Raw genomic sequence first — 55,455 nt, forward strand, 5'->3', positions numbered from 1 at the left:
CAAGCTCCAGGCCGAAGGCTGCCACCCGGTCGGCAATCGCCGCCTGGCCTTTCGTGCCCGCCCCGCCGGGGATATCGGTGATGATCAGCCGCACCTGATCCACCACCGGCGGCGCGAGCCGGATCGCGGAGCGTGCCAGCGCGCAGGCGGCCTCCAGAGCCGCAGCGGGCACCGCGTAGGAGATGATCTTGATCGTCGCGACCATGCCGCGGGCGGCCATCTGCTGATACGGCGGGACGGTGGCGAGCGTGATCATCGGGTGCACCCGGTTCACCGCTTCGAGGGCTGCCACATCCAGCACCACGACCCCGGCCGCTCCGGCGAGCAGATTGACCCGGCCCGTGAAGGGCTTGGTGACCTCAAGGTGCTGCCCGTCCGGATCGGGAACAAGGGCTGCGGCAAGGCGGCGCGCCGCCTCGTCTTCGATCACATCGCCCGCGACAAGCCGTGCGACGATCACCTCCTGGATCCCGGCCTCCGCAAGCGCTGCGATGTCATCGGCATCGAGCATGCGCCCTTTGCGCAAGCGGCGGCGCGCGCCAAGTGCCACCGAATGCGCCAGCACTGCGCCTTTCGCCTGTGCCGTCGCGACGGGGCCGAACTTCACGCCCCGCGCCTCAGCACGCGCGTCATCTCGGCCAAGATCGCCACCGCGATCTCGGGCGGCCCAGCGGCCCCGATATCGAGCCCGATGGGTCCGTGGATGCGCTCCAGCCGACTGGCGTCTATCCCCGCCTCGCCAAGGCGCTGCATGCGAGAGGCATGTGTCCGTTTGGAGCCCAGAGCGCCGATGTAGAACGCCTCCGAGCGCAGAGCGATCAGCAGGGCCGGATCGTCAAGCTTCGGATCATGGGTCAGCAACACGACCGCGGTGCGGCTGTCGACCCCGATCGCGTCGAGCGCCTCGTCCGGCCAGTCGGACAGGATCCGCTCGCCGGGGAAGCGCGCTTCCGACCCGAAGGCTTCGCGCGGATCGACGATGTAGGGGTCATAGCCCGCGATCCGCGCCATCGGCACAAGCGCCTGCGCGATGTGCACCGCGCCTACGATCACCAGCCGCAGCGGCGGGTTGTGAATGGCGACGAAGACCTCGCCCTCGGTCTCGAAGCCCGAGCGATCCATCGCGAAGCGCTCTGGGTAGCTGTCCCGGACCAGGCGGCGCGACCCGGTGGTCAGATTGACCTCATAGGCCACCGGCTGGCGTGCGGCGCGGGCCTCCATCAGATCGCGGAGCAGGCCTGCGGGCAGCACCGCGCCGACAGGTTCGACAAGAATGCGGATCGTCCCGCCGCAAGCGAGACCCACCGCGAAGGCATCGCCATCGCTGACCCCGTAATCCAGCAGACGCTGTTCACCTTTCTCCAGCGCATCGGTCGCCTCCAGAACCACGGCGCCCTCCACGCAGCCCCCCGAGACGGAGCCCTGCATCTCGCCGTCGCCGGAAATCACCAGCTGCGCGCCGACCCGGCGGGGCGCCGATCCCCAGGTCTCAACCACAGTGGCGAGAACCGCGCCACGCCCGTCCTCGTGCCAGGCCAGCGCCTGTTCGGGTGCATTCTCGAAAACGTCCATAGCACTCCTCCTCCTCGCGGCGAGACTATTCCTGATCGTGGACGGCTTGTCTGCTCCAAAATGACAGCGCAAGCAGCGGATTGTCAGGATGGACCATTTGGCATCTTGTCCCCGTCCCGCCTGCCGCTTACATCTGAGGGAAGACTGAATGACGGAGCTGCCGCATGCCCATGCACGCCCAGGAAATTGAAGACCTTCTGCGCGCCAGTTTTCCCGATGCAACCATCGAGGTGCAAGGCAACGACGGGGTGCACATGTCCGCGATGGTGATCGATGAAAGCTTTCGCGGCAAGAACCGCGTTCAGCAGCAACGGGCGGTCTACGCCGCCTTGAAGGGCAAGATGGACGGCTCGAACGGCGAGTTGCATGCGCTGGCGCTGACGACTCGGGCGCCGGATTGAGCCTATGGCGCTTTGGCAGTGGATCAGCTGGCCTTTCCGACGTGAACCGCGGCGCCCGCTGGCCTACCGCCAGCCCCAACGCAGTATCGACGTGAACAGCGCCGCGCCACTAGGCCTTGAAGCCATGGATCTGGCGCAGATCGACGCCGTCAACCGGCGGAATGCGGCGCTGGAGCGCGTAAGCAACCCCTTTGCGCCCCACCAGACCCGGGCCCTTTCCCCGGAGGGCGCCGAGACAGCGGTGACTGCGCCCCCGGACGATGAAACCTATGCCGCGCGGTACCACCGCGCCTACAACCCGAAAGAAGGCGAGACGCGATGACAGACACAGCGACAGAAATCAAAAAGACCATTGATGCAAACGATGTGGTGCTTTTCATGAAAGGCACCAAGGAGATGCCGCAATGCGGGTTTTCCAGCCGTGTCGCAGGCGTGCTCAACTACATGGGCGTGGAGTTTTCCGACGTGAATGTCCTGGCCGATGAGTCGATCCGGCAGGGGATCAAGGAGTTCTCTGACTGGCCGACGATTCCCCAGCTCTATGTGAAGGGCGAATTCGTCGGCGGATGTGACATCATCACCGAGATGACGCTCTCGGGCGAGTTGGACACGCTCTTGGAGCAAAACGGCGTGACATTCGACAAGGACGCCGCGGACAAGATCCGCGAAGCCAACGGCTGATCACGCGCCATAGGAGAGGGATCGGCGGCGGCGCCCCCCTTTCGTCGAGCGGCCGGTATCCGACGCTACGCCAGGAGCAAAGGCCTCAGGCCTTTGTCTTTTCCTCGACCGAAGCTGCCAGAGCCTCGGCCCGCGCGGCCAGCTCGGCCAGCGTATCGCTGACGGCCTGCGGCACAACCGGCACCTCGATGCGCTCGGGCTGGGCCCGCGTCTCCCGCAGATTTGCGAGCTCCGCCTCACAGGCGGTCAGTTTCGCCTGCACTTCGGCGACGCGGTCTTCGACGCTCGCGGTCTTGTCGGCCAGCATCAACCCCGCCATCAGCAGCATCCGCGCCTCGGGCATCCGCCCGACCTGATCCGCCAGCACCTGGGCCTCATCGTCGAGCATCTTCGCCGCTGTCTGCAGATAGTGCTCCTCGCCCGCCTGGCAGGCGACGTCGAACTGGCGGCCCCCGATCAGAATCGTCACTTCGGGCATCAGCTCGCCTCCTCTGCTTCTGCCGGCGCCGCATCCAGCAGCGGCGTCAGCGCGGCAATGATCTCATCGGCTTCCGCGATCTCTGCGGCACGGGCCGCGCGCAGGGCTTCAAGCTCGGCCATCATCGCCGTGTTGATCAGATGCGGCTCGCCCACACCTTCGGCATTTGCCGCCCGCAGTGCCTCGCAGGCCTCTGCAAGCTGACCATTGGCCCGGCGCAACCGCTGCAATTCCAGATCAAACCGTTTGAGACGCTCTTCCGTCTCGACCGCCTTCGCCTGCAGGTCTGCAAGCGCCTCGTCATGGCGCTCGCCCAGCACGCGGATGCGCTCGGTCAACTGGGCGTTGGTTGTCTTCTCTTCCTCGAGCGCCTGGGTCAGGGTCGCGACCTCATCGCCGCCCGCCGGGCCAAGGGTGTCGAGGCCGCGTGCCACGCGGTCCATCGCGGCCATGATCCGGCTGTGCAAGTCTTCGATTTCGCTCATACCCACCTCATTTTATCGCTCCCGGCGCATCGCCCGCATTCGAACACGGCCGAATCGCACCGGATTGACGGAAGATTAACGGCAATCCGCAAAGGCAACAATTATGCTGTGCTTTGGGATCAAGCGCTTGGCCGCCACTGTTGAAGCGATGGGGTCTGCAAACCCGCGGCCCGCCCTTGATCTTTGCGGGGCGGCTGATATGCAGCGCTGAAGCGCTGGCCCGACCAGCAGACCAGCGCCCGGCAAGGGCGCGCTCGACGGACAAAGGATACCTTCTTCGTGGATCTCAAAGCTCTCGCAACCGCGCACCCCGATCATTGGGCCAAGGCCACCGCCATCCGCGCCTTGACGCTAGACGCCGTGGCCGCCGCCAACTCAGGACATTCGGGCATGCCGATGGGGATGGCGGATGTGGCCACGGTGCTGTTCGAGAAACACCTGAAGTTCGACCCGTCGCAGCCGAACTGGCCGGATCGCGACCGGTTCATCCTGTCTGCGGGCCACGGCTCGATGCTGCTTTATGCGCTGCTGTATCTCACCGGCTACGAGGACATGACTCTAGACGAGATCAAGGCCTTCCGCCAATGGGGCTCGCGCACCGCCGGCCACCCCGAATACGGCCATGCGGCGGGCATCGAAACCACGACCGGCCCGCTCGGCCAGGGCATCGCCAACTCCGTCGGCTTCGCCATGGCCGAGGAGATCCAACGCGCCACATACGGCAAGAAGGTCGTCGACCACTATACCTATGTGATCGCGGGCGATGGCTGCCTGATGGAAGGCGTGAGCCAGGAGGCGATCACGCTCGCGGGGCGGCACCGGCTATCGAAGCTCATCGTGCTTTGGGACAACAACAACATCACGATCGACGGGCCCGTGACGCTGGCCGACCGCACCGACCAGGTGATGCGCTTCAAATCTGCAGGCTGGGCGGTGCTCGAGATCGACGGCCATGACCCCGAGGCGATTGACGCGGCGCTCACGCAGGCCAAGAAGGGCAACAAGCCGACCATGGTGGCTTGCAAGACCCATATCGCCCTGGGACACGCCGCACAGGACACCTCCAAGGGTCACGGCGCGCTGACCGATGCGGACCAGCTGCTGGCCGCGAAAGAAGCCTATGGCTGGAAGACCGGGCCTTTCGAGGTCCCTGCCGAGGTGAAATCCGCCTGGGAGGCCATCGGGGCCCGCGGAGCCGAGACGCGCCGCGCCTGGGAAGAACGGTTCGACACGCTGCCCCGCGGCAAGCGCGAGACCTTCAACCGCGCATACGCCCGCGAGGTGCCCAAGAAACTCAGCGCGGTGATCAAGGCCTTCAAGAAACAGACCTCCGAGGCCGCGCCAAAACTCGCCACACGCGCGAGCTCGGAGAAGGTGCTGGAGGTGATCAACCCGGTGATGCCGGAGACCGTGGGCGGCTCGGCCGATCTCACCGGGTCCAACAACACCAAGACAGCCGATCTCGGCGTCTTCGACGTGGACAGCCGGAACGGGCGCTATGTCTACTGGGGCGTGCGCGAGCACGGGATGGCGGCGGCGATGAACGGCATGGCGCTGCACGGCGGCATCCGCCCCTATGGCGGCACCTTCATGTGCTTCACCGACTACGCACGCCCGTCGATGCGGCTGGCAGCCCTCATGAAGATCCCCACGGTCTTCGTCATGACCCATGACAGCATCGGCCTCGGTGAAGATGGCCCCACGCACCAGCCGGTGGAGCACCTCGCGATCAGCCGGGCAACGCCGAACACGCACGTCTTCCGCCCCGCCGACACCGTCGAGACGGCGGAAGCCTGGGAGCTGGCGCTGACCTCGAAGGACACCCCCTCGGTGCTGTCGCTGACCCGCCAGGGCCTCAGCACGGTCCGCACCGAGCACAAGACGAAGAACCTGACCGCCCAGGGCGCCTATGTGCTGGCGGACGCCGAGGGCAAGCGTCGGGCGATCCTCTTGGCCACCGGCTCGGAAGTGGAAATCGCCATGGCTGCCCGCGATCTCCTGCACGCCGAGGGGATCGGCACGCGCGTCGTCTCCATGCCCTGCTGGGAGCTCTTCGAGGCGCAGGATGACGCCTATCGCAAGCGCGTGTTGCCGGGCGGCCCGGTGCGGGTCGCCGTCGAGGCAGGCATCCGCTTCGGCTGGGACCGCTGGCTCTTTGGTGAGCGGGGGCGCCGCGAGAAGTCGGGCTTCATCGGCATGCACGAGTTCGGCGCCTCGGCGCCTGCGGCCAAGCTCTACGAGGAGTTCGGCATCACTGCCGAGGCGGTTGCACAGAAAGTCCGCGACCTGCTCGACGGCAAATGGGCCCCAAGCCCGCTGGTCTAACCGGAGGGGTGCCGCCGTTAGTGCGGCACCCGGTCCCGTCCGCTCACAGCGGCGAAGAGCGGCGCGACCACCCGGGTGACCACGGGGATCAGCAGCATCCCCAGCACCAGCCCGAAAATCCCGTCGAAGATCGCCGTCACCAGCCATTCGCCAAAACCGGAGTTGGGTGAGATCGCAACGGCAATGTGGTGAATTTCATCATAGAGCCAGGGCATGCCCAAGACGTCCAAGCCGTGGATGATGATCGAGCCGCCAACCCAGAGCATCGCCGCCGTGCCCACCACGGTCAGAAGCTTCAGAAGCTTCGGCATGCCCTTGACCAGCCCCGCCCCGAGCGCACGGCCACCATCGGTCCGACCATTTGCCGCCAGCCAGACACCGACGTCATCCATTTTGACGATCAGCGCCACGGCCCCATAGACGAAGACGGTGACCGCGACGCCGGCAAAGGCCAGCGTCGCCGCTTCGAACCAGAAGCTGTCGGCCTCGATGTTCGACAGGATGATCGTCATGATCTCGGCCGAGAGGATGAAATCGGTCTTGATGGCACCCTTGACCCGCGTTTCCTCGAGATGCAGCGGATCGCCGACCGACATATCCTTCTCCACATGCGCGTCGCCATGCGGGAAGAGCCAGTGAAAGACCTTCTCGGCCCCTTCGAAGCACAGATACGCCCCGCCCAGCATCAGCAAGGGCGTGATGACCCAGGGTGCAAAGGTGTTCAGCAGCAAGAGCGCCGGCATCAGCACGACCATCTTGTTGAAGAGCGAGCCCTTGGTGATCTTCCAGATGATCGGCAGTTCACGGTCGGCCTCGAAGCCCGTCACATACTTCGGCGTCACGGCGGCATCGTCGATCACGACACCGGCAACTTTCGAACCCGCCTTGGCCGCCTGCCCCACCACATCGTCAACCGAGGCCGCTGCCACCTTGGCAATGGCTGCCACGTCGTCCAGCAACGCGAGTAACCCGCTCATCCCGTTCTCCTTCCGCCGACTCCCGGTGCACCGCAGAGGTAGAGCGATGGTTCGGCTTTGGCAATCCGCCCATGATTGCGCTCACATGACAGCCTTGTGACGGTCCGGCCCCGAGGTTTATCGCTAACACGCGGAAAACACGTCATTTTAACCATGACGCAGTGCAGCATTTCCGGCTATAGAGGCCGCATCTGTTGGGTTTGGAGAGTGATCATGACCATCAAAGTCGGTATTAACGGATTCGGGCGTATCGGGCGGTGCACGCTGGCGCATATCGCAACCTCGGGCCGAAACGACATCGACGTGGTCGCCATCAACGCCACCGGGCCGATCGAGACCGCCGCGCATCTGATCAGATACGACTCGGTGCATGGCCGCTTCCCCGGCAACGTGGTGGTGGGCGCCAATTCGCTCGATCTGGGCCGAGGCCCGATCCGCATGATGTCGACCTATGACATGAACGCACTCGACTGGACCGGCGTCGACGTGGTGCTGGAATGCACCGGCAAGTTCAACGACGGCGACACCGCGAGAACTCATATCGGGCGCGGCGCGAAACGGGTGCTGATCTCGGCGCCCGCCAAGCGCGTCGACCGGACCATCGTCTACGGTGTGAACCACCGCGACCTGCTGCCGAGCGATGCGGTCGTCTCCAACGGCTCCTGCACCACCAACTGCCTTGCACCGATGGCCAAGGTGCTCGACGAGGCCATCGGCATCGAGCGTGGCATCATGACCACGATCCATAGCTATACCGGCGACCAGCCGACGCTGGACCGCCGCCACGACGACCTCTACCGCGCCCGTGCCGCCGCCATGGCGATCATCCCCACCTCCACCGGGGCCGCCAAGGCCCTGGGCGAGGTGCTGCCCAATCTCGCGGGCAAGCTCGATGGCACGGCCATGCGCGTGCCCACGCCCAATGTCTCGGCCGTTGATCTGACCTTCGAGGCCCCGCGCGACGTGACGGTGCAGGAGGTCAATGCTGCCCTTGAGGCCGCCGTCAACGGCCCGATGTCGCGCGTGATGGCCTATGACCCCGAGGCCAAGGTCTCTATCGACTTCAACCATACCGAGCAAAGCTGCATTGTCGCCCCGGACCAGACCAAGGTGGTCGGCGGGCGCACCGTGCGGGTGCTGGCGTGGTACGACAACGAATGGGCATTCTCCGCACGTATGGCGGATGTGGCGGTCAGCATGGGCCATCTGGGCTGACCGCACCCCCTAACCCGCCTTGCGGGTCCCGAAACAGGCTGTCATACCATGGCGCACGGCGGCGTCAGCCACCGTGGGATTTCGGGCAGGGAAGACGTCGCATGACAAACCGCATTGCGCTTGTCCTGGGGGTGCTGATCACCGGGTTCGTGATGGTCGACATGCTGCTCTTCGGCACGGAGCACGTTGTCTTCATTGGGAAAAAACTTCTCGATCTGATTGAATGGCTCTCCTTCTGGAGATAGGACACCACGCCAGACCGCGCTGCCGCCGCCGCGATCTGCGACATACGAAAGACCGACGATGGCACTCAGGCTTGGGATCAACGGATTTGGCCGCATCGGGCGCACGGCGCTGCGGGTGCTCATGGAAAACGCGCGGGACGACATGCAGGTTGTCGCGATAAACGACCCGGCGCCGGCCGAGACGCTCGCGCATCTCTTCGAGTTCGACTCGACCCATGGACCCTACCGCGGGCCGCTGCGCTTTTCCGAACACGGTCTGGACCTGGGCAAAGGCCCCATGCGCATGACCTCGGTGCCGGAACCGGATGCAATCACCTGGCCCGATCTGGACATCGTGCTGGAGTGCAGCGGGCGGTTCACCGACCCGATCCGCGCGCGGGCCCACCTCAAGCGCGGCGCCCGGCGCGTGCTGCTCTCCGCCCCGGCCAAGGGGGCCGCGAAGACCATCATCGAAGGCGTGAATGCCGATACGATCGTCGCGGATGATCTGCTGATCTCGAACGGCTCCTGCACGACGAACTGCCTCGTGCCCATCGTGAAGGTCTTGCATGACGCCTTCACGATCCGGCGCGGGATGATGACCACCGTGCATTGCTACACCAGCAACCAGAGCCTGCACGATGCGCCCCATGCCGATCTCTATCGCGCCCGCGGTGCGGCGGTCTCGATGATCCCCACCACCACGGGTGCGGCCCAGACGCTAGGAGAGGTGTTGCCCGATCTGGCCGGGCGCATCACCGGTCAGGCGATCCGCGTGCCGGTCCCGAATGTCTCCTGCATCGATCTGTCGGTCGAAGTGGCTGCGGCAACGGACGCGCAGGCGGTAAACGCAGCGTTTCGCGCCGCCGCGCAGGGCGCGCTCTCGGGCATTGTCGCAACCACCGACCGGAAACTGGTGTCGTCCGACCTGAAGCAGGCCGCCGCCAGCGCCACGCTCGCCGAAGACCAGACACGGGTGCAGGACGGGACCTGGGTGCGCGTGCTGGCCTGGTATGACAACGAATGGGGGTTTTCCAACCGACTGCTCGAGGTCGCCGCACGAATGGGGCATCTGCTCTAGAGCGGGTCGCCTCCAGCCTGAGACAACCTATCGCGTTGATTTCATTGAAATCAGGCAGCGATAGGTGGTTCAAGTTCGAGGCGAAGTGCTCTAGGCCTTGCCCAAACGCGACAGCAGGGCATTTCGCACCTGCGGCGTGACGAATTTGCTGATATCTCCGTCAAGCCGGGCGATCTCCTTCACCAGCTTGCTGGCAATGGCCTGGTGCTCGGCCTCGGCCATCAGGAAGACCGTCTCGATGGTGTCATCGAGCTGTCGGTTCATGCCGACCATCTGGTATTCATACTCGAAATCGGCGACCGCGCGCAGGCCGCGCACGATGATCTGGGCGCCCACGTCGCGCGCGCAGTCGATCAACAGGTTCTCGAACGGATGCACCACGATCTCGATGCCGGTCTGCTGTGCGAGTTCAGCGCATTCCGCTTCGATCATCGCCACGCGGTCTTCGAGGTCGAAGAGCGGACCCTTGTCACGATTGATTGCAACACCCACCACAAGCCGGTCCAGAAGGACTGCGGCGCGTCGGATGATGTCGATATGGCCCAGGGTGATCGGATCGAAGGTGCCTGGATAGAGGCCAACGCGCATGTGGGCTCTCCTGTCGTGGATATTCCGGCCAACCGACCATTTCAGCCCGACAAATGCAAGGCGTTAACGCCCGCGCAGCATCAATGCCCCATGATCATGCCTTCCAGCGCGTCTTTCTCCATCGACAGTTCCATCAGCTTGGCCTTCACCACATCGCCGAGCGAGATGACCCCCACCAGCTTGCCCCCCTCCAGTACCGGCATGTGCCGGAAACGGCCGTCGGTCATCTTCTGCAGGACACTGTCCGCGGCGTCGTTGCTGCCGCAGGTCACCAGCTTGGTCGTCATGATGTCCTCAACAGGGCGTGACAGGCAGCCGGCCCCCCGCGCGCCGATCTCGCGCACGATGTCCCGCTCCGAGAGGATACCATCCGCGTTGGTGCCATCCCGCGAGACGACGACCGTCCCGATCCGCTTCTCCGACAGAATCTTCGCCGCTTCGCTTACCAAAGTGGCCGGAGATACCGTCACAATGTCATGTAAGGCCTTGGTTTTCAGAATTTGGGACACCAACATGCCGCACCTCCTTAAGACGTGTTGAGACAGGTTCAGCGTCCCCGCAAAGTTGCACCAAGTCAAGCCAACGCTTCAAGCCGAAGAACTTCTGCGCGCAAACCTGCGGTCAGCGCCTGGGCAAAGCGGCTCAACCTCGGGTTACGCTGGTCGTCCGCGTGCCGGATGAGATAGAATGACCGGGTCAGGCCGATCTTGTCGGTCAGGATGCGCCGCACGCCCGGCATCGCCGGGACCGAGAAGTCATGGGCAATTCCGATCCCGCCGCCCTGCCGGATCCAGTTGATCTGCACCGAAACCGAATTCGACGCCAGCGGCACCCGGGCGAGCCCGAGATCGCTGAGGTAGTCAAGTTCGCGGTCGAAGATCATGTCGGGGATGTAGCCCACCACCCGATGCCGTTGCAGATCCTGCATGTCATCGATGGGCGGGTGCGCAGCGAGATAGGCCTCCGAGGCCACGAGGTGCAGCTTGTAGTCGGTGATCTTCTGAACCACGAGCCGCCCCGCCGTGGGGGCGCTGACCGCGACGGCCATATCGGCTTCGCGCCGTGACAGGTTGAAAACCCGCGGCAGGGCGACGATCTGCACGTCGAGGTCGGGGTTCTGATCAGAGATCGCCGCACAGACCTGTGGCAGCAGGTAGTTTGCACAGCCATCGGGCGCGCCGATGCGGATCTGACCGCTCAGCCCTGCGGTGGCGGCTGGCAGATCGGCCACCGCACTGCGCATCGCCCGCTCCACCGCTTCCGCGCGCGCGAGCAGCGATTGGCCCGCATCCGTCAGCGCATAGCCTTGCGGTGACTTCACGAAAAGCGTCGCCTGCAGAGCCGCCTCGAGCCTCTGCATCCGCCGGCCCAGCGTCGCCGGATCGAGCCGCAAAAGCTTGCCTGCGCCAGACAGCGATTGCTCCCGCGCGACGGCAAGAAAAAGGCGCAGATCGTCCCAATTCGCATCCATTGTTTCGTCGATCTCCCCCGACACCCCTGCCCGGTCGTTTTGCAAAAACACAAAACGACTTTGCCACCTTCCCTCTTCCACCCGCCTTTTTGCAAGACTATGCTCGCCGCGAACCCGGCAGGGCGCATATTTTGGCGGAGGATAACGATGCAAGAGCTCACCCATTATCTCAACGGCGCACATGTGAACGGCACATCGGGCCGCTTTGCAGACGTGATGAACCCCGCCACCGGCGAGGTCCAGGCCAAGGTGCCTCTGGCCTCCAAGGAGGAAGTGGCACGGGCCGTGGCCTATGCCGTCGAAGCCCAACCCGCCTGGGCCGCCGTGAACCCGCAGCGCCGCGCGCGGGTGCTCATGAAGTTCGTGGACCTCTTGAACCGGGACATGGACAAGCTGGCCGAAGCGCTCAGCCGCGAGCACGGCAAGACGCTGCCCGATGCCGCAGGCGATGTGCAACGCGGCCTCGAAGTGGTGGAGTACTGCATCGGCGCGCCCCAGCTTCTGAAAGGCGAATATACCGATAGCGCAGGCCCCGGCATCGACATGTACTCCATGCGCCAACCCCTTGGTGTCACGGCAGGAATCACCCCCTTCAACTTCCCCGCGATGATCCCCATGTGGATGTTCGCACCCGCCATCGCCTGCGGCAATGCCTTCCTCCTCAAACCGTCGGAGCGTGACCCGTCTGTTCCCTTGATGCTGGCGGAACTCATGGAAGAAGCGGGCCTGCCGAAAGGCGTTCTGCAAGTGGTGAACGGCGACAAGGAGGCGGTGGATGCCATCCTGCACGACCCGGTGATCCAGTCCATCGGCTTTGTGGGGTCCACCCCGATTGCTGAGTACATCTATGGCACCGGCTGCGCGCAGGGCAAACGCGTGCAGTGCTTCGGCGGCGCCAAGAACCACATGATCGTCATGCCCGATGCCGATATGGACCAGGCGGCGGATGCGTTGGTGGGCGCAGGCTATGGCGCTGCGGGCGAGCGCTGCATGGCGATCTCGGTCGCCGTGCCGGTGGGCGACGAGACCGCAGACCGGCTGATCGAGAAGCTTGTACCGCGGATCGAGAAGCTGAAGGTGGGCCCCTACACCGCCGGCAATGATATCGACTATGGCCCCGTCGTAACAGGTGCCGCCAAGGCCAATATCGAGCGGCTCGTGCAGAGCGGGATCGACCAGGGGGCGAAGCTGGTGGTCGATGGGCGCGATTTCAGCCTGCAAGGCTATGAGGAGGGCTTCTTCGTGGGCCCGCACCTCTTCGACCATGTCACGAAGGACATGGAGATCTACACAACCGAAATCTTTGGCCCCGTGCTCTCCACCGTGCGTGCGCAGAGCTACGAGGAGGCGCTCGGCCTCGCCATGGACCATGAATACGGCAATGGCACAGCGATCTTCACGCGGGACGGCGACGCGGCACGCGACTTCGCCAACCGCGTCAACGTCGGCATGATCGGGATCAACGTCCCGATCCCGGTGCCACTGGCCTATCACACCTTTGGCGGCTGGAAGAAATCGGTCTTCGGCGATCTGAACCAGCACGGGCCCGACGCCTTCAAGTTCTATACGCGCACCAAGACGGTGACCTCGCGCTGGCCCTCGGGCATCAAGGAAGGTGGCGAGTTCTCCATTCCGGTGATGGAATAGCTTCCGGCGGGCGGCCTGACACGCCGCCCGGTCTTTGTCGCCAACACGAACACGTCTGCGCCCCATATGACCGATATCCACATTCGAACCATTGGGACGACGGGCCGGATCACACTGGCCCGGCCCAAGGCCCTGAACGCCCTGACCTACGAGATGTGCCTCGCGATCGAAGCCGCGCTTGACCGGTGGCGGTCAGATCCGGAGGTCGCCTGTGTCGTGATCGATTCACAAGGCGACCGCGCCTTCTGCGCCGGCGGCGATATTGCAGAGATGTACCAGACCGGGACAGCGGGCGATTTCAGCTACGGGCGCCGGTTCTGGGCCGACGAGTACCGGCTGAATGCGAAGATCTTCAGCTATCCCAAGCCGGTGGTTTCCTTTCTGCAGGGCTTCACCATGGGGGGCGGTGTCGGGATCGGCTGCCACGGCTCGCATCGGATCGTCGGGCAGAGCAGCCAGATCGCCATGCCAGAGTGCGGGATCGGCCTTGTGCCCGACGTGGGTGGGTCCCTCATGCTGGCGCTGGCCCCCGGACGCCTGGGCGAGTACCTGGGCACAACAGGCACTCGCATGTCCGCGGCTGACGCGATCTACGCCGGCTTTGCCGATCTCTACATCGACATGAGCGACTGGCCGGGCCTGATCGCAGAGCTCGAGGCCGGCACACCGCTCGACGCCTTGACCGACGCTGCGACAGCTCCACCGACGGGCGCGGTGGAAGCCGCGCAGGATGAGATCGACCGGCACTTTGGCGGTGAAAGGCTGGCTGACATCCTCAACAGCCTGCGCACCGGCGAAAGCGACTTCGCAGCAAAGGCCTCGGACGCCATGGGCCGAAACAGCCCGCTCTCCATGGCCTGTACCATCGAGATGCTGCACCGCCTGCGCGGACCGTCTCTGAGCCTGCCCAAAGCGCTTGAGCTGGAGTACCGCTTTACCTCTCGCGCGATGGAGCACGGCGACTTTCTTGAAGGCATCCGCGCCGCCATCATCGACAAGGACCGCCAACCAGCCTGGCAATATCCCGATCAGAAGGTGCCGGCGGCGGCGGTCAGCAAGATGCTGATGCCTTTGGGGAAACACGCGTTGACGCTGGAGGAGGACAAGATGCAGACACGCAAGATCGGCTTTATCGGCCTGGGCAACATGGGCGCCCCGATGGCGGCGAACCTGGCCAAGGCGGGGTGCGCGGTCACGGGGTTCGACACCGCCGTCACCGCGGCCGAGGGTGTGACCATGGCCGAGACGGCAGCCGCGGCGGCGAAGGGCGCCGATGTCGTGATCACCATGCTGCCCAACGGTCAGATTCTGCGCGCGGTTGCGGCGGAGGTCCTGCCGGCCATGGCCGAAGGCACGCTCCTGCTCGATTGTTCCACCGTCGAGGTGGAAAGCGCGCGCGCGGTGGCCGACCTAGCTTCGGCGCGTGGGATCCTGTGTGTCGATGCACCGGTCTCCGGCGGGATCGGCGGTGCTGCGGCAGGGACGCTCACGTTCATGGCCGGTGGCTCCGAGGCGGGCTTTCGCACGGCCGAGCCCCTCTTCGAGATCATGGGCCAGAAGGCCGTGCATTGCGGCGGACCCGGTGCGGGACAGGCGGCGAAGATCTGCAACAACATGATCCTGGGTGCGACCATGATTGCCACCTGCGAAGCCTTTGCGCTCGCGGACAAGCTGGGCCTCGACCGGCAGAAGATGTTCGACGTGGTCAGCACCTCGTCCGGCTACTCCTGGTCGATGAACGCCTACTGCCCTGCTCCCGGTATCGGACCGCAGAGCCCTGCCGACAACGGCTACCAGCCCGGGTTCGCGGCGGAACTGATGCTGAAGGACCTCGGCCTGTCCCAGCAAGCCGCTGAGGCCGTCGATGCGGATACACCGATGGGCGCGCGGGCCTTCGAACTCTATCGCCGATTTGTCGAGGAGGAAGACGGACGCGGCAAGGATTTTTCCGCGATGCTGCCGCGCTTCGCAACGCGACGCCGGGAATGACGGCCGGCCGGTGAGCTTCCGCCGATCCAGTTTGTGCGCTGCGAAAACCAGGTGCGGCGCTCTTGTATTCCATCTGCCCGCCCCCAAATCCTGACTGTAACCGTCAGACTTAGGAGGCACAAATGGACGACCGTAAACCCGCCGTCACCAACATCAATGCGATCCTTGCAAAGTTGCGCACAGACATGACCCTGACAGCCCCCGGCTGGGCATTTGCAGCAGCGGCGATTGTCGTGCTGGTTTTGCTCGGCTTCGCGCTTGACTAAGCCGATGCGTCATTCCGTCTGGATCACATGTATCGCGCTTGCGGCACCAAGCTCGGTTGTCGCCGGAAGCACCATCGAGAGCATCACCGCCGAAACCCGCGTCACCGTCAGCGGCGTGGTGGAGCGGATCACCGACGAGGATACCTTCATCCTCAAGGATCATACCGGTCGCATTCCGGTCTACATCGGGCCAAATGCGATGCCTGTCACCTCTGGGGTGGCGGTCACAGTGCACGGCGTGGTCGACGACATGCCACGCGAGATCTATGCCGACAGGATCGGCACGGCAGATGGACAGTCGTTCGAGCTGGACCGTCGCTACGAGTAACGTCTCACATCGGCCCCGCTGCCTGTTTTTCGACCCGGTCCCGCCAAGACATCGGCGGCAGTGCTACTCCGCGGCGACGCGCTTTGCCTGCTTCAACATCGGCTTGAGATACTTCCCGGTATAGCTGCCCGCCACCTCCGCCACCTCTTCGGGCGTTCCCGTGGCGACGATCTGACCACCGCCGTCACCCCCTTCCGGGCCGATGTCGATGATATGGTCGGCGGTCTTCACCACGTCGAGGTTGTGCTCGATCACGATCACCGAGTTGCCCTGATCGACCAGCTCGTGCAGCACCTCCAGCAGCTTGCGCACATCCTCGAAGTGCAGGCCCGTGGTCGGCTCATCGAGGATGTAGAGCGTGCGGCCCGTCGAGCGTTTTGACAGCTCCTTGGAGAGCTTCACGCGCTGCGCCTCACCGCCCGAGAGCGTCGTGGCCTGCTGACCCACCTTGATGTAGCCGAGGCCCACGCGCATCAGCGCATCCATCTTCTCGCGGATTGACGGAACGGCGGAAAAGAATGCCTGTGCATCTTCAACCGTCATGTCAAGAACGTCTGCTATGCTCTTGCCTTTAAACTTTATTTCCAGTGTCTCGCGATTGTAGCGCGCACCTTTGCAGGTCTCGCATTCCACGTAGACATCCGGCAGGAAGTGCATTTCGATCTTGATCACCCCGTCGCCCTGGCAGGCCTCGCAGCGCCCGCCCTTCACGTTGAAGCTGAACCGCCCGGGCTTGTAGCCGCGCGCTTTTGCTTCAGGCAGCCCGGCGAACCAGTCGCGGATCGGCGTGAAGGCGCCGGTGTAAGTGGCCGGGTTCGAGCGTGGCGTACGCCCGATGGGCCGCTGGTCGATGTCGATGACCTTGTCGAGATGTTCCAGGCCCTTGATCGTCTCGCAAGGCGCAGGCGTCTGCCGCGCGCCGTTGAGCCGCATCGAGGCGGTCTTGAAGAGCGTCTCGATCGTCAGGGTGGATTTGCCGCCGCCTGAGACGCCTGTCACGCAGACGAATTTGCCCAAAGGATAATCGACGGTCACGCTTTGCAGGTTGTTGCCGGTGGCCCCGACGACCTGCACCGACCTGCCCTTGCCCTTACGCCGCTCGGCAGGGATCGGGATTTCGCGTGCGCCGGTCAGATACTGCCCGGTGATCGATGTCTTCGACGCCGCGATCTTTGCGGGCGTGCCTTGCGCCACCACCTCGCCGCCATGGACGCCGGCACCGGGGCCGATGTCGAAGACGTAGTCCGCCTCGCGGATCGCTTCCTCGTCGTGCTCCACCACGATCACCGTGTTGCCTTGATCGCGCAGGTTCTTCAGCGTGTGCAGCAGCCGGTCGTTGTCGCGCTGGTGCAGCCCGATGGAAGGCTCGTCCAGCACGTAGAGCACGCCGGTGAGGCCGGAGCCGATCTGGGAGGCCAGCCGGATCCGCTGGCTCTCGCCCCCCGAGAGGGTGCCCGCATTGCGGCTGAGCGTCAGATACTCAAGGCCGACGTTGTTCAGGAAGCCGAGCCGCTCGCGGATTTCCTTGAGGATCGCGCGGGCGATTTCGTTCTTCTGCTGGGTCAGGTGGTCGGGCACCGTCTCGCACCAGTCAAAGGCCTCGCGGATCGACATCTCCACCACTTGGCCGACATGCAGGCCCTTGCCCAGGGGGCCGAGCTTCACCGCCAGCGCTTCTTCGCGCAGCCGGTAGCCGCCGCAGGCGCCACAGGGGCGGTTGTTCTGATAGCGCTCAAACTCCTCGCGGATCCAGTTGCTGTCGGTCTCGCGGTAGCGGCGTTCCATGTTCGGGATCACGCCTTCGAAGGTGCGGGTCACCTGATAGACGCGGCCGCCCTCGTCGTAGCGGAAGGCGATTTCCTCCTCGCCGGAGCCATAGAGGAAGACCTGCTGCACCTTCTCCGGCAGGTCTTTCCACTTCGTGGATTGCTTGAACTTGTAGTGTTTCGCAATGGCTTCAATGGTTTGCAGGAAGTACGGGCTCTTGCCCTTGCGCCAGGGGGCAAGCGCGCCATCGGCAATCTTGAGGTTCTGGTCGGGCACCACGAGACGCTCGTCGAAGAAGAGCTCGACCCCGAGGCCATCACATTCCGGGCAGGCGCCGAAGGGCGCGTTGAAGGAAAAGAGGCGCGGCTCGATCTCGGGGATGGTGAAGCCGCTGACCGGGCAGGCGAATTTCTCGGAGAAGGTGGTGCGTTCGGGGTCGCCCTCGCTTGGCGCAGTTTCCAAAACGGCGATCCCATCGGCCAGATCGAGGGCCGTGCGCAAGGAATCCGCGAGTCGCGTCTCCAGCCCCTCGCGAACAACGATGCGGTCGACCACCACGTCGATGTCGTGGCGGAATTTCTTGTCGAGCGTGGGCGGCTCATCGAGCTCGTAGAAGGACCCGTCCACCTTGACCCGCTGGAAGCCCTGCTTGCGCAGCTCGAGGAATTCCTTGCGGTACTCGCCCTTGCGGTCGCGGATGATCGGGGCGAGCAGGTAGGCGCGCGTCCCCTCCTCCATTGCCATGATCCGGTCGACCATATCCTGCACCTGCTGCGCCTCAATGGGCTTGCCGGTGGCGGGGCTGTAGGGCGTGCCGACGCGGGCGAAGAGCAGCCGCATGTAGTCGTAGATCTCGGTCACCGTACCAACGGTCGAGCGCGGGTTCTTAGAGGTGGTTTTCTGTTCAATCGAAATCGCGGGCGAGAGACCGGCGATATGGTCCACATCCGGCTTCTGCATCATGTCGAGGAACTGCCGCGCGTAGGCGGAGAGCGATTCGACGTAGCGGCGCTGGCCTTCCGCATAGATCGTATCGAAGGCGAGCGAGGACTTGCCCGAGCCCGAAAGCCCTGTAATCACAACGAGTTTGTCGCGCGGGATATCCACGTCGATGCTCTTGAGATTGTGCTCGCGCGCGCCGCGCACTTGGATGTGTTTCAGCTCAGCCATCAGACGCCCCCGGTTCACTCGCTAGACATAGGCGGAATGCCCGGGCGTGCCAATGAAAAAATGAGAACGAAGAGGGAACTTCACGCCTGCTGACGTTTCCTGGCAAGAGTGAGATGCGCAATCGCGCCGAGCGCGAAGGCCGCGCCTGCCAGAAGCGGCAATCCGGCGTAGCCGAGGCTGCCTGTGGTGATCGCCATAATTGGCGTTCCGAGGGTGTTGCCGATGTTGCCGGTCTGGGCGATCGCGCCATTGGCCCGGGCCTGCGTTGCGGCCGTTGTGTTGAGCTGTGGCACCGCGGCGAAGCTCGCCCCCTGGATCAGGCCCATGGTGGCCGCCAGCGCAAGACAGGCCACAGGCAGACCGGGCGCGAGCCAGAGCCAGCAGGTCGCCGCCACACTGCCGGCAAAGCCGATCAGGATCACATGGACCGCAGAGATGATCCGCAGCAGGGCAACGCCCAGGGTCATTGAAGACGCAATGCTGATCAGCGGCATGGCGCCCATCACGAAGGCCCGGGACTCCGGGGCGATATACACGGGCAGGACGGTCAGGATGGAGACGAAACAGAATGTGTAGAAGAGCCAGCCGATGGCCGGCGCGGAGATGTAAGGCGAGCGGTAGATCTCGACGTGATTCCGCAGAACCTGTGGCACCGAGAGCGTCGTTGCCGGTGCCTCGATCCGCAGCGCCCTCAGCCGCTGGCTCAACAACAGCGCGAACCCTGCCATATAGAGCCCATGCGCCGCAAGCAGCGCAGGGATCCCCGCGAGGGTCACGAGCGGCAGGCCGAGCCACGCCAGAATGGTGAAAGCCACACCGAAGAACGTGCCCCAGAGCGTCAGCGCAAAGCCGCGATCTTTCGGGGCGCAGATCTGCGCGATCAGCGTCGGTGTGGCCACGACAATGGCCAGATGCGACAACCCCTCGAGCGCGCGGCTGAGCAGCATCCACGGCAGCGGCGGCAGCAGCGCCTGAAAGAGCGACAGCGCCGCGCCGACCCAGAGTGCCCACAAAAGCGCCCGACGATAGCGGATCCGCGCGACCATCACCCCCGCGACCACGCCAAGGAAGATCCCCAGCAGCCCGACAATCGACACGATCAACCCCAGCGCCGCGCCCGCCCCCGGGTAGATCTGCGGCAACTGGTCGAAAATCGCACTGAACTTGCCGTATTGCGCTGCCGCGCCGAGGCCCGCACCCCAGAGCGCAAGAACGAGACCCCAGGGGGTTGTCTGATCCGAGTGATCGGCCTGCATGTGTGAAGATCTCCGCCGGGACTGCCCCAGCCCGGTCAGCTATGGCCCAGCGGATGCCGGGCGTCCAGTCAGTTTTTCTAAGCCTCCCGCCCCGCCCCTTCCACTTGGATCGCGCGGGCGTGCCTTACATGTGAATGACGCGGCCGTAGGCGTCGAGCACCGACTCGTGCATCATTTCCGAGAGCGTCGGGTGCGGGAAGACGGTGTTCATCAGGTCCTCTTCGGTCGTCTCCAACTGGCGGCCCACCACGTAGCCCTGGATGAGCTCGGTCACCTCGGCGCCGACCATATGGGCGCCCAGAAGCTCGCCGGTCTTGGCATCGAAGACCGTCTTGATCATGCCCTCCTGCTCGCCCAGAGCGATGGCCTTGCCGTTGCCGATGAAGGGGAAGCGGCCCACCTTGATCTCGTAGCCGAGCTCTTTCGCCTTCGCCTCGGAATAGCCGACGGAGGCGACCTGCGGGTGGCAGTAGGTGCAGCCCGCGATGCTCTCTGGTTTGACCGGGTGCACGTCGTTCTTGCCCGCGATCAGCTCGGCCACCATGACGCCCTCGTGCGACGCCTTATGCGCGAGCCAGGGGGCACCGGCGATGTCGCCGATGGCGTATAGCCCGTCGACGCCGGTGCGGCAGAACTCGTCCGTGACCACATGGGTGCGGTCGACCTTCACGCCGAGCGCTTCCAGCCCCAGCCCTTCGGTATTGCCGACGATGCCCACGGCAGAGATCACCGTGTCGAACTCGTGTTTCTCGACCTTGCCGCTCACTTCGATATGGGCGGTGACCTTGCCCTTGCCCCGGTCGAGTTGCTTGACCATCGCCTTCTGCATGATTTTCATGCCCTGCTTTTCGAAGGACTTCTTGGCAAAGGCAGAGATTTCGGCGTCCTCGACGGGCAGCACGCGGTCCATCACCTCGACCACGGTCGTGTCAGCGCCCAACGTGTTGTAGAAGCTGGCGAATTCGATGCCGATGGCGCCCGAGCCGATCACGAGCAGCTTTTTCGGCATATGCTTGGGCTGCAGCGCGTGTTTGTACGTCCAGACCAGATCGCCGTCGGCCTCGAGCCCCGGCAGCTCTCGCGCCCGCGCGCCGGTGGCCAGCACGATGTTCTTGGCGGTGAGGTCTTCGCTGCCCTTCTCGGTCTTCACGCTGACCTTGCCCTTGGCGGGGATCGTGGCCTCCCCCATCACCACGGTGACCTTGTTCTTCTTCATCAGGTGGCCGATGCCGCCCGAGAGCTGGCCCGCCACCTGACGAGAGCGCTTGACCACCGCGTCGAGGTCATAGCCCACGTTGTCGGCTTTCAGACCGAATTCCTTGGCGCGGTGCATCAGGTGGAAGACTTCCGAGGAGCGCAGCATCGCCTTCGTCGGGATGCAGCCCCAGTTGAGGCAGATGCCGCCCAGATGCTCGCGTTCGACAATGGCCACCGACATCCCCAGCTGTGCGCCGCGGATCGCGGCCACATAGCCGCCGGGCCCCGCGCCAATCACAATCAGATCAAAGGATTTCGCAGCCATGACATGTCCTCGCGTGTTGCTCCCAGAATATAGTTTACCATTAAACTAAACCCGGGCAGGCGGCAACACGAAGGGACGCGCGACATATGCGCGCTCTGTAAGGACGTCATGCAGATAGGAAGGGGTCAGGCCGCCTTGGCCAGCTCCAGCGTGCGGACAATCTCACCATAGCCGCCGCGCGCAGTGAACTCGGCCTCGGCCTGAGTCGGCGTGCGGGACAGCGCGGCGTTGCGGAAGGGGAAGCGCCCGAACTCGCGGATCACGGCGCGGTGGGCCTGGGCATGCAACAGGTTCTCCGCGCCGTGCTGCGGCATCCGCTCACACATCAGTCGCACGCAGCGATCCTGGTCGCAGAGGTTTTCCGAATGCATCAGCGGCAGGTAGAAGAACTGTCGCGCCGGCTCGTCGATCTTGAGGTCCCAATTCTTGTCGACTGCCGATTTCGCCGCAGCCAGTGCAACCTTGTCGCTTGCGAAGGCCTTTGCCGATCCGCGGAACATATTGCGCGAGAACTGGTCCATCAGAATGATGTAAGCAAGGGCGCCGGACGGATACGTCAGCCAGAGCGAGAAGCGCCCCTCGCAGGCGGCACGCCAAGTGTCCTCAAACCGGCTTCGGATCGCCGCGTCGAGCGCGTCGGACTGCTTGTACCAATCCTCCTGCCCAACTTCGTCCAGCCAGAAACTCAGGATCTCTTCGGGACCAACCATCACTCTACACTCCTTATCAACACACCATGTGGATATGTTACGTTCGGTTTCCAAGATTGTCCTAGTCACATTTTGCATCATTACGACACATTCAACCTCCACTTGCGTCTTCAGCGCTCCTTTGTGACATTTTCCTCACTCAATTCCGACTCGATGGCGTATTCTTGAGCATATTCCATGGCCACGGGCGAGTATGAGGGCGCAACCGCAACGTAGGCGCCGGTCTCATCGACGGGGATGGATTTGCGCACGGTCGAGCGATAGGCCGCATAGAAGACCAGTGCGGTGAAGAGAATGCCGGTGAAGAGGTAGAAGCCCCCCGGCCCTACCACGTCCATCATGTAGCCGGTGATGATCGGGCCAAGGATCGCGCCGAGGCCGTTGATGAAGATCAAGCCTCCGGACGCGGCGGCCATATCCTCGTGTTGCAGAAAGTCGTTGGTATGCGCGATCAGCAGCGAATAGAGCGGGTTCGACATGCCGCCGACCACAAAGGCCGAGACGAGCAGCAGCGTGAACTGCCCCCCCAGCACCATGCCGAGCGCCGAGCCGCCCGCACCCGCGGCGGAGACAATCAGGATCAGGAAACGCCGGTCCATCCGGTCCGAAATCCAACCGATGGGATATTGCAGCAGTACCGCGCCGACGAAGAACATCGCCACGAAGGTCGAGATCTGGGCCACGCTCAGCCCGGCCTTCGCGCCATAGACCGAGGCCATGCCGAACTGCGCCGAGAAGACGCCGCCCAGCAGGAACATGCCGACGCAGCCGAGCGGCGAATAGCCGACAAGCTCGCGCAGGCTCATCGGTTTGGTCGTCTCGAAGGCCGGGGTGGGGCTGATCGACAGCAGGATCGGCGTGATCGCGATGGAGACGAGGATCGAGGGGATCACAAACAATACGTAGCCGGATGGATCGGCTGTCAGCAGCAGCGCCTGGCTGAGCACGATGCCCGCGGTCTGCACGATCATATAGAGCGACAGCGCCTGGCCGCGGTTCTCGTTTGTGGCGATGTTGTTCAGCCAGCTTTCCACGGTCACGTAGACGGCGGAAAAGCAGAACCCGATCAGCACGCGGCCAAGGGTCCAGAGCCAGACCTCGGTGATCGTGGGGTAAAGGATCATCACCGCCGAGATCAGCGAGGCGAGCGCCGCGAAGACGCGCACATGGCCCACGCGGCGGATCATGCCGGGCGCCATGCGCGAGCCGCCGAGAAAGCCCACGAAATAGGCCGACATCACGATCGACATCTCGAGTGTGGAAAACCCTTCGATCTCGCCGCGGATGCCGAGCAACGTGCCCTGCATGCCGTTGCCGACCATCAACAGCGACATCCCCAGCAGGAGCGCCCATGCGCTAGTCAGAACCTGAAGCATCTCTTCCTCCGGCTGGGCTGGGGTCGCGGGATGGGCCCTGCTTGCCGAAGGCGGCCGGGCCCGTCACGCCCGTGCGCGACGTCGTGGGTCGCTTTGAGACCATTGGCTTACTCCGGGATCAGAAGCGAGGCATCGCCGTAGGAGAAGAAACGATACTCCTCGGCGATGGCGTGATCGTAAATGCGGCGCACGGTGGCCTGCCCCATCAGGGCGGAGACCAGCAGCATCAGCGTCGATTTCGGCAGGTGGAAATTGGTCATCAGCGCGTCGGTGACCTGAAACCGGAAGCCGGGGTAGATGAAGATATCCGTGTCACCCTCCCAAGGAGCGATCTGCCCGTCGCGGGCGGCCGTCTCGATCAGGCGCAGCGCGGTGGTGCCCACCGGGATGACCCGGCCACCGGCGGCCTTGGTTGCCGCGATTTCGGCGGCGGCCCCAGCGCTGACCTGGCCCCATTCCGCGTGCATCTTGTGTGTGGTCAGATCGTCGACCTTCACCGGCAGGAAGGTGCCGGCGCCCACATGCAGGGTCACATGGGTGAAATCGACGCCATGATCGGAAATGGCCCGCAGCAGCGCCTCGTCGAAATGCAGCGAGGCGGTCGGCGCGGCGACGGCTCCTTTGTTACGCGCAAAGACGGTCTGATAATCCTCCAGGTCCTGCGCGTCCGCGGGGCGTTTCGCCGCGATGTAGGGTGGCAAGGGCATGGCGCCCGCGGCGTTCAGCGCGGCATCGAAGTCATCGCCCGTCAGGTTGAACAGCAGATGCCCCTGCCCGTCACGGGCGCCCTGCAAGGTCGCGCGCAGATCGGCGGAGAAGACGACTTCTTCCCCCGGCTTCACCTTCTTCAGCGGTTTGATCAGCGCGGCCCAGGTGCCATCGGCGCGCGGCTCCAGCAGCGTGACGTCGATCCTGGCCTGCGTCTCACCTTGCGCGCTGGCGCGGTGGCGCAGCCCGCTCAGCCGCGCGGGGATCACCCGGGTGTCATTCAGCACCAGGCGGTCACCGGGTCGCAGGAAATCGGTGATATGCGAGACGACCGCATCGGTGATCCGATCACCTTCGGCGACAAGAAGACGCGCAGCGGTGCGCGGCACCGCCGGACGGGTCGCGATCAGCCCTTCTGGCAGATCGAAGTCGAAATCGCTCAGTTTCATGACGCGCCTTTTAGCGATCTTCTCCGCGCGTGAAAGTGCGCGGTTCGCGGGGCGGCGGCGGCGGTGGCGGCTCTTCGCCTTCGACCAGCGGCACGTCCGGTCTCGGCCTGCGGAAGAGGTCGCGGATGCCGCCGGGCGTCAGGGCTGTCAGCGGATTGACCGAGACATCCGGGTCACGCACCGTGCCGCCGATGGTGTAGTTGAAGGCGAAGAGCCCCTCGCCCGGGCGGGTGAAGATGCTGCCGATGCCATTGAGAATGTAGACCGGCGTGATCACGCCCTGCATCTGGAGCTGGCCTGTGTCGGTGGCATAGATGCCATCCATCGACAGCCCCATCGACGGCCCCACCGCGCTGCCTTCGCGCAACGTGATCCGCCGCGGTGAGAGCCGGAAGTCGGCGTTCACATCCGTGAAGAAGAGGCTGTCGCTACCTTCGATGTTGAAGAGCCCGACGATGCTGACCGCGTTCAGCAGCGCCGCCATGGCCGGCGCGTCGACCACGCTGGTGTCCTGCACCCGAAGCTTGCCGTCGAAGGCGCCGCCGGTGCCCACGGGCAGGAGCAGCAGTTCGAACGCGCCGCCGCGCACCTGCTGGACCACATTCGCCGAGGCGAAGACAGCGCCGGCATCCTGGGCGGTCAGGCGGATCGCGCTGCGGCCTCCTTGCGGGATCATCCGGCCCGAGACCTCCGCGCCCCGGTTGATGCGCCCCGAAAAGGTGCCGTCGAGCCCACCACCGGTGGTGAAGTCGCCGCGCACCGAGGTGATCGCGATGGCGTCGGTCACCTGAAGCCGGTCAAGCGCCACGGTGAGCTGCGTGGTCTCGCCGCTCGTTGCATTGTCCAGCGCATCGGCGCGACGCAGATCGATCGTTCCGCCGCGCAGCACCACGCCGATCGGTACGCCTTGCCCGCGTCCGATCAGATCAACCTGGGCATCAAGCCAGCCGCCCAGCTGCAGCTCGGACAGCCGTACCCGATCAAGCAGGCCCGCCTCCTTGAGCGTCACATCCCCGCGCGCGCGCAGACCGGGTGCGTCGAGCGCGAGGCGCTCCACAACCGGCACATCGGACAACTGCGCGACCACTTCGAAGTCGGCCGGTGTCCCCGGACGTTTGGCCCAGCCGACCGACGGAATCGAAAGACCGATCCCGCGCAGATCGGAGGTGAGTTGCAGCGCGGGTGGCGCGCCCTTGACCAGCGTGACCGCGACATCTGCCGTGCCCGCCCCGCTCATGTAGTCTGGCGGCAATTCGATGTTCAGGGCCTCGAGCGTCGCGGGTGAGATCTCGATCTGCCCCGTCACCTGCCCCGGCGCCCCGGGATCACCCAAGGGCTGGCCCCAAGTGGCATCGAAGGGCACGTCATCAAGCGTCCCCTGCCCCGACACCCGGACAGCCTCGTCCGAGGCGACAAGGTCGAGCAGTGGCACGCTCAGAACGCGATCCTTGATGAGCGCGGCACTCCGGATATCCGTGATGCGGCCCGTCACGTCGAACTCCACCGCCTCTACCGGGACATCCTTGACCAGCGGCAGGGCCAGCGTACCGGCCGTCTGCGCGCGCCCATCGGCCAGTTGAACCGGCAGATCGGCCTTGCCAAGGACATTGAGTGGCGGCTGATCGAGCATCGACAGCGCTGCGGTCACGGAGGAGTCGGTCAACAGCCGCACGACACCGGGCGTCCCGTCCTTCGCCGTCACATCCGGAACGATGAAAGAGGAGCCGGCGATATCGACCGCCCCCCCTTCCGGTGCCTCGACCGCGCCCTCGTCGACCACCAGAACGAAGCGATCCTTCAGCAGCGACGCATGGCCCTTGGCGTCAAGGATGTGCGGCATCTGCTTGAGAAAGCGCACATCGGCCTGGTCGAAGTCGAAGCCGAGGTAGGTCTCGGGGTCGCGGCCCGCCTGCCACCGCAGCGCTCCGCTGATGTCGTGCATCTGTCCGTCGAAGAGGTTCTCGCTCAGCCAGCGGCGGGTCTTCGGTGCCACATGTTCGGGCCACAGCTCCATCAGCCGGTCCGATCCGTATTGGTCCATTTGCGCGTCCACCGCGATGTCCCAGCCGCGCGAATCCGCGGTCAGCTTTCCGCTCGCGGTCAGCACATGGCCCTGGTCGATCACCTGCAGCCGACCGAGCTGCAGTGCGAAGGGCTGCGGTGTCAGGCGGAAATCGAGCTCGGCCGCGGCAACCGCCACCGGCTCGTCGTAGAAATCGGCGGGGTTTATCCGCAGGTCGGTCAGTCGCAGCTGTCCGACCAGATCCTCGATCCGTCCCTGTCCGTCATCGGCCAGCTGTGCGCTGCCGTCGATCCGGCCGCTGATCCACTTGCTGTCGACGGCGAGCTCATCGAAAACCAGCCTGCGGGTCGCGGGTGTGTAGGTGAAATAGCTGCGCGCGCTGTCGATCGGAATGGCGCGGGATTCCGGTGTCGGCTGGATCACGCCCGCACCGATCTGGAAGGTCGCGTTGAGCGGATCGAAGCTGCTGTCCTCGTTGACCCCGCCGCGCAACGAGCCAGAGATCGGCGCATCGAGCGCCCGCAGCCACCCGAAGGCCGGGCCCTGCACGGCCACATCCGCTGCATCGACGTTGGCGAAGGTGACGCCGAAATCGGAGGCCAGCGCACCGATCTCTCCGGCATAGCTCGCGCTGATCGTCGCCACCTCCGCACCGCCACCCAAGACGGCGAGATCGACGCTGAGCACAAGCGCCGTGTCGGCGCGATCGAGCGAGAGGCGGCCGCCGTCGATCGTCCACGCCCGGTTGGCCCGCTCGTCCTCGTAGCGCAGGGTCAGCGCTTGCAGACTGGCGCTGCGCAGCCGTGCGAGGCCTGGCCGCAGCAGCAGATCGTCAAGATCGGCGACCAGCTGGGCGAGGTTCGGCGCCTCGCGTGCCACACCTCCCGCCTCCAGACCGCCGGACAACCGCACGCCGCCCGGGCCCCGGCGGAGGGTCAGGAAGACACCGCTGACGTCAACGGACTTCAACTCGATCTGTCGTTTCAGCAGGCCGGTCATCGACAGGCTGGCCCGCATCTCGGAAAACGTGACGATTTCAGATCCATCCGGTGCCGAGACCCGCACATCGCGCACCCGCGCCCGCGGACGCCAACCTTCATCGACGATCAGCAACAGTTCGCCGAAACTGATTTGCGCCTCGGGCACCGCCTCGGCCAGCCGCTGTTCGATCTCGGCCCGCACCCATCCGGGCACGATGATATCGCGATCCTTGACCCAGAAGACCGCCGCAGCCACGCAGGCCGCAAGCAACACAAGCAGAACGGGCGGCAGAACGTACCGTTTCTTGAGGCGCCGTCGCGGCGTATCTGCGGGGTCAGTGTTCAAATCGGGTGGCGACTTTCGAAGGCATTCAGACGCGAAAGGTTAATCGGAGCGGCGGCTCTTTTCTGTGGCTCGCTCCGGTCTAATATGTCACCTGAAAGCAAACCTTTAAACCCACGAGAGTGTCATGCCAGAGATTTCCGACCCTGCCCCCGACTTCACCTTGCCCAGCACCGATGGCGGCGATGTCACGCTGTCCGATCTGAAGGGGCAGCCGGTGGTTCTGTTTTTCTACCCGCGCGACAACACGCCCGGCTGCACCAAGGAAAGCGTGGGCTTTTCCGAGAGCAAACCCGCCTTCGACGCAGCGGGCGCCAAGGTCTTCGGCATTTCCAAGGACAGCATGGAGAGCCATGAGAAGTTCGTCGCCAAGAAGGATCTCACGGTCCCGCTTCTGTCCGACGAGCATGGCTCGGCCTGCGAGGACTATGGTGTCTGGAAGGAAAAGAGCATGTACGGCAAGAAATTCATGGGGATCGAACGCTCGACCTTCCTGATCGCGGCGGACGGGACCATCGCGCGCGTCTGGCCCAAGGTGAAAGTGCCGGGCCATGTCGACGAGGTGCTGGAGGCCGTCAAAGCCCTATGAGGCCCTTGGCTCAGATGGCCGAGGCGGTGTTGCGCACCGCCGACGGTCGCGAGAAGACGGCGCTGTCGCGCCACTGCGCCGCGGAATGGCAAGAGGCGCGACAGCGCGGCGAAACGCCGGAGATCGGCCGCGCCGATCCCCCCTTGCATCCGGCGCGGCCGGCGGAGCCTGAGCTGCTGAGCCCCCGCGATGTGCCGCGCCGCCGGCCCGGAACACCGGAGGGCCGGATCGCCCTTCTGCATGCGGTCGCGCATATCGAGCTCAACGCGGTGGATCTGCACTGGGACATCATTGCGCGGTTTGCCCATGTGAGGATGCCCACGGGATTCTACGACGACTGGGTGAAAGCGGCGGATGAAGAGTCCAAACACTTCAACCTGATGTGCGACTGCCTGGAGGCCATGGGCAGCCGCTACGGCGCGCTGCCCGCGCATGCGGGCATGTGGCGTGCCGCGGAGGATACGGCAGAGGATTTCATGGGTCGGCTTGCTGTCGTCCCGATGGTGCTCGAGGCCCGTGGCCTCGATGTGACCCCCGGCATGATCGAGATCTTCCGCAAGGCCAAGGCGGACGACGCGGTGGCCGCACTTGAGACCATCTATGCCGAGGAAGTCAGCCACGTGGCCTATGGTTCGAAGTGGTTCCACTTTCTCTGTGGCCGCCATGAGGACGACCCGAAAGAGCGGTTTCATGCGCTGGTGCGCACCTACTTCCACGGCGCCCTCAAGCCCCCCTTCAACGAGGAGAAGCGCGCCGAGGCCGGCATCCCGCCCGACTTCTATTGGCCGCTTGCAGAGCGGGTTTGAGCCAAAAAACGAAAGAAATCCCCAAATATCAGCAGGTTTTTGCCGATTTACAACAATTCAACGTCAAGTTGCGAAGCGCTCGTTAATCTTGCTTGCCCCCTGCCTGCCTGCTCATTAAGCACTTCGACGTGCGATGCAGCTCTCGGGAGAAAGGGCATGTGTCGGGGGAGACGAGCAGAGGGACGGCTTCGTGCGGACACGTTTAGCAATCAAAGTTCATGGGCTCCTTGAGCACTATTTTCCCGAACGCCGCGTCTTCCTGAAATCCGACACCGACACCCGCTTCATCCGCCTCAAACCCGAAACGCAGCTGATCGCCGTCTCGGGCGCCGGAGCGCTGATCGCCTGGTCGATCGTCGCAACGGCGATCCTGCTGATGGACAGCATCGGAGCCGGCAACTTCCGCGATCAGGCCAAGCGCGATCAGGCAACCTATCAGGTACGGCTGAACGCTCTGGCCGCGCAGCGCGACCAGCGCGCCGCCGAGGCACTGGCCGCACAGGACCGGTTCAACGCCGCGCTCGATCAGATTTCGGTCATGCAGTCGCAGCTTCTGGAATCCGAGACCCGGCGCCACGAAGTCGAAACCGGCCTCGAGGTGGTGCAAGCGACGCTGCGGGAGACAATGGAAAAGCGCGAGGCCGCTGAGACCGCACTTGCTGCGCTGCAGAGTGAAGCGGCCGATGAGAGCGCCACAACGCTGCTCGCCTCGAAAGACGCTGGTGTGCCGGTGGACTTCCTCGCTGATGCGCTGGCCCGCACGGCAGCAGAGCGCGACCAAGTTGTCGCCGACGCCCAGCAAGCCCTGCTTCATGCGGATGAGCTGGCGCTCGAGATCGCCTTGATGCAGGAAAACAATGACCAGATCTTCCGCCAGCTGGAAGAGGCGATGACGGTCTCGGTCGAACCGCTCGATAAAATGTTCAAGGCGGCGGGCATGGCGCCCGAACGGATCCTCAACCAGGTGCGCAGCGGCTATTCCGGCCAGGGCGGCCCTCTCACGCCGCTGTCCTTCTCGAGCCGGGGCGAGGAGCTGTCGCCGGACTTCCTGCGCGCCAATCGCATTCTTGAGCAGATGGACGAGCTGAACCTTTACCGCATCGCGGCAGAGCGCGCGCCCTTTGCGCTGCCCGTCAAACAAGCCTTCCGCTTCACCAGCGATTACGGCTTCCGGCGCGATCCGAAAACCGGTGGCCGCCGCATGCACAAGGGTGTGGATTTCGCGGCCCCGGTGGGCACCGATCTGCATGCCACCGCGGATGGCGTGGTGACTTACGCGGGCTGGCAATCGGGCTATGGGCGGCTGATCAAGATCCAGCACGACTTCGGTATCGAGACGCGCTATGCGCATCTTTCAAAAATTCGCGTCAAAGTTGGGCAAAGGGTCTCGCGCGGGGATCATATCGGTGATATGGGTGCAAGCGGACGGGTGACCGGCGTGCACCTGCACTACGAAGTGCGTGTCGGTGGGAAAGCTGTAAACCCAATGATCTATATCAAGGCTGCAAGAGATGTTTTCTAAGAGCAAAATCAACGAACCGGGCCAGAAGCAGGCCGAACCGGACACAGCAAAACCGGCAGCGTCCTCGGCACCAGCCTCTCCTGCCCCGACCGAATACAAGTCGGCACCACCCAAGGCGAAGCCGCCGGCCTCCGTGCTGTCCTCGGACCTGCACGTGACCGGCAACATGAAGACCACCGGCGACATCAATGTCGAAGGCACCGTTGAAGGTGATATCCGTGCACATTTGCTGACCATCGGCGAGACCGCAACGATCAAGGGCGAAGTGATTGCCGATGACGTGGTCGTCAACGGCCGGATCGTGGGCCGTGTGCGCGGTCTGAAGGTGCGTCTGACCTCGACCGCGCGGGTGGAGGGTGACATCATCCACAAGACCATCGCGATCGAGAGCGGCGCACATTTCGAAGGCTCCGTGCAACGGCAGGACGATCCGCTCAGCCCCGGCGCGAAATCGGCGCCGGCCGCGAAGGCGAACCCTGCGTCCTGACGCAACTGTCCGCACACTGACAAGAGGCGTCGCTCTGCGGCGCCTTTTTCAATCTTGAGCATGAGGTACGCGCCCGACCGCCGAGCGTGCTGCACCCCATGGCGTTTCGATTGCGGCACGGTCAGAGTCTACAGCGACGGTGTCAAACGATCAGATCCAACGGAGGGCCCATGAAAGTCAGACAAGCCGTTGCGGATGACGCTGCTGAAATCAGCGCGTTTCTCGAGGAGCTGAAGGCTCTGGGCAAACGCACCCGGCCGCATGACGCGGCCTTCGTCCGCGATCACTATATCAACGGACGGGACGGAATTCGGTGTTCAGTCGCCGTGGACGACAGCGGCGAGATCCTCGGCCTTCAGATCCTGAGCCGCGCCACCGAGACAAACCCGTGGGGGGTCACGCCGGGTTGGGGCATCATCGGTACGCATGTGAAGGCGAGCGCTGCCCGCCGCGGCGTTGGCCGCGCCCTCTTCGCCGTCACCCGCAAGGCTGCCGCTGATGCGGGTCTGAAGAAGATCGACGCCAGCATCGGTGCCGACAATGTCGAAGGTCTTGCCTATTACGATGCCATCGGGTTCCGCACCTACCGGACACCGGACGGCAAGATCTGCAAGTGCTTTGAGGTCGGTTGAGCGCCACGTCAGGCCGATCCATCACCAGCCCGACGTCGACGCCCTACCCTGCTACTCGGTGACTTTGACCGTCTCCATGACGTCCGGTGCACCGATGACGGCGCCATTGGGTCCGGTGCCAAGCTTGATCGCATCGAGCACCTCCAGCCCTTCGGTCACGCGCCCGACCACCGTGTATTGCCCGTTCAGGAAATAGCCTTCCTGGAACATGATGAAGAACTGGCTGTTGGCGCTGTCCGGGCTTTGCGCGCGCGCCATGCCGACCACACCGCGGTCAAAGGGCACATCGGAGAATTCCGCAGCGAGGTCCGGTTGGTCCGATCCGCCCATCCCTGCGCGGCGCATGTCGCCGCCCGACTTGCCGAACTCGACGTCACCGGTCTGGGCCATGAAGCCTTCGATCACACGGTGAAAGACAACGCCGTCATAAGCACCGCTGTCCGCCAGCGACGTGATCCGCTCCACGTGACCCGGTGCCACGTCTTCCAGCAGATCGATGGTGATGGTGCCATTGGCCTCGCCTGCGACGGTGATTTCGATCCCCGTCGCCGCGGCCGGCGTGGCGAGCATCAGGGCGGCGAGTGCAGATCTATACATCGGCCGCCACCTTCACCGAGATCATGCGATCAGGTTCGGCCGGTGGCTCGCCGCGCATGATCGCATCCACATGCTCCATCCCTTCGATGACCTGGCCATAGACGGTGTATTGCCCGTTCAGGAAGTCGTTGTCCTTGAAGTTGATAAAGAACTGGCTGTTGGCCGAGTCCGGGTTTTGCGAGCGCGCGGCACCAAGCGATCCACGGGCATGCGGGATCTTGGAGAATTCCGCCGGCAGGTTCGGCAGGTCCGAGCCGCCGGTGCCGGCCACCGACAGGTTGAACCCGTCTTCCATATCGCCGTGCTGCACATCTCCGGTTTGCGCCATGAACCCCTCGATCACCCGGTGAAAGGCCACGTTGTCGTACTCCCCTGCCCGTGCGAGTTCCTTCATCCGCTCCACATGCTTGGGCGCCACGTCGGGCAGCAGCTTGATGGTCACGGTGCCGCCTTTCAGCTCCATCAGGATGGTGTTTTCGGGGTCTTCGATCTCGGCCATGCCGCACTCCTTGTGTCTTGAGTTGCGGACTTCCTAATTGTTGGGACCCTGAATGCCAAGCGGGTCATTGACGCAGGCGATGATACGCGCAACACAAAGGCGCGATGGCAGAGCGAAGGAGCGGGTGATGGGCTGGAAGACGCTGGATGACATGGAGCTTGCCGGCAAACGCGTGCTGGTCCGGGTCGACATCAATGTGCCGGTCGAAGAGGGCCGCGTGACGGACACCACCCGCATCGACCGGATCGTGCCCACGATCAGGGACATCCTCGCGGCGGGCGGCCTGCCGATCCTGCTGGCCCATTTCGGACGCCCCAAGGGCAAGGTGGTGCCCGAGATGTCGCTGCGCGTCACCTTACCAGCGCTGGAGGCGGCGCTGGGTCAAAAGGTGACCTTCGTCGAACGCCCCGACCCGGCGGCCCTCGGGTCCTTGCCCGAGGGCGCGGTGGTGCTGGTGGAAAATACCCGCTTCAGCCCGATGGAGGAAGCGAACGACCTCGCCATGGCGCAGTTTCTCGCCTCGCTCGGCGATGTGTTCTGCAACGACGCCTTTTCGGCGGCGCATCGCGCGCATGCCTCGACCACCGGCGTCGCACATCTTCTGCCGTCTTGTGCCGGACGCCTTATGCAAGCGGAGCTCTCGGCGCTGGAGAGCGCGCTCTCGACGCCGACGCGCCCCGTTGGCGCCGTGGTCGGCGGCGCCAAGGTCTCGACCAAGATCGCCCTCCTGGAGAACCTCGTGGGCAAGCTTGATCTGCTGGTGATCGGCGGCGGCATGGCCAATACGTTCCTCGCCGCCCAGGGCGCACAGCTGGGCGCGTCCCTGCAGGAGCCCGACTTCATCGACACCGCGAAGGCCATCATGGCACAGGCTGAGAACACCGGCTGCCGTATCCTGCTCCCGGTCGATGGCTTGGTCGCACGGGAGTTCAAGGCGGGCGCGGATCATGAGGTTGTGGCACTGGGACCCGACACGGTGCTTGCAGCCGACCAGATGGTGCTGGATGCAGGGCCGCAGAGCGTGAAGGCGGTCACCGCCGCGTTCGCCGATCTGAAGACGCTGATCTGGAACGGCCCGCTCGGCGCCTTCGAAATCCCGCCCTTCGATCAGGCCACAAACGCAGCCGCCGCAGATGCGGCGCGCCAGACCAAGGCAGGCACATTGGTGTCGGTGGCCGGCGGCGGTGACACGGTCGCCGCCCTCAACCAGGCGGGCGCGGCGAAGGCGTTCACCTACATCTCAACCGCGGGCGGCGCTTTTCTGGAATGGATGGAAGGCAAGGAGTTACCGGGCGTGGCCGCGCTCGCTGCATAAGCCAGAGTTTCGACGAAACCCGAACAAGGGGGATTCCCTTGCGGCTTCGGCTGTGCCATAGTCCGCTCACGCCCGCAAAGAGGCGACCAAAAGGCAGTGCAGATGACCCGTTCCCCACGACCCGCCCTTGGCACATTTGTGTTCTTCGCGCTTGCGTTGGGCCTCGCCACCTATTTCACCTTCGCCGCCGTACAGGGCGACTTTGGCCTCTTCCGCCGCGCGGAGATCACAGCCGAAGCGGATGCCTTGCAGAAACAGCTGACGATGGTCCAGACGGAGGTGGTCCGCATGGAGAACCTCACCCAGCGCTTGTCGGATGACTTTCTCGATCTTGATCTTCTCGACGAGCAAGCGCGCTCGGTGCTGGGCATGATCCGGGCCGATGAGATCGTGATCCGCTAGGCTGATTTCATCACGAAAACAAGGGCTTCATGGCATAGCTGACCAAGCGTCAGATTGCCTCTCGCATTCCGCTCTCGAATCCGATAAGAGATAGTTTAACGCTAAACTATCTGCCCGGACGTGGGCGCGACGAGGGAGAACCGCTCAGATGGCACCGCGAAAATCCACCAAGAAACCCAATGTCTCCGCCGAGGAGCTCAAGGCCTATTACCGCGATATGCTGCTGATCCGGCGATTCGAGGAAAAGGCGGGTCAGCTCTACGGCATGGGTCTGATTGGCGGGTTCTGTCATCTGTACATCGGCCAGGAAGCGGTTGTGGTCGGGCTCGAGGCCGCGGCCGAGGAAGGCGACAAGCGCATTACCTCCTATCGCGATCACGGCCACATGCTCGCCTGCGGGATGGACCCGAACGGCGTGATGGCCGAGCTCACGGGCCGCGAGGGCGGTTATTCCAAGGGCAAGGGCGGCTCGATGCACATGTTCTCGAAGGAGAAGCATTTCTACGGCGGCCACGGCATCGTCGGCGCGCAGGTCCCGCTGGGCGCGGGGCTCGCCTTCTCCGACAAGTACAAAGGCAACGATCGCGTGACCTTCACCTACTTCGGCGATGGTGCCGCGAACCAGGGGCAGGTCTACGAATCCTACAACATGGCCGAGCTCTGGATGCTCCCCGTCATCTTCGTGATCGAGAACAACCAATACGCCATGGGAACCTCGACCAAACGCTCCACCATGTCGCCGAGCTACTGGGAGCGGGGTGCCGCCTACGGCATCCCGGGCGAGGAAGTCGACGGCATGGATGTGCTCGCCGTCAAGGAAGCCGGTCAGAAGGCCGTCGCCCACTGCCGCGCCGGTAAGGGCCCCTACATCCTCGAAATCAAGACCTACCGCTATCGCGGCCACTCCATGTCCGATCCCGCCAAGTACCGCACCCGCGAAGAGGTGCAGAAGATGCGCGACGAGCGGGACCCCATCGAACAGGTCCGCTCCCTTCTGCTCACCGGCAAACACGCGAGCGAAGACGACCTCAAAGCCATCGACAAGGAAATCAAGGACATCGTGAACGAGAGCGCGGAGTTCGCCAAGACCTCACCGGAGCCCGCCGTCGAGGAGCTCTGGACAGACATCTACGCAACCGAAGTCCCGCAGGAGGCCTGACCCATGGCAACCGAAATTCTCATGCCCGCGCTCTCGCCGACGATGGAAGAAGGCACACTTTCGAAATGGCTGGTCAAGGAGGGCGACACCGTCTCGTCGGGCGACATCATGGCGGAGATCGAAACCGACAAGGCGACGATGGAATTCGAAGCGGTCGATGAAGGCACCATTGGCAAGATTCTCGTGGCCGAGGGCACCGAGGGCGTGAAGGTGAATACCGCCATTGCCGTATTGCTCGAAGAGGGCGAAAGCGCCGACGATATCGACACGGCGCCCTCCGCGCCGGAAGCCGCGCCCGCGGCTGACGCGGGCAACGAGGCGGCCCCTGCGGCCTCCGAGGCGCCCGCCCCTGCCCCCTCCGCACCACAGACGGACACCACACCCGACTGGCCCGAGGGCACCACGCTCAAACAACAGACGGTCCGCGAAGCGCTGCGCGATGGGATGGCCGAAGAGATGCGCCGCGACGAAAATGTCTTCCTGATGGGTGAGGAAGTCGCCGAATATCAGGGCGCCTACAAAATCAGCCAGGGCATGCTCGACGAATTCGGCACGAAACGCGTGATCGACACGCCGATCACCGAACACGGCTTCGCCGGCATCGCAACGGGCGCCGCCTTCGGCGGTCTGCGCCCGATCGTCGAGTTCATGACCTTCAACTTCGCAATGCAGGCGATCGACCAGATCATCAACTCCGCCGCCAAGACGCTCTATATGTCCGGCGGTCAGATGGGCTGCCCGATGGTCTTCCGCGGCCCCAACGGCGCCGCGGCCCGCGTCGCAGCCCAGCACAGCCAGGACTACGCTGTCTGGTACATGCAGATCCCCGGTCTGAAGGTCGCGATGCCCTACTCCGCCTCCGACTACAAAGGGTTGATGAAAACCGCGATCCGGGATCCCAACCCGGTGATCTTCCTCGAAAATGAGATCCTCTACGGGCGGAGCTTCGACGTGCCCGACCTCGATGACTATACGGTCCCGTTCGGAAAGGCGCGCGTCTGGCGCGAAGGCTCTGACGTGACACTCGTAAGCTTCGGCATCGGCATGCAGTACGCGCTGGAGGCCGCGGACAAGCTCGCCGAAGACGGCATCTCCGCAGAAGTCATCGACCTGCGCACCCTCCGGCCCATGGACACCGGCAGCATCATCAAATCGGTGATGAAGACAAACCGCTGCGTGACGGTGGAAGAAGGCTGGCCGCAAGGCTCTGTCGGCAACTACATCACCAGCGTGATCATGCAGGAGGCCTTCGACTACCTCGATGCGCCTGTGATCAACTGCACTGGCAAGGACGTGCCCATGCCCTATGCGGCCAACCTCGAAAAGCTGGCGCTGGTCACGACCGACGAGGTGATCGCCGCCGTGAAACAAGTCACCTACAGCTAAGGAGCGCGCAAGATGCCGACAGAAATCCTCATGCCCGCCCTGAGCCCGACCATGGAAGAAGGCACGCTGGCCAAGTGGCACGTCAAGGAAGGCGACACCGTCTCCTCCGGCGACATCATGGCGGAGATCGAAACCGACAAGGCGACGATGGAATTCGAAGCGGTCGATGAAGGCATCATCGGCAAGATCTTGGTCGAAGAAGGCAGCGAAGGGGTGAAGGTCAACACGGCGATCGCCATCCTGCTCGAAGAGGGCGAAAGCGCCGACGATATCAATACGGCGGCATCCGCGCCGGAAGCCGCGCCCGCGGCTGACGCGGGCAACAGCAAGGCGCCCGTTTCGGGCGACGAGGCGGCCGCCAGCGGAGGCTCCGAGGCGCCCGCCCCTGCGCCTTCAGCGCCCGCACCACAGTCCGCCGACGGCACCCGCATCTTCGCATCGCCACTCGCCCGGCGGATCGCCAAGGACAAAGGGCTGGATCTCGCCGCCATAAAGGGCTCCGGCCCGCACGGTCGGATTGTCAAAGCGGACGTCGAAAAAGCAACAGCGGCCCCCAAAGCAGCCGCAAGCGCGCCCGCAGCCCCGGCCGCCCCTGCAACCGCCACGAGCGGACCAAGCACCAGCGCGGTGATGGCCATATACGAAGGGCGCGACTACGAAGAGGTCAGCCTCGATGGCATGCGCAAGACCATCGCCAGCCGCCTGACCGAAGCCAAGCAGTCGATCCCGCATTTCTACCTGCGCCGGGATATCGAGTTGGACGCGCTGTTGAAATTCCGCGGCGAGCTCAACAAGCAACTCGAAGCCCGTGGCGTGAAGCTCTCGGTCAATGACTTCATCATCAAGGCCTGTGCGCTCGCGCTGCAAGCGGTGCCCGATGCCAATGCCGTCTGGGCCGGTGATCGGATGCTCAAGCTGAAGCCTTCCGACGTGGCCGTCGCCGTTGCCATCGAGGGCGGACTCTTCACGCCCGTGCTGAAAGACGCGGAGATGAAATCCCTCTCTGCCCTCTCCGCGGAAATGAAGGACCTGGCCACCCGCGCCCGTGACCGCAAGCTGGCCCCACATGAATACCAGGGCGGGAGCTTTGCGATCTCCAACCTCGGCATGTTCGGTATCGACAACTTCGATGCGGTGATCAACCCGCCCCACGGTGCAATCCTTGCCGTCGGGGCCGGCGTGAAGAAACCGGTGGTCGCGGCGGACGGGGAGCTTGGCGTCGCGACGGTCATGTCCGTGACGCTCTCGGTCGATCACCGGGTCATCGATGGGGCGCTCGGTGCGCAACTCTTGCAGGCCATCAAGGACAATTTGGAAAACCCCATGACAATGCTGGCATAGAGCCGACCGAACACAAAAAAAGCCGGGGCGGAACCCCGGCTTTTCTCGTGAGATTGATGAAGGCTTACGCGTTCGGCCCCAACATGTGGTTCATGGAAATTGAAGGCTGATCACACCCGGCCTCGCCCACGATGCGGGCAGGAATCCCGGCGACCGTCTTGCAAGGGGGCACTTCCTCTAGCACGACAGATCCCGCCGCGATCCGGCTGCAATCGCCGACCTTGATGTTGCCGAGCACCTTGGCCCCGGCCCCGATCAGCACGCCGTCACCGATCTTCGGATGGCGATCTTCCTCTTCCTTGCCGGTGCCGCCCAGAGTCACAGAATGCAGCATCGAGACGTTGTCGCCCACAACCGCGGTCTCGCCGATCACGATGGAATGCGCATGGTCGATCATGATCCCCTTGCCGATCCGTGCGGCCGGATGGATGTCGACGCCGAAGATCTCCGACACTCGCATCTGTACGAAATAGGCCAGATCCCGTTTGCCCTGCTTCCAGAGGTGATGGCCGACCCGGTAGGCCTGCATCGCCTGATACCCCTTGAAGTAGAGAATCGGCTGCAACAGCCGGTGGCAGGCGGGGTCCCGCTCGTAGATGGCCACAAGATCGGCGCGCGCGGCCTGCACCAGTGACGGATCGCTGGCATAGGCATCCTCGACCATCTCCCGCACAACCACCATCGACATCTCATTCGAGGCCAGTTTTGCCGCGATCCGGTACGACAGGGCCTTCTCGATGCTCTTGTGATGCAGAATGCAGGCGTGCAGGAAGCCGCCCATCAGCGGCTCGTCAAGTGCCGCCTGCCGCGCCTCGGTGCATATCTGATCCCAGACCGGGTCCACGGATGCGATATTCGGTTTACGTTCAGCCATCACACCTGTCCTTCTGACGTTGGACTCCGGTTGTACCCTATTTTGGCGATCGAGGCCAAACGCAAACCTGTGATGGGTGCTATTCCGTATCGAAATGAGACCAGCCGGCCCGGGAATATGCCGCTAGAGTGTCACGCTGATGCGCCCCGGAAGCCCCGAGCCAAAGGCTGCCGAGATCTGCGCGACCTCCAGGTCAACGTCTCCGGCGACGGCATCCTCCAGTTGGTCCTCTGCGGTATAGATCCATTCCGGACCGGTGACCGTGACCTCGCGGAGGAGCACGCCGCCTTGCAGCGCCCGCACCACATAGACCTCGCTCTCCTCGCCCAGAGGCACGTCCGGTACATCCCAGCCATCCCCATCCTTGCGTGTCCGACGCACCCAAGTCACCGCGACCTCACCATCGGCCGCGCGGTCAGCGCGCAGATGCACCGGCGCGTAGGGCCGCTCGCCGTTGCCGTTGAACGCATGGACCTCCTCGACATAGGAGGGATCGTCAACGGGCCGGCGCGCCGGACCGATGCGGTAGGTCTGCGAGACACGCCGCAGATTGCGCCCGAGGTCGATCTGCTCCGGGAACCCGTTCAGAAGCACGAACCAGGATCCTTCTGGCCAGGCATCGGGCATAAGCCCATCACTGCCTAACTGACCCCGCAGCCGGGCGCTCAGATGATAGGTGTCCTTGTCGACAAGGACGGCATCGGCGAACTGGAATACCTCCCAGTTGTCCGGACTTCCATCGCCGATCGCAGCAAGGTTCGCACCGCTCAGCATCGACGACAACTCGACCGAACTCAACGCCCCGCTGATCAGCTTGACCTCGAGCGGGGCGCCACGGTCCAGCCGTCCCGAGGGCGCGGCCCGCAGCTCCGACTGCGTTGTCCCGACAATAGACCGGGCCGAAAGCTGGCTGATCAGGCGAAACCCGCTGTCGCTCGGCGAGCGATAGACCGCGACGGAGCCCTGCCAGGGTTGAGCCGTCACCGCGACATGTGGCGCATGCGGCACCTCATCGCCAGTGATCAGCGGCAAGTCGAGGAACAGCGGCGTGACCGGCACGGGTGGGACAAAAGGGCGCGGGCTCGGAACATCATCAATCATCTCGGCAGAGGTATAGACATCGGGCTCGATCCGCACGGCTTCCACGATCTGAAGCGCGCCCTGCTCGACGCGGTCAATCCGATAGAGAGCACGGCCTTCGGCCTGATCGCCTTGCAGCTGGATGACGTCGCCTGCTCCCATGGTCAGGCAGGACGGAGGCAGCGCAAAGCGAATGGCGTCTCGTGCGATTCGGGCTTCGGTCAACCAGCGTTCCGCCGTCTGCCGCCCCTCGCCCCGGGTCAGCGCAATAGGGATCTCGGATGTCGAGACGGAATGCGTGCGCTCATCGGCAAGAACCGCTTCCTCGGCCAGCACGTCGAACTCCGCATCGGCCTGCATGAAACGCAGCCTCACCCGACCCGCCATGTCCGCCTGCGAGGATCGCGACTGCTCCACAACGCCGTCGAGCTCGTCACTCAACGCCAGCGTGCTGCGCTCCAGCACAAGCGGGTTTTGCCCGTTGCGCATCCGAAAGACCAACGCGCCGTCCCGTTCGACCGCATCGAAGGAATAGCGCAACATCAAGGGCTGCAATGAGGCCCGCGCATCATTGACGTCGTTCACCACATACCCCCGGACCGAACCGTAAAGGCGGCTTGTATCGAAACTGGTGACACCTGCCTTCCGACAGATCTCGGCCACGACGGAGGCGAGCGACCGGGCCGAGGTCCGTCCGTTGATCCAATGGCCGCGAGCGTAGTTTTCCGCATCGCTCCAGAGCGCGGCATTGTTCGGGAAGTAGGGGTAAGGCCGGGCATCCCAGGCCCAGACATAGGCGCGGCTCATGTCCACCATCGGGCCACCGTAAATGGCGGAGGTCGGGTTCTTCTCCACATCGCCCCAGAAGACCGTGAGCGCCCGCAGATACTGAGCCTGTATGAAGTCGTCGCGCGCGCCATTCGAAAAGTTCGGCAGGCTACTCTCCGACGACTTCATGTCCAGAAACTTGTTGGGCTGGTTCGTGCCCTTGTCGACTGCAGCGCATCCGATCTCGGTGAACCAGATCGGCTTGGATTGCGGAACCCAACCGGTCGGATCCGCCGACCGCACGCCGCCGATGCGATCATGATGCCGGTTCAGCCACCAGTTCTTGATGTCCTTGTAGCGATAGACCCAGGGCTCATCGTAAGCGCCATCCTCGATCGGCGTCCGCACCTGATCGGCTGCATCCTGCTCGGACGCATAAAACCAGTCATAGCCTTCGCCGCCGTCGATATTCGATGTCAGATACTCCAAATCGTAGATCGATCCCGCCTCGGCATCTAGATGGTCGTCCCCCTCGCGCCAATCCGACATGGGCATGTAGTTGTCGATGCCGATGAAGTCGATGTTGTCGTCCGCCCAAAGCGGATCGAGGTGGAAATAGCGGTCATTCGAGCCATCCTGCGGCTGGTAGCCGAAGTATTCGCTCCAGTCCGCGGCATAGGTAATCTTCGTCTGGGGACCGAGAATGGCGCGTACGTCGGCCGCAAGCGCCCGCAACCGCTCGACCGCCACAAAGCGGTTGCCCGCACCTCGGATCTGGGTGAGCCCCCGCATTTCGGTCCCGATGCAGAAGGCCTCAACGCCACCCGCCGCCTTGCACAGGGCGGCATAGTGCAGAATGAATCGGTTGAACGACCACTCATTCGGCCCCGCGTAGGCCACAGAAGACCCCGAGACGGAGAAATCCGACGCCCGCGCCGTCCCAAAGAACGCGTCCACTTCCGCGTTCGCTGTGGCTGTTCCATCTGGCGATCCAACAGCTCCGGGTACAATCGACAAGGTGATACGACCACGCCATGGCAGCGGTGGCTGTGTTTCCTCCGGCGCATAGGGGTTCGGCAGCTCGTTGTCGCTTAGCTGATCCATGAGGATGAACGGGTAGAACAGAACCTGCTGTCCTGCCGCGCGCAGCGCCTGGATCGCCTGGACGACCGATTGATCCGTCGGTGTGCCGCCATAGATCGGTCGCCCGTCTTCCAACGGCATGGCCAGCGCTGTCGACCGGTTCAACCCCGCCACGCTCCAACGCATGTTCTCGCCGTCATATTCCTTCTTTTCCACCCGCGGCCGGACCTGGCAGCTCCCGCAGCGCAGATCGTCACCGAACCAGGACACGACGAGTGAGACCGCCTCGCAGTTCGGCAGCTCTTCCGTCAGCGTCTCAAGCGATGCTGCGAAATCCGACTTCTCAGCTGGCGTGTTGACGTTGGCGCTCCACCGGCTGCCCGGACCGCTGGTGTAGTGCACCGGCGTTGTGGCCAGCGAATACTCACCCGTTCCAGGAATGACGGCGACGCTTCGGATCGCGTAGGTCAGCGCAAGATCCGCGTCGGGCTCCTCGACCTGTTCGGGGCGCGACACCTCGAAGGAGAATTGCGGAATACGATTGCCGAAGCGCTCCAACTGCAGGTTCTCAAAGACAACATAGGCCGTCCCGCGATAGGCCGGCACTGTTCCGGCACCCTCGATGGCCTCGATCACCGGGTCGGGCAGCTGGTCTGCCGCACCCTTGTAAACCCGCATGTTGAGATCATCCGGCGCGATCTCTTCGCCGTTGGCCCATATACGCCCGATCCGCGTGATTTCACCCTCGCAGATCGCCACCGCGAGGTTGACGGAATAGGAGTAGCTGCGGGTCTGGGTCTGCGTCTGCGGCGGGCTCGGAGCGCCCTTGCCGCCGCCACCGCCCCCCGAAACTGAAACGGTCTCGGCAAAGTCGGAGGCCCAGATCACCTGGCCCCCCAACCGCATGCGGCCGTAGACCTGCGCCAGCGCCTCGCCTTCTCCAACGCTCGAAATGCGGAACCGGTCAACCTTGCCGGTCTCAACGACTTCGGAGCCTTCGCCGAGGAGTTTCTGGTCGATGACCCGACCAATCGTCGCGCCGACCGCCCGCCCGATGACCGCGGTGGACAGGCCTGCAACAGAACCGCCAATCGCACCACCAGCGGCGGCCCCGACGGCAGAAAGAACAAGTGTCGCCATCAGAAACCCTCCTCGGGAAAAGAAAACCGGGCCACGATCCGCCGCCGCCAGGGGAGGCTCAGCGCGCTTTCGACGACCCCGTGTCGTGAGTAGGCATGAATGAACGTCGGATGCGCACCGGTCTGGCCGATGATGCCAAGATGCTTTGCAACAGCGCCGCTGCGCATCCGAAACAGAATGACGTCCGCAGGAATGTCTTGCTCAAGGGGCCGCGGCAGAAGATGCCTCAACGCGGCCTCCCACAGACGCTCCTCGCCCTGCGGCTCCGACCAATCCATCGAATAGGCCGGGATCGGCTCGGGCTCTGCACCGTAAAGTGACACCCAGAGCCCGCGGATCAGCCCGAGACAATCGGTGCCGGCACCCTTCCTGGCGGACTGATGCACATAGGGCGTGCCGATCCAGTCCCGCGCTTCCGCAACAATGCGATGCTGCAACGCGGTCATCGCCGACTCCCGCCCGTGTTCGCCCCGCTCGATTTCGGTACAGCGATCATCCAGTCCTCGTTCGGTACATCCGGAAAGCCCTGAAAGTTGATCAGGTTCGCAAACTTCGACCGGCAGGTTTCGCTGCGCTTGTCACAGCCCGCAATCACCCGAACGGTTGTCCCCGGCTGAAGCGCGCTCCGCACCGGCTCCCACAGCTCGATGACCCGGCGGGCGCCTTCAAAGCGGTCTTGCTTCACCATGCCCCAAAGCCCCGCAGCTGCTCCGTCCAGGATCTCCAGCCGGCCCCTGGCGAACCATCCAGCATCGAACCCGCCGAAATCCGCCCAGCGAAAGATGCGCGATTGTACGACCTCCTCGATGGCCAGATTGATCGAGTAGCCGGGCGTGTTCAGATCAACACCGCAGGTCGCGTCACCCAGCACCGCCGTGCACGGCTTCTGATAGACGCGGCCCAACGGCCGGTTGAGCAATTCAGTCAGCCCACGCAATTCGGCCTGGAAGCCTCCGGCGGCACGGCGGATCTCTCCAATGGTGCCGCGAAACTGCAACCAACGCTGATCAACATTCTGCCAATTCACCAACCAGGCCTCGACAGCGGCCTCGTCAAAGCGCCCCTGCTCGATCTCATCCTCGCGGATCGACAGATCGCTCAACGCACCAAGCGCCTCGGTGTTGTCCACCGACAGACCGGTGCTTTGGGACAGGGCCAGCGCACTCAGCCCGGTGTCCGCGCGAAAGGTGATCCCATCAAAGCTCAGGTTGCGATCGTGATCCGTGAAGCCGAGCACGACGCCATCCTGCCGCGTGATGGACCAAGCATGCGCGACCGTCGTCAGGCCACCTTCCAGATGGGCCTGCAATCCTGCATCCATGCCCGGCATCAGATCCGCACCTCTACAATCGGCACATTCGGCACTTCGCCGGCCTGGAAGCTCGCGATGCTGGTCTGGATGCGGTCCGTATCGAAACGCACCGGCACATCGAATTCGAAGCCGGCGGTCACCTCAGCACCAACGCCTGGGGCCTCGGTGAAGCTCACAGTACCCGTGGCATAATCGATCGAATAGTCCGTGCCTTCAACGGCTTGCACACCATCTACGCCCACCATCACGGTATCCACCACGGGTTTGCTGATGGGGCGCACATAGCTATACGTCCCCGATTGGTAAGTCTTGATCAGAGAGAACTCCGTCTGAACACTGTCCCCGGTTCCGATCGATTGATCGAAGGCCGTGATATCCGTCGAAGGCTTGGCCGAACGATAGTCGGACCAATCCTTCCAGCGAAACGCATAGAGCTGACCGAACCGCGCTTCAAAAAAAGCGATGAGCGTCTCCACATCGTCGAGCGAGCGCATGCCGAGCCCCGCGTCGTACCGGCGGCGCGAATGCGCCCAGGGCGAATTCCGTTCTTCGTAGCCATTGCTGATCGTGACCACGTCGGTGCGCCGCTCGGGCCCACCGACCGAGCCGAAGCTCAGCGTGGCCGGAAACCTCACTTCATGAAACTGCATCGGTCTGCTCCCCCGGAGTTATCGGTTGCGTTGGCCGCGCCCCAGGGCGCGGGTCATCTGGGCTGCGATCTGACCCTGGCTGCGCTGGAAGCCCTGCACATCCGGCGTCGAGATGTTCATCACGATGGTCTGGCCGCCGCCGCCCGCACCGCGCACGCCGAGCTTGCCATCCGGACCACGTGCCAACGGCATGATCGCTTCCGGTCCGGCTTCGCCCATGATCCCCATGCCGCCGCGCATACCGAAAGGTGTGGCACCGCTCACGATCCCGCCGGTGGCAAAGGGCATCACCCGCCCCTGGCTGAAGGGCGCGCCATCGGCAAAGGGCAGGATGTTTCCAATCAGCCCGTCAACACCTTGCGCCAGAAGCCCGCCGACCTGCTTTGTCACCGGGTTGATCGCAGCGCTATAGGCTGTGTTGACCAAACTGTTGGCCAGCGTATCCAAGGCGCTCGACAGGCTCTCACCGTCGAAAACGACACCATCAAAGGCCCGCCGCAGACCGCGCGTGAGTCCGCGCTCCAGCACGGCAATGTCTCGCCCAGTAGCTTCCAGCGATGTTCTCATCCGCTGCAGCTCGCTGTCGAACCCCGACACCAGTTGACTGGTCTGGCCGAGGGTTTCGTTCAGGCCCTCGGCACGCCCTTCCAAGTCGTCGAAATCGCTCTCATCCGTCATTGCCATCGTCCTTGTCGTCGTTGTCGGGGTAGGCCGCCATCAAGGCATCGAGGCCAGTACTCAAAAGCGGCCCGGACTTCGTCGGATCGCCCAGCATCACCTGGAGTTCCGCCGGGGTCAGCGCCCAGAACACATCGGGCTGCAACCCCATGCCGCGCAAACCCACGCGCATCAGGCCGGGCCAGTCGAGCGGCATCAGACCGACGGCGCGGTGAAGGCCCGCGCCAGCAGTTCCGCCGCAGCCCGTGCCGCGCCAATCGGCCCGCCTTCGATCTCGGCGTGCAGCAGCACATCATCGGACACGTCGCATTTGCCGCCCCGCAAACCCGCCTTCAGCAGCGCAAGGACATCCTGGCTGGTGAAGCTGCTGTTTTCGAAGCGCTCCACCATCGCCAGTAGCGAATCCGCCTGCATGGCCGCCTCCAGCTCCGCCAGCGCCCCAAGCGTCAAACGCATGACATGGGTCTGGCCGTCGATCACCAAGGCGACATCGCCCCTCCAGGGATTTGCCATGATCAGATCGCCGTGAAGCTCAACGCGCCTGCGCTGGCCAGCGCCAGCTCGTAGGTCGCCTCGCCGTTGTGGCTGCCGCCATACTCGATCGAGGTCACCTGGAACGGCCCTTCGACAACGCCGAAGTCCGGTATCACAACCTGAAAGTTGGGCGCTTCGCCGTCAAAGAAGAGCTGCCGCGCGCGCTCATCGGTGTCCGCGTCGCGGAACACGCCCGACCCGCTGATCGAGACCGACCGCACGCCGGCACCGGTCAGCAGCTCGCGCCATCCGCCCTGGCTCTCCAGGCTGGTCACGTCGATGGTCTCGGCATTGAAGCTGACCCGCGTGGCGCGCAGACCCGCAAGCGTGGTGAAGGATCCACTGTCCGTCATGTCGACCTTGATCAAAAGGTCCTTTCCGTTCTGAGCACCCATGGGGCTATCTCCTCGTGTGAAGTCTAAAAATTATTCGTCGTCGACGCGGGCGCGGAATCGCATGCGAACCTCCCGGCCCGTGTTGTCATCGATCCGCCGCGCGTCCGCTCGCAAGAACCTCAGGAACACCAGTCGCCCCCGGCTCAGCGCCAGGTCCGCATCCCGCAGCGCGTCCGAGATCGCCGCAGCGACCGCTTTCGCACCGGCGAACCCGGGCTGCCGGGTCGTCACCAGGATCTCGATGTCATGCAGCGCGCCATCGCCTGTCTGGTCCGATGCATCGCGGACCTGCTCATGTCCGAGGCTCACGTAGGTCTCGGGCACCAGACCGGACGGCACGGCGTCATAGACATGCGGTCCCACCAGCGCGGCGACGGCGGCATTGTTGATCAGCGCGTCGTAGATTGCCGACTGAAGCGCGCCCGACATGGCATAGCTCATACCGCAACCTCCTCCGTTGCAAAGCAGGTCAGATAGCGCCCGCTCGCGTCGCCTTCGGCCACCGCCTCGATGAGGAAGAGCCGCGCGCCCTCGCGAAACCGCTGATCGGGCACAGGGCGTTGCGCGTCGCCGAACGGGGCGCCGCGCACGGTGATCCGATAGCTCATCGCCGACACCGCGGTCTCTGAGAGAGCTCTCTCCCGGCCCGAGCGTGGTTTGACCTCGGCCCAAAGGGTCCCAAGTGCCTGCCACGTCTCGACATAGCCTCCGGCCCCGTCGTCCAGGCGTTGCGGCGCTTCCAGCACCAGCTGCCTATTCAGGCGCGGCGCGCTCATCGGTTCGCTCCCAACCCCATGCGCAGCACCACGTAGCGCTCGATCAAGCTGCTCACGCCGAAGGGCATGCTGCCGTCGCGCAGGGACGTCTCGTCGCGGTATTCATAATAGTGTGCGGCCAGCAGGAAGACCGCTTGACGCATGTCAGCGGGCAAATCCGTCCAGACCGGGCCATAGCCGGCCTCGAACTCCAAAATCGCGGAGCCGCCCTGTGGGATGACCGGCAAACAGGCGCCAACCGCCCGAAGACGCGGCCGCTGGCTGTCGCGCTCCAGCCAATACTGCTCTGCGTCCACCTCCGACGCACTGCCATCGCGCGACATCACCGACACGCGGGTCACATCCGAAATCGGCGCAACCGGAAGCACCTGTGTGTCGCGATCCCGCCAGAAGGTCAGCGACCAGCTGAACGGGCGCGTCATCAGGATCTTGCCGGTCCGTGTTTCGATTGCGGCCATCGCGGCACGCAGAAACCCGGCGAGCACTTCATCCTGCGCAGAATCCTGACCAAAGCCGGTGCCCAGTCGCAAATGCCCTTTGAATTCTTCGACCGGTAGCGCCGCATCGGGCACCGTCGTCTCTTCGATCAACATCATCGAATGTCTCCAATTCATCTCGCTCCACCGTTCAGAAACCGGGCGCGCACCCATCTGCATTGCTCGGTCGGAGGGGAGCAGCTAGACAACACAAACGTTCCGGCGCGCACCCGGCCCGACGCGAGGCAAGCCCCGCGCCGGTCTCGTCACATCCCTTAGGACGTGCCGAATTTCAGCAGCTTGATCGCCGCATAGTCGCTCACGTCGCCGCCAACGCGCTTCGTCGCATAGAACAGAACATGCGGTTTTGCGCTGAAGGGGTCGCGCAACACGCGCAGATCGGGGCGCTCCGCGATGGTGTAACCGGCGGCGAAGTCGCCGAAGGCGATCGCAGTGGCGTCACTGGCGGCATCGGGCATGTCCTCTGCGATCAGAACCGGATAGCCCATCAGGCGCGCCGGCTCTGCCGCGGCAAGACCGTCCGACCACAGGAAGCGGCCATCGTTGTCCTTCAGTTTGCGCACCAGCCCGGCCGTCTTCGAGTTCATCACGAACGTGGCATTGGCGCGATACTCCGCACCCAGGGCATAAACGAGGTCGACAATCGCGTCGGCGCTGAGGTTGCCGTCGATACCGGTCGGCACATAGCCGAGGTTGCCCCAGGTCCAGACATCATTGTCCACGCTTGCGTGGTTCAGGATGCCGCGCGGCTTGTCGGTGCCATCGCCGTTGATGAAAGCCGCAGCTTCCGCCCGCGCGAACTTGTCCGCGATGCGGGAGGCCAGCCAGGTCTCGATGTCGAAAGCACTGTCGTCCAGCAGACGCTGCGACGCTTTCGGAAGTGCGCTCAGCTCGTGCAGCGGGATGGTGATGCGGTCGATCTGCGGCGTGTCGGTTTCCGTGGACGGGCCCGCCTCTGTCGCCCAGCCAGCACCCATGTCGGTGTGATCGACCAGCACGTCGTAAGACGTCGCTTCCACGTTCACCACGGCCGCAATCGAACGGATCGAGGCGGTCGCATTCAGAACCGACTTCACGGTGTCAGCAGTTTGCGGGTCGACCAGATAGCCCCCGTCGGAGTTGACCGCGGTCGAGAGGGATTTCACCTCCACCTCGAGGCCGCGCAGCCCGTCGTCATCGCCCGAACGCAGATATGCGTTGAAGGCCTTTTGGTGCGGGGCGCCCGCGTCGACAGCACCGCCAAGGGGGCTGCGCTGAGAGGTGAGTGTCTTTCGGTCCAGCATGGTCAGTCGCTCTTCTGTGTGTTGAAGTTTTGTTTCAATATCGTCTTGGAAGCGTTTGAAATCAGTGACAAAGCCGGTCACGGCCTGCCTGACATCCTCAGCGGGGGTCAGACTGTCCCCGCCCGCCGCCTTCCGTTCGGTCCTGCTCATTGGCAAATCCTCTTCTTGGGTGTGTAAGGGCCGCGCGAAACGCACCGCGCGGCCGGGACGACAGCTGCGCTTTAACGGCGCGCCAGATCGGCGCGCGCGCCTGCAAAGACGGCGGCCATGTCACGCAGGGAACGGTCAAGCTCGGTGTCTTCCGACTTGCCCGCGACCCGCGCACTGGGCAGCATCGGGAAGGTCACAAGCGACACCTCCCAAAGCTCCAGTTCCTGCAAGAGCCTCTGGCCCTTTGAATTCTTCGTGGCTTTGCGGGTCCGATAGCCGATCGACAAACCGTCGATTGCGCCCGCTTCGATCAAGGCTGCGGCTTCTCGCCCCTTGGCCACGCTGTCCAGCAGACGGCCCTTGACCCAAAGGCCTTTGCCGTCTTCCCGCACCTCGTCCCATATCCCGATGGGCTGCGCGGGGTCGTGCTGCCACAGCATCTTCACCTTGGTGCCCTTCGCCGCCAGCGTAGCAAGGGAGGTCGCGTAGGCGCCTTCGGCCACCACATCGTTGCCTTGATCCACCGCGCCGAAAAGGCTGGCATACCCGCTGATCACGCAGCCGTCCTCGACCTCAAGCGCGTCTCCGAAACGCGCGAACTTGTGTTCCAATCCGGTCTGGATTTCCATGTTCACTCTCCTTACTGAGTGGTGCCGCACAGCCTCCGAAGGGGCGTGGGTCATCCTTCGTAAAACCTCGTGATCGTCTCCCAGAGCGGATGACATCGGTGATAGGCATAGGCGTGGGTCCCGCGGGTCCCGGGCAGTCCGGGCACATACCATGGGCCGGCGTACTGCCCGCCCATGGGACGCGAGCGCGGCATGGTCTCGGCGGTCGGTTCGAAATCGACCGGGACCCGCACATCGCCCACGTACCAGGCCAGCCCTTCGAACTTGCACTGCCGCACCTTCCGGAACTGGACGAAGAAACTCACGCCGCCCGGCACGGTTTCCTCGTTCATGATCCGGGTGTCGCGCACGACCGGGAAGTACCGGCTCTCCAGATATGGCCCGAGCGAGAAAACCCCGGGTGTGAGGGCCATACAGATCGCGAGCAACGCCGAGGCGCGCGTCAGGACAACAAGCTCAAACACCAAACATCGCCCCCTTCATCACAAACGACATGAAACTCCCCACAATGGCCGCGATGATCAGCCAAACCAGCCGCGAGATATGGCCGTCGATCCGCTCGAGCCGGCGGTCCACTCCGTTGAACCGCTGCTCGACGAACTTGCGCTTCTCCTCGGCCACCGCGGTCTCGCGTTCGAGCATGATCGTCGCCTTCTCGATGGCCAGGATCCTCTGGTCGATCCGCTGGAAGACGCTCTCGAAGTCGTCGAACGGATAGACGATGCGGTGATCGCCGGAGTGTTTCTGACCAGGCGTCACGCGCCGCCCTCAACCGGCAAACCCAACAAGGCGCGCTTCTCGGCTTGTGTCAGAAAATCGGCCTGGGTCACGCGGTTCCACTGGGCGTCCCGCTCTGCGGCCAGCGCCGGAACCTGATCAAGGTCAGGCTTCAGAACCAGCGGCGTGCCGGTGAACCCGGCGATCCAATGCGCGAGCGCAGCGGTCACCCGCGTCGCCAGCGGCAGCACGGTCAGGCGATAGAAGGCGCGGTTCGCCTCCTGATAATTTGCGTATGTCGCGTCGCCCTGGATGCCCAGCAGCATCGGCGGCACCCCGAAGGCCAGCGCGATCTCCCGCGCCGCGGCATCCTTGCTTTTCTGGAACTCCATGTCCGAGGGCGAGAAGCCCATGGGCTTCCAGTCCAGCCCGCCTTCCAGCAGCATCGGCCGCCCGGCGTTGCGCGCGCCCTGATGATGGCTCTCCATCTCGTTCACCAAACGCTCGTACTGATCGGGCGCCATGGTTCCCTGACCTTCCGCCCCGCGATAGACAATCGCCCCGGAAGGCCGCGCCGCATTGTCGAGCAGCGCCTTCGACCAGCGGCTGGCCGAGTTGTGCACGTCGATCGCCATCGCCGCCGCCTGCATCGGACTGAAGCCATAATGGTCGTCCTGCGGGTGAAAACTCTTGATGTGACACACCGGAACACGCGGACCAGTGGCATCAAAACGGTGCTTGCGCCCGCCCACCGCATACTCATAGGCCACTGGCCAGCCATCGCTGCCGGGCACCACGCTCATCCGGTCCGAGCGCAGCACGTGCAGCTCCACCGGCAAGCCGTCTTCGCCAGCGACCGCCTCCATATAGCCGTTGCCATTGAGCAGCAGCTGGGCGTAGAGCGCCTCCAGCAGCTCCGCGCGGCCCTGCATCGGGTTCGGGCGCGCCACCAGGTCGATGACCGGATGCACGTCATAGCGCTGCTCGGTGTCCTGAAGCACCAGCGGCAGAGCAGCCGCCGCCTCGGCGATCAGCTTGACCGAGCGGAAGCCCACGGGATTTCCCGAAAAGCCCGTCCGGGTCAGCGACACGGCATCGCGCGGGCTCCAGGCCACACGGCCGGAGGTCTGATAGGCGACGACGGGCCCGGCGGCGCTCGCTTTCTGTTCGGGCACGTCCGAAACCGCACCGCGCTTAAGAAAGTCAAAAACCATGTCGATTGCTCCTCAATTGCTCGTCGGCGGGCCAAGTGCACCAGCGCGACAGATCCGCATCGGTGGCCGATCTTGTTGCCCCGAATAGTGTCGAATTTCGATTTCAAAGATGAAAAGGCAGCGTGCGCTGCCTCCGGGCCTTGTTGGCTTGGCCGCGCGGCCAGCCGTTACCAAGATGTTAAAGGGAGCGTACGCGCGGCGCCCGCCATGTGGCGGCAGGCTCGATCATCAGCTCATGCAGCGCCCAGACCAGCGCGTCGACCCGGTCAGGCGAGCCCTTGCCCTCATAGCCATGTACCGTCATCCGGCACATCTGATCCTCGAGCGCGTCGAGCCCGGGCATATGCCGCACACGCCCCTGTTCGTATAGCGCGGCCACTGGCTCGGCCCGTGCGGCCTTGCCACGGCTCGCATGCACGGCCTTGAAGGGAACCAATGGGTCCACCTGCCGCACGACCTCGGCCACCATCTGCCCGCCCTGGTTCACTTCGGCCACCAGCTTGTCGGCGCCAAAGCGCGTCATGGCAGAAACCGCCGCCTGCGCCCAGCCCGAGGGACTCGCGCCCGCAACCGTGCAATCCGCGATCACCGTGGCCCGCCAGTCCTGCGGTGGCCCGGTCATCTTGACCCCGGCCACGACGATGCCGCATTCATCCGAGGCCGCGCTGCCCGTCGCCGCTGGGTCGAGAGCGACGACGATCCGGTCCATCTCGGGCAGATCGCGCAGCCGGCAGGCTTCGATCCCCGCCGACGTCCACAGCGCTCCTTCGGCATCCTCCAACAGGATCCCGTCCAATTCCTGCCGGCCCAGCCGCGTGCCCTGATATCGCGCACGCACCTCCTCCAGGAAGGAGGCCGCCAGATTGGCCGCATTGGCCTCCGTCGGCGCCTGTGTCACCACCGTAGACGGCGATTTCAGCAAGCCCTTGAGCACACCCACATTCCGCGGAGTCGTCGTCACACAGACCTGCGGCTTGTCGCCAAGCCGCAGCGCGAACTGAAGATTGTCCCAGGTGTCCCCGGCCTTCTTCCACTTGGCCAACTCATCGACCCAGGCCGCATCAAACTGCGGCCCCCGCAACCCCTCGGGGTCATAGGCCGAATGCACAGTGGCCATCGCCCCATTGGGCCAGACCAGCCGCTTCCGCCCGGCTTCCCAGGTCGGGCACCGGTCGGGTGGCGAACAGGCGAGAATCCCGCTGTCGCCGAAAATCATCACGTCCCGGACCTGGTCGAGCGTTTCTCCCACCAGCGCGACCCGTCGCGCCCGACCTTCGTCTGTCGGTCTCGCCCCCTCCACTTGCGCGCGCACCCACTCGGCACCGGCGCGTGTCTTGCCAGCGCCGCGCCCCCCCATGATCACCCAAGATCGCCAGTCGCCCTCGGGGGGCAACTGATGTTCCATCGCCCAGAACTCGAACAAAAAAGGGAGAGCCAGAAGCTCTCCCTCATCCAGGTCATTCAGGAATTGGTCCTGTAGGTCGCGTGGCGCGGAGCCGATCCAACTTGCTCCCGATCGTATCCCGTGCTTTTTCGAGATCGAGGGCATAGCCCCCATGGGCGATCCCTGCATGTTTGCTTCGGCATTCGACAAGTCGGTTCTCCACTTTCTGGCAGGTCTCCAAAAGCGAGACGACCTGCGTCAGGCTCTTGGCGCTCTGCGCCGATACGGCGCCATCAGATCTGCGGACCCGTTCTTTGAGGGCCTCAAGTTCATCTCGCAGATCTCTGACAGAACCGAGAACCGAATTCAGAAGGTTCTCGGTCTGCGCTTCTACGTGCTCCGGGGTGATTAAGGTCATTCAGGTTCTACCTCTCATGCGCGCAGTCTCCGCACGAGAGAAACGAAAAAACGACCCGACGGGCCAAGCCCGGGGTCGTTCGCCCACTTCTTCTAGCATGTCACAAGTTATACGTGTGACCGCGCGCAAAGTCAAGAAAAATCAAATTGTTATGAGCAGAGCACCGTACGGTGCCGTTAACGATTTTCGCGCCACACCCGCCACGCGCCGAGCGCCCGGTCTGCAAAATCCCCGTAAAACCAACAGGTCCGGTGGGCTTTCAGGCCACCGCCCCCGCCGGCCTCAGTTGCCCGACGACTGGTTGGCGCGCTCGGCTTCGATCTCACGCCATCTGGCCACGTTGCGGTTGTGCTCATCCAGCGTCTCCGCAAAGGCATGACCCCCCGTCCCATCGGCCACGAAGAACACATAATTCGTCTCCAGCGGCTGCGCCGCGGCCTCGAGGCTTGCGGTGCCTGGGTTTGCAATCGGCGTGGGCGGCAGCCCCTCGATCACATAGGTGTTCCAGGGCGTCGCCGCCCGCAGCTCGCTCTGCCGCAGCCCGCGGCCCAGCACGCCCTTGCCTTCGGTCACCCCGTAGATCACCGTCGGGTCCGTCTGCAGCCGCATACCCCGGTTCAGCCGATTGACGAAGACGCTCGCCACCTGCCCGCGTTCGTCAGCCACCCCTGTCTCCTTTTCGATGATCGACGCCAGCACAAGCAGCTCCTCCGGCGTCTCGATCGGCAGATTCTCATCCCGGTTCGACCAGGCCTCTGCCACGCGCTCTTCCTGCGCGGCCTGCATCCGGGCGACGATCTCGGCGCGGTCGTCCCCAGGCTGGATCTCGTAGCTGTCGGGGGCGAGCGAGCCTTCCGGCGGCAGTTCCGCCACCGTGCCCTCCAGCACATCCATCGCCTTGAGGCTTTCCACCACCTGCCAGCTGGTCACGCCCTCGGCCAAGGCGACGCGGAACCGCGTATCCGCTTCAGCCTTCTTCTCGGTGTAAACCTCTGGCGTTTCATCTTCCACCGGGTTGAAATTCGCGCGCTCGGCAAACTGGTTCGTCGCCGGATCAAGCTCGCGCACCTGCACGCCCAAGCGGTTCACCCCGATGCGATAGACCA

Annotated in this window: 58 protein-coding genes and 1 pseudogene (2 of these 59 only partly in view); 22 read left to right on the forward strand and 37 right to left on the reverse strand. The window is 64.1% G+C overall.

Annotated features, from left to right (window positions below):
- Positions 1-607: the 5' portion of a molybdopterin-binding protein gene (locus MUB52_RS06615; protein WP_263843405.1), read on the reverse strand. It extends 398 nt beyond the left edge of the window; only the first 607 of its 1,005 coding nucleotides appear in the window; its start codon is at positions 605-607; its stop codon lies beyond the left edge, outside the window.
- On the reverse strand, positions 604-1,572 hold the full coding sequence (locus tag MUB52_RS06620; protein WP_263843406.1) for an XdhC family protein: 969 nt from the start codon (positions 1,570-1,572) through the stop codon (positions 604-606). The genes MUB52_RS06615 and MUB52_RS06620 overlap by 4 nt, the downstream gene beginning before the upstream one ends.
- Positions 1,573-1,736: 164 nt before the next feature.
- Here MUB52_RS06620 and MUB52_RS06625 point away from each other — a divergent pair, with 164 nt between their 5' ends.
- From MUB52_RS06625 to grxD, 3 genes are read left to right on the forward strand one after another with little or no spacing between them, the layout of a single operon-like run.
- Positions 1,737-1,973 carry a BolA/IbaG family iron-sulfur metabolism protein gene (locus MUB52_RS06625; protein WP_263843407.1) on the forward strand — a complete coding sequence of 79 codons (237 nt, stop codon included), beginning with the start codon at positions 1,737-1,739 and terminating at the stop codon, positions 1,971-1,973.
- Positions 1,974-1,977: 4 nt separating this feature from the next.
- Positions 1,978-2,295 carry a hypothetical protein gene (locus MUB52_RS06630; protein WP_263843408.1) on the forward strand — a complete coding sequence of 106 codons (318 nt, stop codon included), beginning with the start codon at positions 1,978-1,980 and terminating at the stop codon, positions 2,293-2,295.
- On the forward strand, positions 2,292-2,654 hold the full coding sequence (gene grxD, locus MUB52_RS06635) for a Grx4 family monothiol glutaredoxin (RefSeq protein ID WP_263843409.1): 363 nt from the start codon (positions 2,292-2,294) through the stop codon (positions 2,652-2,654). Before MUB52_RS06630 ends, grxD begins: the two co-directional genes overlap by 4 nt.
- 85 nt (positions 2,655-2,739) lie before the next feature.
- Here grxD and MUB52_RS06640 read toward each other — a convergent pair whose 3' ends face one another.
- Entirely contained in the window at positions 2,740-3,132 is a 393-nt protein-coding gene (locus tag MUB52_RS06640; RefSeq protein ID WP_263843410.1) for a cell division protein ZapA, read from the reverse strand.
- On the reverse strand, positions 3,132-3,617 hold the full coding sequence (locus tag MUB52_RS06645) for a hypothetical protein (RefSeq protein ID WP_263843411.1): 486 nt from the start codon (positions 3,615-3,617) through the stop codon (positions 3,132-3,134). Before MUB52_RS06645 ends, MUB52_RS06640 begins: the two co-directional genes overlap by 1 nt.
- Positions 3,618-3,896: 279 nt before the next feature.
- Here MUB52_RS06645 and tkt point away from each other — a divergent pair, with 279 nt between their 5' ends.
- Entirely contained in the window at positions 3,897-5,942 is a 2,046-nt protein-coding gene (gene tkt, locus MUB52_RS06650; RefSeq protein WP_263843412.1) for a transketolase, read from the forward strand.
- 17 nt (positions 5,943-5,959) lie between these two features.
- Here tkt and MUB52_RS06655 read toward each other — a convergent pair whose 3' ends face one another.
- Positions 5,960-6,919, reverse strand: a complete 960-nt coding sequence (locus MUB52_RS06655) for a DUF808 domain-containing protein (RefSeq protein WP_263843413.1) — start codon at positions 6,917-6,919, stop codon at positions 5,960-5,962.
- A 213-nt stretch (positions 6,920-7,132) separates the two neighbouring features.
- Here MUB52_RS06655 and gap (MUB52_RS06660) point away from each other — a divergent pair, with 213 nt between their 5' ends.
- From gap (MUB52_RS06660) to gap (MUB52_RS06670), 3 genes are all read left to right on the forward strand, one after another.
- Positions 7,133-8,134 (forward strand): type I glyceraldehyde-3-phosphate dehydrogenase, encoded by a 1,002-nt coding sequence (gap, locus tag MUB52_RS06660; RefSeq protein ID WP_263843414.1) that lies wholly within the window; start codon positions 7,133-7,135, stop codon positions 8,132-8,134.
- A 101-nt stretch (positions 8,135-8,235) separates the two neighbouring features.
- Positions 8,236-8,379, forward strand: coding sequence for a hypothetical protein (locus MUB52_RS06665; RefSeq protein WP_263843415.1), 144 nt, complete (start codon positions 8,236-8,238; stop codon positions 8,377-8,379).
- A 58-nt stretch (positions 8,380-8,437) separates the two neighbouring features.
- Positions 8,438-9,439: a type I glyceraldehyde-3-phosphate dehydrogenase gene (gene gap, locus MUB52_RS06670; protein ID WP_263843416.1), complete on the forward strand. Its 1,002-nt coding sequence runs from the start codon at positions 8,438-8,440 to the stop codon at positions 9,437-9,439.
- A gap of 90 nt (positions 9,440-9,529) precedes the next feature.
- Here the strand turns inward: gap (MUB52_RS06670) and coaD are convergent, their stop codons facing one another.
- From coaD to MUB52_RS06685, 3 genes are all read right to left on the reverse strand, one after another.
- Entirely contained in the window at positions 9,530-10,027 is a 498-nt protein-coding gene (gene coaD, locus MUB52_RS06675) for a pantetheine-phosphate adenylyltransferase (RefSeq protein ID WP_263843417.1), read from the reverse strand.
- Positions 10,028-10,107: 80 nt separating this feature from the next.
- Entirely contained in the window at positions 10,108-10,542 is a 435-nt protein-coding gene (locus MUB52_RS06680; RefSeq protein WP_263843418.1) for a CBS domain-containing protein, read from the reverse strand.
- 59 nt (positions 10,543-10,601) lie between these two features.
- Complete coding sequence (locus MUB52_RS06685) at positions 10,602-11,498, reverse strand: LysR family transcriptional regulator (RefSeq protein WP_263843419.1); 897 nt, start codon at positions 11,496-11,498, stop codon at positions 10,602-10,604.
- 147 nt (positions 11,499-11,645) lie between these two features.
- Here MUB52_RS06685 and MUB52_RS06690 point away from each other — a divergent pair, with 147 nt between their 5' ends.
- The 5 genes and pseudogenes from MUB52_RS06690 (at position 11,646) to MUB52_RS06705 (ending at position 15,728) form a co-directional block, all read left to right on the forward strand.
- On the forward strand, positions 11,646-13,145 hold the full coding sequence (locus MUB52_RS06690) for a CoA-acylating methylmalonate-semialdehyde dehydrogenase (RefSeq protein WP_263843420.1): 1,500 nt from the start codon (positions 11,646-11,648) through the stop codon (positions 13,143-13,145).
- A 66-nt stretch (positions 13,146-13,211) separates the two neighbouring features.
- Positions 13,212-14,225: pseudogene (locus tag MUB52_RS23975) on the forward strand (enoyl-CoA hydratase/isomerase family protein); the annotation flags it as partial.
- Between the two features lie 27 nt (positions 14,226-14,252).
- A complete protein-coding gene (gene mmsB, locus MUB52_RS23980) occupies positions 14,253-15,134 on the forward strand; it encodes a 3-hydroxyisobutyrate dehydrogenase (RefSeq protein WP_318527406.1) in 882 nt (293 codons plus the stop codon).
- 122 nt (positions 15,135-15,256) lie between these two features.
- Entirely contained in the window at positions 15,257-15,400 is a 144-nt protein-coding gene (locus tag MUB52_RS06700; RefSeq protein WP_263843422.1) for a hypothetical protein, read from the forward strand.
- Between the two features lie 4 nt (positions 15,401-15,404).
- Entirely contained in the window at positions 15,405-15,728 is a 324-nt protein-coding gene (locus MUB52_RS06705) for a hypothetical protein (RefSeq protein ID WP_263843423.1), read from the forward strand.
- 63 nt (positions 15,729-15,791) lie between these two features.
- On the opposite strand, the gene uvrA is transcribed toward MUB52_RS06705, so the two are convergent.
- The 7 genes from uvrA to MUB52_RS06740 form a co-directional block, all read right to left on the reverse strand.
- The gene (uvrA, locus tag MUB52_RS06710) at positions 15,792-18,665 is read right to left on the reverse strand and encodes an excinuclease ABC subunit UvrA (RefSeq protein WP_263843424.1); all 2,874 of its coding nucleotides are present in this window, start codon (positions 18,663-18,665) and stop codon (positions 15,792-15,794) included.
- A gap of 80 nt (positions 18,666-18,745) precedes the next feature.
- A complete protein-coding gene (locus MUB52_RS06715; RefSeq protein WP_263843425.1) occupies positions 18,746-19,921 on the reverse strand; it encodes an MFS transporter in 1,176 nt (391 codons plus the stop codon).
- A 124-nt stretch (positions 19,922-20,045) separates the two neighbouring features.
- Positions 20,046-21,443 carry a dihydrolipoyl dehydrogenase gene (lpdA, locus tag MUB52_RS06720; protein ID WP_263843426.1) on the reverse strand — a complete coding sequence of 466 codons (1,398 nt, stop codon included), beginning with the start codon at positions 21,441-21,443 and terminating at the stop codon, positions 20,046-20,048.
- Positions 21,444-21,568: 125 nt separating this feature from the next.
- Entirely contained in the window at positions 21,569-22,153 is a 585-nt protein-coding gene (locus tag MUB52_RS06725) for a DUF924 family protein (RefSeq protein WP_263843562.1), read from the reverse strand.
- Between the two features lie 110 nt (positions 22,154-22,263).
- Positions 22,264-23,529: an MFS transporter gene (locus tag MUB52_RS06730; protein WP_263843427.1), complete on the reverse strand. Its 1,266-nt coding sequence runs from the start codon at positions 23,527-23,529 to the stop codon at positions 22,264-22,266.
- A gap of 107 nt (positions 23,530-23,636) precedes the next feature.
- On the reverse strand, positions 23,637-24,686 hold the full coding sequence (gene queA / locus MUB52_RS06735) for a tRNA preQ1(34) S-adenosylmethionine ribosyltransferase-isomerase QueA (protein ID WP_263843428.1): 1,050 nt from the start codon (positions 24,684-24,686) through the stop codon (positions 23,637-23,639).
- 10 nt (positions 24,687-24,696) lie between these two features.
- The gene (locus MUB52_RS06740) at positions 24,697-28,035 is read right to left on the reverse strand and encodes a DUF3971 domain-containing protein (RefSeq protein ID WP_263843429.1); all 3,339 of its coding nucleotides are present in this window, start codon (positions 28,033-28,035) and stop codon (positions 24,697-24,699) included.
- Between the two features lie 124 nt (positions 28,036-28,159).
- On the opposite strand from MUB52_RS06740, the gene MUB52_RS06745 reads away from it, so the two are divergent.
- The 5 genes from MUB52_RS06745 (at position 28,160) to MUB52_RS06765 (ending at position 32,068) form a co-directional block, all read left to right on the forward strand.
- Positions 28,160-28,621 (forward strand): peroxiredoxin, encoded by a 462-nt coding sequence (locus MUB52_RS06745; RefSeq protein WP_263843430.1) that lies wholly within the window; start codon positions 28,160-28,162, stop codon positions 28,619-28,621.
- Positions 28,618-29,427, forward strand: coding sequence for a ferritin-like domain-containing protein (locus MUB52_RS06750; RefSeq protein WP_263843431.1), 810 nt, complete (start codon positions 28,618-28,620; stop codon positions 29,425-29,427). Before MUB52_RS06745 ends, MUB52_RS06750 begins: the two co-directional genes overlap by 4 nt.
- Positions 29,428-29,617: 190 nt before the next feature.
- Entirely contained in the window at positions 29,618-30,949 is a 1,332-nt protein-coding gene (locus MUB52_RS06755) for a M23 family metallopeptidase (protein ID WP_263843432.1), read from the forward strand.
- A complete protein-coding gene (locus MUB52_RS06760) occupies positions 30,939-31,436 on the forward strand; it encodes a bactofilin family protein (RefSeq protein ID WP_263843433.1) in 498 nt (165 codons plus the stop codon). Before MUB52_RS06755 ends, MUB52_RS06760 begins: the two co-directional genes overlap by 11 nt.
- Positions 31,437-31,606: 170 nt before the next feature.
- Positions 31,607-32,068, forward strand: a complete 462-nt coding sequence (locus tag MUB52_RS06765) for a GNAT family N-acetyltransferase (RefSeq protein ID WP_263843434.1) — start codon at positions 31,607-31,609, stop codon at positions 32,066-32,068.
- Between the two features lie 51 nt (positions 32,069-32,119).
- Here MUB52_RS06765 and MUB52_RS06770 read toward each other — a convergent pair whose 3' ends face one another.
- Together MUB52_RS06770 and MUB52_RS06775 are read right to left on the reverse strand one after the other, a co-directional pair.
- A complete protein-coding gene (locus tag MUB52_RS06770) occupies positions 32,120-32,665 on the reverse strand; it encodes a peptidylprolyl isomerase (protein WP_263843435.1) in 546 nt (181 codons plus the stop codon).
- Positions 32,658-33,164 carry a peptidylprolyl isomerase gene (locus tag MUB52_RS06775; RefSeq protein WP_263843436.1) on the reverse strand — a complete coding sequence of 169 codons (507 nt, stop codon included), beginning with the start codon at positions 33,162-33,164 and terminating at the stop codon, positions 32,658-32,660. The genes MUB52_RS06770 and MUB52_RS06775 overlap by 8 nt, the downstream gene beginning before the upstream one ends.
- A gap of 127 nt (positions 33,165-33,291) precedes the next feature.
- On the opposite strand from MUB52_RS06775, the gene MUB52_RS06780 reads away from it, so the two are divergent.
- The 5 genes from MUB52_RS06780 (at position 33,292) to MUB52_RS06800 (ending at position 38,767) form a co-directional block, all read left to right on the forward strand.
- A complete protein-coding gene (locus MUB52_RS06780; protein WP_263843437.1) occupies positions 33,292-34,479 on the forward strand; it encodes a phosphoglycerate kinase in 1,188 nt (395 codons plus the stop codon).
- Between the two features lie 102 nt (positions 34,480-34,581).
- Positions 34,582-34,881, forward strand: coding sequence for an FtsB family cell division protein (locus MUB52_RS06785; protein WP_263843438.1), 300 nt, complete (start codon positions 34,582-34,584; stop codon positions 34,879-34,881).
- A 148-nt stretch (positions 34,882-35,029) separates the two neighbouring features.
- Positions 35,030-36,040, forward strand: coding sequence for a pyruvate dehydrogenase (acetyl-transferring) E1 component subunit alpha (gene pdhA / locus MUB52_RS06790; RefSeq protein WP_263843439.1), 1,011 nt, complete (start codon positions 35,030-35,032; stop codon positions 36,038-36,040).
- A 3-nt stretch (positions 36,041-36,043) separates the two neighbouring features.
- Positions 36,044-37,426: a pyruvate dehydrogenase complex E1 component subunit beta gene (locus tag MUB52_RS06795; protein WP_263843440.1), complete on the forward strand. Its 1,383-nt coding sequence runs from the start codon at positions 36,044-36,046 to the stop codon at positions 37,424-37,426.
- A 12-nt stretch (positions 37,427-37,438) separates the two neighbouring features.
- Positions 37,439-38,767 carry a pyruvate dehydrogenase complex dihydrolipoamide acetyltransferase gene (locus tag MUB52_RS06800; RefSeq protein WP_263843441.1) on the forward strand — a complete coding sequence of 443 codons (1,329 nt, stop codon included), beginning with the start codon at positions 37,439-37,441 and terminating at the stop codon, positions 38,765-38,767.
- Positions 38,768-38,831: 64 nt separating this feature from the next.
- On the opposite strand, the gene cysE is transcribed toward MUB52_RS06800, so the two are convergent.
- From cysE to mltG, 20 genes are all read right to left on the reverse strand, one after another.
- Positions 38,832-39,641, reverse strand: coding sequence for a serine O-acetyltransferase (gene cysE / locus MUB52_RS06805; protein WP_263843442.1), 810 nt, complete (start codon positions 39,639-39,641; stop codon positions 38,832-38,834).
- A gap of 123 nt (positions 39,642-39,764) precedes the next feature.
- Positions 39,765-43,712 (reverse strand): baseplate multidomain protein megatron, encoded by a 3,948-nt coding sequence (locus MUB52_RS06810; protein WP_263843443.1) that lies wholly within the window; start codon positions 43,710-43,712, stop codon positions 39,765-39,767.
- On the reverse strand, positions 43,712-44,158 hold the full coding sequence (locus tag MUB52_RS06815; RefSeq protein ID WP_263843444.1) for a C40 family peptidase: 447 nt from the start codon (positions 44,156-44,158) through the stop codon (positions 43,712-43,714). The genes MUB52_RS06810 and MUB52_RS06815 overlap by 1 nt, the downstream gene beginning before the upstream one ends.
- A complete protein-coding gene (locus tag MUB52_RS06820) occupies positions 44,155-45,042 on the reverse strand; it encodes a DUF2163 domain-containing protein (RefSeq protein ID WP_263843445.1) in 888 nt (295 codons plus the stop codon). Before MUB52_RS06820 ends, MUB52_RS06815 begins: the two co-directional genes overlap by 4 nt.
- Positions 45,042-45,674, reverse strand: coding sequence for a DUF2460 domain-containing protein (locus MUB52_RS06825; protein ID WP_263843446.1), 633 nt, complete (start codon positions 45,672-45,674; stop codon positions 45,042-45,044). Before MUB52_RS06825 ends, MUB52_RS06820 begins: the two co-directional genes overlap by 1 nt.
- A gap of 18 nt (positions 45,675-45,692) precedes the next feature.
- The gene (locus tag MUB52_RS06830) at positions 45,693-46,352 is read right to left on the reverse strand and encodes a phage tail tape measure protein (protein WP_263843447.1); all 660 of its coding nucleotides are present in this window, start codon (positions 46,350-46,352) and stop codon (positions 45,693-45,695) included.
- Positions 46,342-46,548 (reverse strand): rcc01693 family protein, encoded by a 207-nt coding sequence (locus tag MUB52_RS06835; RefSeq protein WP_263843448.1) that lies wholly within the window; start codon positions 46,546-46,548, stop codon positions 46,342-46,344. The genes MUB52_RS06830 and MUB52_RS06835 overlap by 11 nt, the downstream gene beginning before the upstream one ends.
- Positions 46,548-46,865 carry a gene transfer agent family protein gene (locus MUB52_RS06840; protein ID WP_263843449.1) on the reverse strand — a complete coding sequence of 106 codons (318 nt, stop codon included), beginning with the start codon at positions 46,863-46,865 and terminating at the stop codon, positions 46,548-46,550. The genes MUB52_RS06835 and MUB52_RS06840 overlap by 1 nt, the downstream gene beginning before the upstream one ends.
- Before the next feature lie 2 nt (positions 46,866-46,867).
- Positions 46,868-47,281, reverse strand: coding sequence for a phage major tail protein, TP901-1 family (locus MUB52_RS06845; RefSeq protein ID WP_263843450.1), 414 nt, complete (start codon positions 47,279-47,281; stop codon positions 46,868-46,870).
- A gap of 30 nt (positions 47,282-47,311) precedes the next feature.
- The gene (locus MUB52_RS06850) at positions 47,312-47,722 is read right to left on the reverse strand and encodes a DUF3168 domain-containing protein (RefSeq protein ID WP_263843451.1); all 411 of its coding nucleotides are present in this window, start codon (positions 47,720-47,722) and stop codon (positions 47,312-47,314) included.
- Positions 47,719-48,057 carry a phage head closure protein gene (locus MUB52_RS06855; protein ID WP_263843452.1) on the reverse strand — a complete coding sequence of 113 codons (339 nt, stop codon included), beginning with the start codon at positions 48,055-48,057 and terminating at the stop codon, positions 47,719-47,721. Before MUB52_RS06855 ends, MUB52_RS06850 begins: the two co-directional genes overlap by 4 nt.
- Positions 48,054-48,653 carry a head-tail connector protein gene (locus tag MUB52_RS06860; RefSeq protein ID WP_263843453.1) on the reverse strand — a complete coding sequence of 200 codons (600 nt, stop codon included), beginning with the start codon at positions 48,651-48,653 and terminating at the stop codon, positions 48,054-48,056. Before MUB52_RS06860 ends, MUB52_RS06855 begins: the two co-directional genes overlap by 4 nt.
- Positions 48,654-48,808: 155 nt before the next feature.
- A complete protein-coding gene (locus MUB52_RS06865; protein ID WP_263843454.1) occupies positions 48,809-49,987 on the reverse strand; it encodes a phage major capsid protein in 1,179 nt (392 codons plus the stop codon).
- A 71-nt stretch (positions 49,988-50,058) separates the two neighbouring features.
- Positions 50,059-50,616, reverse strand: a complete 558-nt coding sequence (locus MUB52_RS06870; protein ID WP_263843455.1) for an HK97 family phage prohead protease — start codon at positions 50,614-50,616, stop codon at positions 50,059-50,061.
- Between the two features lie 50 nt (positions 50,617-50,666).
- Positions 50,667-51,080, reverse strand: coding sequence for a hypothetical protein (locus MUB52_RS06875; RefSeq protein WP_263843456.1), 414 nt, complete (start codon positions 51,078-51,080; stop codon positions 50,667-50,669).
- Positions 51,073-51,375 carry a hypothetical protein gene (locus MUB52_RS06880; RefSeq protein ID WP_263843457.1) on the reverse strand — a complete coding sequence of 101 codons (303 nt, stop codon included), beginning with the start codon at positions 51,373-51,375 and terminating at the stop codon, positions 51,073-51,075. The genes MUB52_RS06875 and MUB52_RS06880 overlap by 8 nt, the downstream gene beginning before the upstream one ends.
- Complete coding sequence (locus tag MUB52_RS06885) at positions 51,372-52,547, reverse strand: phage portal protein (RefSeq protein WP_263843458.1); 1,176 nt, start codon at positions 52,545-52,547, stop codon at positions 51,372-51,374. Before MUB52_RS06885 ends, MUB52_RS06880 begins: the two co-directional genes overlap by 4 nt.
- Positions 52,548-52,725: 178 nt before the next feature.
- On the reverse strand, positions 52,726-54,096 hold the full coding sequence (locus tag MUB52_RS06890) for a DNA-packaging protein (RefSeq protein WP_450103978.1): 1,371 nt from the start codon (positions 54,094-54,096) through the stop codon (positions 52,726-52,728).
- Positions 54,005-54,349, reverse strand: coding sequence for a hypothetical protein (locus MUB52_RS06895; RefSeq protein WP_263843460.1), 345 nt, complete (start codon positions 54,347-54,349; stop codon positions 54,005-54,007). Before MUB52_RS06895 ends, MUB52_RS06890 begins: the two co-directional genes overlap by 92 nt.
- A 282-nt stretch (positions 54,350-54,631) precedes the next feature.
- A protein-coding gene (mltG, locus tag MUB52_RS06900) for an endolytic transglycosylase MltG (protein ID WP_263843461.1) crosses the window boundary here: on the reverse strand, positions 54,632-55,455 show its 3' portion. It continues 343 nt past the right edge of the window; the window shows 824 of its 1,167 coding nt (coding positions 344-1,167); its start codon lies beyond the right edge, outside the window; its stop codon occupies positions 54,632-54,634.

The sequence above is a fragment of the Roseobacter sinensis genome (assembly GCF_025755255.1).
In the GTDB taxonomy this organism is placed as follows: Bacteria; Pseudomonadota; Alphaproteobacteria; order Rhodobacterales; family Rhodobacteraceae; genus Roseobacter; species Roseobacter sinensis.

Excerpts from the sequence above, each read along its gene's own strand:
- MUB52_RS06865 (WP_263843454.1), bottom strand. The coding sequence starts at position 49,987 with ATGAGCAGGACCGAACGGAAGGCGGCGGGCGGGGACAGTCTGACCCCC.
- MUB52_RS06895 (WP_263843460.1), bottom strand. The coding sequence starts at position 54,349 with ATGACCTTAATCACCCCGGAGCACGTAGAAGCGCAGACCGAGAACCTT.
- MUB52_RS06745 (WP_263843430.1), top strand. The coding sequence starts at position 28,160 with ATGCCAGAGATTTCCGACCCTGCCCCCGACTTCACCTTGCCCAGCACC.
- MUB52_RS06890 (WP_450103978.1), bottom strand. The coding sequence starts at position 54,096 with ATGCCCTCGATCTCGAAAAAGCACGGGATACGATCGGGAGCAAGTTGG.
- MUB52_RS06885 (WP_263843458.1), bottom strand. The coding sequence starts at position 52,547 with ATGGTTTTTGACTTTCTTAAGCGCGGTGCGGTTTCGGACGTGCCCGAA.
- MUB52_RS06715 (WP_263843425.1), bottom strand. The coding sequence starts at position 19,921 with ATGCAGGCCGATCACTCGGATCAGACAACCCCCTGGGGTCTCGTTCTT.
- MUB52_RS06800 (WP_263843441.1), top strand. The coding sequence starts at position 37,439 with ATGCCGACAGAAATCCTCATGCCCGCCCTGAGCCCGACCATGGAAGAA.
- pdhA (WP_263843439.1), top strand. The coding sequence starts at position 35,030 with ATGGCACCGCGAAAATCCACCAAGAAACCCAATGTCTCCGCCGAGGAG.
- MUB52_RS06825 (WP_263843446.1), bottom strand. The coding sequence starts at position 45,674 with ATGCAGTTTCATGAAGTGAGGTTTCCGGCCACGCTGAGCTTCGGCTCG.
- lpdA (WP_263843426.1), bottom strand. The coding sequence starts at position 21,443 with ATGGCTGCGAAATCCTTTGATCTGATTGTGATTGGCGCGGGGCCCGGC.
- MUB52_RS06785 (WP_263843438.1), top strand. The coding sequence starts at position 34,582 with ATGACCCGTTCCCCACGACCCGCCCTTGGCACATTTGTGTTCTTCGCG.
- MUB52_RS06760 (WP_263843433.1), top strand. The coding sequence starts at position 30,939 with ATGTTTTCTAAGAGCAAAATCAACGAACCGGGCCAGAAGCAGGCCGAA.
- MUB52_RS06830 (WP_263843447.1), bottom strand. The coding sequence starts at position 46,352 with ATGACGGATGAGAGCGATTTCGACGACTTGGAAGGGCGTGCCGAGGGC.
- gap (WP_263843414.1), top strand. The coding sequence starts at position 7,133 with ATGACCATCAAAGTCGGTATTAACGGATTCGGGCGTATCGGGCGGTGC.
- MUB52_RS06750 (WP_263843431.1), top strand. The coding sequence starts at position 28,618 with ATGAGGCCCTTGGCTCAGATGGCCGAGGCGGTGTTGCGCACCGCCGAC.
- MUB52_RS06795 (WP_263843440.1), top strand. The coding sequence starts at position 36,044 with ATGGCAACCGAAATTCTCATGCCCGCGCTCTCGCCGACGATGGAAGAA.
- MUB52_RS06840 (WP_263843449.1), bottom strand. The coding sequence starts at position 46,865 with ATGGCAAATCCCTGGAGGGGCGATGTCGCCTTGGTGATCGACGGCCAG.
- MUB52_RS06730 (WP_263843427.1), bottom strand. The coding sequence starts at position 23,529 with ATGCTTCAGGTTCTGACTAGCGCATGGGCGCTCCTGCTGGGGATGTCG.
- MUB52_RS06835 (WP_263843448.1), bottom strand. The coding sequence starts at position 46,548 with ATGCCGCTCGACTGGCCCGGCCTGATGCGCGTGGGTTTGCGCGGCATG.
- MUB52_RS06700 (WP_263843422.1), top strand. The coding sequence starts at position 15,257 with ATGGACGACCGTAAACCCGCCGTCACCAACATCAATGCGATCCTTGCA.
- MUB52_RS06645 (WP_263843411.1), bottom strand. The coding sequence starts at position 3,617 with ATGAGCGAAATCGAAGACTTGCACAGCCGGATCATGGCCGCGATGGAC.
- MUB52_RS06780 (WP_263843437.1), top strand. The coding sequence starts at position 33,292 with ATGGGCTGGAAGACGCTGGATGACATGGAGCTTGCCGGCAAACGCGTG.
- queA (WP_263843428.1), bottom strand. The coding sequence starts at position 24,686 with ATGAAACTGAGCGATTTCGACTTCGATCTGCCAGAAGGGCTGATCGCG.
- MUB52_RS06685 (WP_263843419.1), bottom strand. The coding sequence starts at position 11,498 with ATGGATGCGAATTGGGACGATCTGCGCCTTTTTCTTGCCGTCGCGCGG.
- grxD (WP_263843409.1), top strand. The coding sequence starts at position 2,292 with ATGACAGACACAGCGACAGAAATCAAAAAGACCATTGATGCAAACGAT.
- MUB52_RS06845 (WP_263843450.1), bottom strand. The coding sequence starts at position 47,281 with ATGGGTGCTCAGAACGGAAAGGACCTTTTGATCAAGGTCGACATGACG.
- MUB52_RS06855 (WP_263843452.1), bottom strand. The coding sequence starts at position 48,057 with ATGAGCGCGCCGCGCCTGAATAGGCAGCTGGTGCTGGAAGCGCCGCAA.
- MUB52_RS06725 (WP_263843562.1), bottom strand. The coding sequence starts at position 22,153 with ATGGTTGGTCCCGAAGAGATCCTGAGTTTCTGGCTGGACGAAGTTGGG.
- MUB52_RS06775 (WP_263843436.1), bottom strand. The coding sequence starts at position 33,164 with ATGGCCGAGATCGAAGACCCCGAAAACACCATCCTGATGGAGCTGAAA.
- MUB52_RS06850 (WP_263843451.1), bottom strand. The coding sequence starts at position 47,722 with ATGAGCTATGCCATGTCGGGCGCGCTTCAGTCGGCAATCTACGACGCG.
- gap (WP_263843416.1), top strand. The coding sequence starts at position 8,438 with ATGGCACTCAGGCTTGGGATCAACGGATTTGGCCGCATCGGGCGCACG.
- MUB52_RS06820 (WP_263843445.1), bottom strand. The coding sequence starts at position 45,042 with ATGCCGGGCATGGATGCAGGATTGCAGGCCCATCTGGAAGGTGGCCTG.
- uvrA (WP_263843424.1), bottom strand. The coding sequence starts at position 18,665 with ATGGCTGAGCTGAAACACATCCAAGTGCGCGGCGCGCGCGAGCACAAT.
- cysE (WP_263843442.1), bottom strand. The coding sequence starts at position 39,641 with ATGGCTGAACGTAAACCGAATATCGCATCCGTGGACCCGGTCTGGGAT.
- MUB52_RS06815 (WP_263843444.1), bottom strand. The coding sequence starts at position 44,158 with ATGACCGCGTTGCAGCATCGCATTGTTGCGGAAGCGCGGGACTGGATC.
- MUB52_RS06630 (WP_263843408.1), top strand. The coding sequence starts at position 1,978 with ATGGCGCTTTGGCAGTGGATCAGCTGGCCTTTCCGACGTGAACCGCGG.
- MUB52_RS06870 (WP_263843455.1), bottom strand. The coding sequence starts at position 50,616 with ATGGAAATCCAGACCGGATTGGAACACAAGTTCGCGCGTTTCGGAGAC.
- MUB52_RS06620 (WP_263843406.1), bottom strand. The coding sequence starts at position 1,572 with ATGGACGTTTTCGAGAATGCACCCGAACAGGCGCTGGCCTGGCACGAG.
- MUB52_RS06640 (WP_263843410.1), bottom strand. The coding sequence starts at position 3,132 with ATGCCCGAAGTGACGATTCTGATCGGGGGCCGCCAGTTCGACGTCGCC.
- MUB52_RS06680 (WP_263843418.1), bottom strand. The coding sequence starts at position 10,542 with ATGTTGGTGTCCCAAATTCTGAAAACCAAGGCCTTACATGACATTGTG.
- MUB52_RS06625 (WP_263843407.1), top strand. The coding sequence starts at position 1,737 with ATGCCCATGCACGCCCAGGAAATTGAAGACCTTCTGCGCGCCAGTTTT.
- MUB52_RS06705 (WP_263843423.1), top strand. The coding sequence starts at position 15,405 with ATGCGTCATTCCGTCTGGATCACATGTATCGCGCTTGCGGCACCAAGC.
- mmsB (WP_318527406.1), top strand. The coding sequence starts at position 14,253 with ATGCAGACACGCAAGATCGGCTTTATCGGCCTGGGCAACATGGGCGCC.
- MUB52_RS06860 (WP_263843453.1), bottom strand. The coding sequence starts at position 48,653 with ATGATGTTGATCGAAGAGACGACGGTGCCCGATGCGGCGCTACCGGTC.
- MUB52_RS06765 (WP_263843434.1), top strand. The coding sequence starts at position 31,607 with ATGAAAGTCAGACAAGCCGTTGCGGATGACGCTGCTGAAATCAGCGCG.
- MUB52_RS06810 (WP_263843443.1), bottom strand. The coding sequence starts at position 43,712 with ATGGCGACACTTGTTCTTTCTGCCGTCGGGGCCGCCGCTGGTGGTGCG.
- MUB52_RS06770 (WP_263843435.1), bottom strand. The coding sequence starts at position 32,665 with ATGTATAGATCTGCACTCGCCGCCCTGATGCTCGCCACGCCGGCCGCG.
- MUB52_RS06690 (WP_263843420.1), top strand. The coding sequence starts at position 11,646 with ATGCAAGAGCTCACCCATTATCTCAACGGCGCACATGTGAACGGCACA.
- MUB52_RS06665 (WP_263843415.1), top strand. The coding sequence starts at position 8,236 with ATGACAAACCGCATTGCGCTTGTCCTGGGGGTGCTGATCACCGGGTTC.
- MUB52_RS06655 (WP_263843413.1), bottom strand. The coding sequence starts at position 6,919 with ATGAGCGGGTTACTCGCGTTGCTGGACGACGTGGCAGCCATTGCCAAG.
- coaD (WP_263843417.1), bottom strand. The coding sequence starts at position 10,027 with ATGCGCGTTGGCCTCTATCCAGGCACCTTCGATCCGATCACCCTGGGC.